The following is a 55,531-nucleotide window of genomic DNA, read 5'->3' as shown; positions in this document are numbered from 1 at the left end:
AGAGATCGACTTTTCGATACCCATGATGAGGCGTCCTCGCCGAGCGGCTGTGGGGAATGAACGACACGTACGGACACCCATCCCCCAAGCTTGAGCATCAGGAACCGAGCGGAGCGGTGAGCTTCTACCGAACTCCGAGGCTCCGTCTAGGGTTACAGCACTGGGTCATGCTTAGCATCCGCCCACCGATCCATGTACAGCCCTTCCGAGTTCCAGGCTACCTGTCCGATTATCGGTACGCGGATGAAGACATCGCCTAACACCAGCCTAACGATGAGGCTACACAAACGTATTTCGATTCCCCTGCGTTCCAGTTTCAGCCACATTGCTGCATCTCCTGGTCTGTATATTTTTGGTTTTTTTGTGGGCTTGTCTTGCCACACAGTTAGGATTCTACACATAACAGCATGAAGAATTTCAGGTAATCGAACTAGCAGATTAAAACACCGATCTTAAAATTAGAGCTTAAAGATACACCGCTGACATAAAGACAGGCTCAACATGGCCCTGCCCTTCTCATTGTCTCAGCGTCTCCTTCCTATCCACTCCTTGATTAACCAACCGATGCCCGCTTATCGGCCCGCTGAACGGTGCTGATCCCACAACCGATGATGTCCGCTGTCTTGCGAACGCTGAAGCCCTGAGCCCTCAGCTCGACAATGCGCCGATGCTTCTGCTCGTCCACTGGTCGGCCTTTATAGCGGCCCTGTTCCTTCGCCTTGGTGATGCCCTCAGCCTGACGCCTTCTCCTGTCCTCATAATCCTTCCGAGCGACAGCCGCCAGCATGTCCAGCAACATGGCGTTGACAGCATCGATCATGCGCCCTGTGAAGTCATCATTGGCATTGACGGTCAAGGCTGTATGGCTGGTGGGAAGGTCTAGGGAGACGACCCGAAGACCAGCGCTCTGGATGGCTCCCTTGAGCCTGTCCCAATCGCCTTTCGTCAGTCGGGTCAGACGGTCGACCTGCTCGACAAGGAGAATGTCTCCCGGCTGTGAGTCATCGATGAGTCGCGCTAGTTCTGTCCGGTTGACGTTGGTCCCGCTGGCGTTCTCGATGTACCACGATGCGATCCTAGCGCCTTTCTCTTCCGTGAAGGATATCAGCGACTCACAGGCACGACTGGCGTTCTGGTCATCGGTGGATGCTCGGAGAAAAGTACGTATGAAGTCGTTCTTGGCACTACATGATGAACATCCGCATATGTTCATCCGGATGTATTCACAACGGGTGTACTCGATAGGATTTTCAATCGTGACATATGAACACGGCAATCCAGGCCTTAAGGCCGTGCTCCCAGTAGTACGTCCATGTGAAGCTATAATAGGTAGGATCAAGGTGCGGGAGAAAATGAGAATTATTTACATGTTTATTGTGTATTGGTAAAATAGTTTTACAGTTATTTCAATAACTTAAACAGGGACAGAGGGAAGGAATTTATCTCAAATTAGTTCTATCCGAGGGCCTGTAAAGAAGCCAACCTTTAACCAAGGTATTAGTAATTTAGTGATGCCATGTGTCTCCAAATGATTTAATCTGCCTTAGCAATTGCTCAAAAAATAAGCGACATACATCCAGGGAACAAGGGATTAAACATGAACACCCGCAGGGTATTATTCATCGCTCTTATGTCGCTGGCTGTGACTGGCTGTGCAAGCCGCGCAAGCTCAGTGGCCCCAGCATCTGTATCCGCCGTAGAATATTCAGGAATGTCTTGTGGAGATACTCGCGCCCAACTGTTTGATGCGCGCGAGCGTAGTAACGTACTCACAAGGAAGCAGAACAACGCGGCAACAGCGGATGCCGCCTCAGTCTTTCTCTTCTTGTTGCCTCTGGGCTCAGTGTTCGGGGCTGATGTTTCCGGTGAGCTTGCCCAAACCAAGGGAGAAGTCGGGGCACTGGAGCGCGCCAGCACCATCAACTGTAGAAGAGAGGCAGTTGCAATGGGTGCAAGCTGAACTGACTGATCACGTGCATTCACTCACCTGAATTCATCCCACACACTCCTGGGGCTTGCTGCTGCTCCAGGGGTGAAGTACCTCCAAGGACTCTAGACTCATAGACAACACCTAGCTACGATGGTCAGCTACAGGGCTAGGGAATGGCTAGAATAATAGCTTCAGTTGGTTACCGCTCAATCGCAACCAGTTGATTTTATAGACAATGTGATGGAGACAGCTGATGCCCTTCACCCGCTCCATGCCAGGCCGCTCTCTTACCTGACTGAACTCTTGTCTTCGAGGCACGCCTGCCGCCCCCGTAGGCTTCAACGCCGAACCGAGCCGTGGGTGACGAAATGACCCTATACCTCCTCGTTTTTCTGGTCTGCCTGCTGCTGTTCGGCAGTGTCATGGCCGTACTCCTGCTTTCCGGGACCCCTCGCTATCGCACTGAGCCCCAGCAACTGATCGACCTGTTCGATAAGGCATTGAAAAGCCATGTCGGTGAAAGCGAGTGGAATGCCATCATCGATTATCCGATTCGGCACGACGATTACCTGGATGGCATACGGCGCCGTGCGCGACGCCTCATGGAGGAGCACGGCCGCCACTGGCGACTCGCCCAAGGCCGCCCCTTGCTGGATGAAGCCGGCCAGGAGGAACTGCGCGCCCTGCGCGAGCATCTCGTCCGTCACACCGACCTGAGAGATCATCGCCGCCAGAAAGGATGAGCCATCCACATCCACCACGCATGCGCTAGAATCGAAACTTCATACCGCAAGGGTGGAAGCTATCATGCCAAGCGTTATACGCAAGATACCTCTCGATACCGCTACCCACCATCATGCTCACGACTACCATCAGATCGTGATCGGCTTGCGAGGTCAGGCAGAGTTCGAGATCGAGGGGCTCGGAGGTGAGATTTCGGCGCTCTCGGGGTGTATCGTTCCGGCCAATCATGTGCATTATTACGCAGGGATGGGCAACAACCAGCAACTGATACTCGACCTACCCGCTCAGGCTCCGGCCTTGACCGGCTTTCAGCACGAGCTTTCCCACCTCTTCGATGCCCCGCGCTTTTTCACCCTGGACGACCCGCTGAGGCGCTATCTCGACTTCCTGCTGCACGAGCTTTCCTCCTTGGCCATGCGTACTGATAACCATCAGAGTGACCGCCTAGCGGCCACGCTGCTCGGTTGCCTGCATGCTCGGTTGACCAATGGCGCTGAACCCAGCCAGCGCCAGCGCCTGGACTTGCAGCGTCTCGATTGCTACATCGAACATCACCTGTCGGACCGGCTCAGCGTTGGCGACCTGGCCCGCCAGGCGTGTCTCAGCGAAGCCCATTTCCGCCGCCGGTTTCGCGAACAAGTGGGCATCAGCCCCTGGCAATACGTCCGTCGCAAGCGCATCGAGGCAGCACGCCATCTACTCGACGACAGTCGTCTACCGCTGACCGAAATTGCGGCCCTCACCGGTTTTTCCAATCAGAGCGCCCTCTCGCGCGCGTGCCGCGACACCTTCGGCCATTCGCCCAGCCGCCTGCGGCGCACCGTGCAGCGTGAGGGGTCGCAGGTGGCACAGGCTCTGGCCAGCCCCCCGTTGTCGTCTTGATAACCTGATGCGCCTCAGCGCAATAACAGTAACTTAGACAAACGTCTAACGCCTCGAGGTCATCGGCAGCAGTTGGCGTGAAATCGACAAGAATCGCCGCGGAATCGACAAGCAGAGCATCTGCTGGGCTCCTACAGTCAAAAGTGATGCCGTGATGACCGGCTACTTACCTTCGCCCCTCCAGCGGCGATGCCTTGCCTGACGATTCGACCTGGGACCCTTCATGCTCGATTCCAACAATATGCTGAATGCCACTATGTGGCAGAAGGATTTGGATTCGCTGTTCAACCGCATCAGCGAACATTACATCGTCGACGAAGAAACCTTCGTCGACGATATGATCGACACCCTGAATGCCGATCCACAGGATTTTCAGCGCATCGCCGCCAAGACGGCCGAACTGGTGCGTGAAGTCCGCGGCATGGATACCGCCGTCGATACCATCGACGAGCTGCTTCAGCAATACAGTCTCGATACGCATGAGGGGCTGATGCTGATGTGCCTGGCCGAAGCCATGCTGCGCATTCCCGACAAGTCCACCGCCGATGCCCTGATCGAGGACAAGCTGGGGCCGGCCGACTGGAATGCCCACCTCGGCAAGAGCGAGTCATGGATGGTCAATGCCTCGACCTGGGGCCTGCTGATGACCGGCCGAGTGGTCAGCCTGGACAAGCCTCGCGACGGCAAGCCGAGCCACTTCATCAACAAGCTGGTCAACCGCATGGGCGAGCCGGTGATCCGCCGCGCCATGTATGAAGCCATGAAGATCATGGGCAAGCAGTTCGTGCTCGGCCGCGATATCGACGAGGCGCTCAAGCGCTCCCGTTCCCTGTTCGATAAGGGCTATACCTATTCCTACGACATGCTCGGCGAGGCGGCCCGGACTCGTCGCGATGCCGAACGCTACTTCAAGGATTACGCCCGCGCCATCGAGCAGGTCGGCAAGACCAGCAAGGCACTGTCGGCGAAGACACCGTCCCCCTCGATCTCCATCAAGCTTTCGGCCCTGCACCCGCGTTACGAATTCGGCCGTCGCGACCAGGTATTAAGAGAACTCGTCGGCACCGTGCGCGAATTGGCCGCCATGGCGCGGGACCGCAATGTCGCGGTGACCATCGATGCCGAGGAAGTCGACCGCCTCGAGCTGTCGCTGGAAGTGTTTCGCGCCGTCTACGAGAGCGAGACGTGCCGCGGCTGGGGCCACTTCGGCCTGGTGGTTCAGGCCTATGCCAAGCGGGCACTGCCGGTCCTGCATTACATCAACCGCCTGGCGGACCAGCAGGGTGACGAGATTCCCCTGCGCCTGGTCAAGGGCGCCTACTGGGACACCGAGATCAAGGAAGCCCAGCAGCTCGGCATCGATGGCTATCCGGTGTTCACGCGTAAGGCGAGCACTGACGTCAATTACCTGGTCTGTGCACGTTTACTGCTTTCAGCGCAGACACGAGAGCGCATCTTTCCGCAGTTCGCCACACACAACGCCCATACCATCAGCGCCATTCTCGAACAGGCCAACGAAGCCTCGCGCCCGTTCGAGTTCCAGCGCCTGCACGGCATGGGCGAAGCCCTCTACGACGCCGCTCTCAAGCGCGCCCCCAAGGGTACCTACTGCCGCATCTATGCCCCGGTCGGCGCCCATAAGGACCTGCTGCCCTACCTGGTGCGCCGCTTGCTGGAAAACGGCGCCAACTCCTCTTTCGTGCACCAGCTGGTTGACCCCAAGGTGCCGGTGGAATCGCTGTGCGAGCATCCGGTACAAACCCTTGGGCATTACCAACAGATTGCCAATCCACGCATCCCTATGCCGGCCGACATCTACGGCCCCAAGCGGCGCAACTCTCGAGGGGTAAACCTCAATATCCGCAGTCAGTATCAGCCGCTGATGGATGCCATGGCCAAGCACATGGAGACGACCTACCAGGCAGGCCCGCTGCTCGCCTTCAAGGTCGACAGAGACCCCAGCAATACTCACGAGGTCAACTCCCCGTTCGATCGGCGCAAGACAGTGGGCACCGTGCAGTGGACTACCAAGGACCAGACCGCCAAGGCACTGGATGCTGCCTGGGCCGCCTTCCCGCGCTGGGATGACACCCCGGTCGCCGAACGCGCCGCGATCGTTCGCCGATTCGCCGACCTGATGGAAGCCAACCTGGCCGAATTGATGGCGCTGTGTTCCCGCGAGGGGGGCAAGTTGCTCACCGACGGCGTCGACGAGATCCGCGAGGCGGTGGATTTCTGTCGTTACTACGCCATGCGTGCCGAGGAGCTCTTCGCCGAGCCGACCGTGCTGCCCGGTCCGACCGGCGAATCCAACGAATTGATGCTCTCCGGCAAGGGCGTGTTCGCCGCCATCAGTCCCTGGAACTTCCCGGTGGCCATTTTCTGCGGCCAGATGGTGGCTGCCGCCGTGTCCGGCAATACCGTGCTCGCCAAACCCGCCGAGCAGACCTCGATCGTGGCGCATCGCGTCATCGAATTGCTTCACGAAGCCGGCATGCCCCGCGATGTAGTGCAGCTGCTGCCGGGTGATGGCCCCACGGTGGGCAGCGTGCTGACCTCTGACCCTCGGGTGACCGGTGTGGTGTTCACTGGCGGCACCGACACTGCGCAGATCATCAACCGTGCCCTGACGGCGCGGGAGAACGCGCCGTTACCGACGTTGATCGCCGAGACCGGCGGTATGAACGCCTTGATTGTCGATTCCACCGCGCTTCCCGAGCAGGTGGTGGCTGATGTCATCAGTTCGTCGTTCCAGAGTGCGGGGCAGCGCTGTTCAGCATTGCGCGTGCTTTACCTGCAAGAGGACGTGGCGGACCGCGTGATCGAGATTCTCGACGGCGCCATGGATGAGCTGCGCGTGGGGGACCCCCGCGACCTGGGCACCGATGTCGGCCCGGTGATCGACGAGGAGGCCCGCAAAGGACTGATGGCCCACATCGAGACGCTCAAGAAAGAAGGCCGACTGGTCGCCGAGACCCACCTCGATCCCGCCCATACCAGCGAGGGCACCTTCGTTGCGCCCATGGCGTTTCGCATCGATGGCATCGCGTCGCTGGAGCGCGAGCAGTTCGGCCCGGTACTGCATATCGTTCGCTACAAGGCCAGCGAGATCGACAAGGTGATCGAGTCGATCAATGCCCGTGGCTATGGGCTCACCTTCGGCGTGCACAGCCGCAACGAATCCTTTGCCGAACAGATCGCCAGAAAGATTCGCGTCGGCAACGTCTACATCAACCGCAACATCATCGGCGCCGTCGTCGGCGTGCAACCCTTTGGCGGCCAAGGTCTCTCAGGCACCGGCCCCAAGGCCGGCGGCCCGCACTATTTGCTGCGCTTCGCCAATGAAAAGACCATCACCATCAACACCGCCGCGCTGGGCGGAAACGCGTCACTGTTGTCACTTGGCAGTGAAGAGGTTTGAATGAAAATTTGCTTTTGAAGCAGTAAGGAACAGAAACTGAACGGCAGGAGGTGATCATTGAGATAGGAAGGCTGGCGTCACAGGCGGTAGCGCCTTGGTACGTGAACAGAAAACGAAGTTAACAAATGAAGCGGGGCGCTACCGGATTCAACCGGTAAACGCGCCAACCTGTCGGAGCTAGCTCCGTCCTGACGTACTGGAGAAGTTTTATGGCTATTGGTGTCTGGATCAGTCTGTTTGCGTATTTTGCGCTCATGATCGCCATCGGCTTTTATGCGATGCGCAAGGCAACGTCTTCGTCTGAAGATTACATGCTGGGTGGTCGAGGATTGAGTCCGCAAGTGGCGGCCCTGTCGGCCGGCGCTTCAGACATGAGCGGCTGGTTGCTGTTGGGCTTGCCAGGGGCAATGTTCGTCTCTGGTCTGGGCTCGGCCTGGATCGGCATCGGTCTGCTCGTGGGGGCGTTCTTCAACTGGGTCCTTGTGGCGCCTCGTCTTCGTGAACAGACGGTTCACTATGGTAACGCGATTACCATTCCGGCCTTCCTGGCAAACCGGTTCCCGACTCAGGCAATGTCGCTGAGAACGGTATCCGCCATCGTCATCGTGATCTTCTTCGCGGTCTACACGGCCTCTGGCCTAGTGGCAGGCGGCAAGCTGTTCGAAAGCGCGTTTTCCGGCATCTTCAACATCGGTGGCATGAGCGACTACGCCGTCGGCATCATCATCACCCTGGGCGTGGTGCTGGCCTATACCGTTGTCGGTGGCTTCCTGGCCGTGAGCATGACGGACTTCGTGCAAGGCTGCATCATGATGCTGGCACTGGTGATCATGCCGGCGGTGGTGCTCTTTGGAGAAGGCGGTGGTGGTTTCAGCCAGGCGTCACAGACCCTCAACGAAGTCGACCCTACGCTACTATCGTGGACGGAGGGACTGACCTTTATCGGCTGGCTGTCTGCGGTGACGTGGGGGCTGGGGTATTTCGGGCAGCCGCACATTATCGTGCGCTTCATGGCCATCCGGACGCTGAAGGAAGTTCCTGTTGCCCGTAACATCGGCATGAGCTGGATGCTCATCTCGCTGATCGGCGCAATTTCTCTGGGTGTGTTCGGCCGGGCCTATGCGATCCGTAATGGCATGGATGTCGAGGATCCGGAAACCATCTTCATCATCCTGGCGGAGCTGCTCTTCCATCCGCTGATCACTGGCTTCCTCTATGCGGCACTGCTCGCTGCTATCATGAGCACCATTTCCAGCCAGCTGCTGGTGTCATCTTCCTCGCTGACCGAGGACTTCTATCGTCTGTTTCTGCGTAAAGAGGCAACGGACAAGGAGTGCGTGAGCGTCGGCCGCGTCTGTGTCGTACTGGTTGGCCTGGTGGCAGCCGTCATCGCATCTGATCCGGACTCTCAGGTTCTGGCGCTGGTCAGTAATGCCTGGGCAGGCTTCGGTGCGGCGTTTGGCCCGCTGATCATCCTGTCGCTGATGTGGTCGCGCACGAACGGCGCTGGCGCCATCGCGGGCATGGTAGTGGGTGCCGCCACTGTCATGATCTGGATTTCACTGGGCTGGAACGCGGAGTTCATGGGTGGTCCCGGCGTCTACGAGATCATTCCTGGCTTCATCGCTTCGTTCATTGCCATCATGGTGGTGAGCAGCGTAACTGCCGATGCTGGTGAGTATCAACATATCACCCGGTAACCAATCACTTACCACGCTTCGAGTAATGAAAGGGGCCCCTGAAGGGGCCCTTTTTGCTGCCTGCTAATTATACGCCTCACCGAATCTGTAGGGAGGCCACCATCAACCTACTGACCTCGACGAGGCCTTCTAGTGGGGGCATCTGTTGCATGCCTCGTCCGGCAGCTAATCCTGAGCGAGCATCCCGACGAGCAGGGCCTGGAACTGGCGGCGCTGCTCAGGCCATGAAGCAGGCTTGGCTCAGATCACCAAGGCGCGAATTACCAGCGTCAGCGCAAAGACCACCAGGGCCAGTCGGCTCCACAGCGGGGAGACGGCTCGCCTGAGCCAGCGACCGCGTACCTTCACTCCCATGCCGTGGGTAAAGGCGGCCCCCAGGGCCCAGACTCCCAAGCCGATGAGCGGCAACCTCAGCGGCAAGGACAAGCCTCGCAGCAGTGTCGGTTCGAGTAGTAGCCAGATAGCCAGGCCGGCTGCGACCAGCATCACTAACAAGGCAATACCGGGCTGCTGCTGGCGTGTCTCGATGATCATGTCCGCTCTCCTCATTGCTTGCCCTCCATTCAAGTCGATTTTACGGGATGACGCGAGACGGCCTTCAGGGGAATATTTAAAAATACGACAATTCTTATACAGAAAAACTTCACTTCAGTTTTTCCAAACTCCTAATTTTCCTATAGTCATTGTATATCATGGGGCTTACACCCATAATAAATTTTTACAAGACATTTTCAAACAGTGTTTCTATAGTAATCTTGTATAAGTATTGAAGAACATGGCATGACGACCTCGTCGCGCCCCGGAACAAGAGGATCGAAGGATGAATACTGTCAAATTACTCTCGGCCGTCGCCATTACCGCGGGCTGCGTCGCCGCAAGCCAGGCTGTCATAGCCTACAGCGCTGGCGATGTGTTCGTTCGTGGTGGCGTCGCCAAGTCCGAGGTCACTTCGGACAATGGTAGTGTGGATGTTGCCGGTGATCTCGATGTCAGTGACGAGCGCGGCCTGACCTACGGAGTCGGCATGCTGTTTCACGACAAGGTCGGCATCGAACTGTCTGGTCAGGAGAAAGTGGAGCATAACCTCAGTGGAGCCAATACTGGTCCTCTGGGCAGCGTAGATCGTCTTCCCTTCAATCTGATGGTCAATTACTACCCCATGGGAGGAATGGAATCCAAGGTGCAGCCCTACGTCGGCGCAGGTCTTAACTACACGCGCTTTACCGGAGAAACACTTTCGGGACTCGACGTCGACCACAGCTATGGCGCCGTTGGCCAGTTGGGTATCGATCTTGCGGTGACGCATAACTTCATGCTCAACGGCTTCGTCAACTACGCCGATGTCGACCCCGATGTCTCCCTTTCGGGAGCGGGCGACTTGGGCAAAGCCAAGATCGACCCGATGACCCTCGGCGGAGGCGTCACCTTCCGCTTCTGATCGCTACTCACCAAAAACGCACCGACAACGAGGCCCGCCGAATGGCGGGCCTTAATGCGTTGCGCTAACTCGTTGCGCCAGGAGAAAAACGTTAGCGAGGCGTAAGTCGTGAGAGCCCAAGGGCCGTTAGTGCGACCTCCTCGAGCCCACTCACGGCCTCCACGCCGGCGAGTCGGGCATGATAGGCGCGGCTCAGGTAGGGCTCGCCGGCCAGCAGGTGGTCAAGATACTCTCTTGCCGGACGCAGCGCCGTCGCGGTGGTGCCGGGCGTGGCAATATAGACCCAGGCCTCGATATCGCCTTCGCGGGTGGAGACCGCCAGCCGATGCCGCTGATAATCGTCAGGATAGCCTTCGAAGGGATCCATCATCTGGATCTGCTCGGGACGTTCCAGTTCGAAAAGCGCGCCCTCGACACGCTCGCCGACGACAGCGGCCACGTTGGCATGGGCGATACCTGCGACTTTCGACGCCTTGTCGAAGCGCAGGCTGTAATCGTGCAGCACTCCTGCCATTACTCGGCGGGTCGCCCCGATACGCGCCGCGACCCGCGCAGGATTCATGTTACTGCCATAAGCAAAGTACCAGGGCATGGCGACCTCAGTTATCGGTGACCAGGCGGTCGATCTTCTCGACCGCCTGGCGCATCAGCAGTCGCTGGACGCTGCTGGCGCCTTCCTGCATCAAGTAGGCTTCCACCGCAGGCGCCACATCGCATTTGGCCGGCATGGCGGCCTCAGCCTGCACGAGCGCTTCCAGGCGCACGATAAAGACGAAGCGCAGCCACTGGGGCAGTGCCATGGTGTCGATACAGAATGGCTGAAGACTGGTAAAGGCGTGTTCTGGCGGACGCTCCATCCGCCAGAGGTTGTTGGCTTTCATGGTGGCTTCGAGCTCGCGCAGGGCGGCGTCGAGTTCATCGTGCACGGTCATGGAACGAGTCTCTTTCCCGAAAATGCCCCATTATCCCTGCTTGAGGCCGTGGCTGGCCAGCCGTGGCGTCATGTCGCGTCAAGCGAGACCTGATTGGCCAGCACCTTACGCAGGAAATCGCGGGTACGCGGGTCCTGAGGGTCACCGAACAGCCGCGAAGGCGGCCCCTGCTCGACGATGCGGCCGCCCTCCATGAAGATAACGCGATCCGCCACGTCGCGTGCGAACCCCATCTCGTGGGTCACCACTAGCATGGTCTGACGCTCCTGGGCCAGCTGCTTCATCAGCGCCAGCACTTCCTCGACCCACTCGGGGTCGAGCGAGGAGGTCGGCTCGTCGAAGAGGATCACTTCGGCCTGAGCGGCCATGGCGCGCCCGATCCCCACGCGCTGTTGCTGGCCGCCCGACAGCGAGGCGGGATAAGCATCGGCCTTGTCGGTCAGCCCGATGCGCTCGAGGATCTCCCGGGCCCGTGCATGAGCCTTCTCCTTCGGCCAGCGATTGACGACGATCAATCCCTCGGCGATGTTCTCGAGCGCCGTCTTGTTGGCAAATAGCGCATAGTTCTGGAACACGAAGGCCGTACGCCGCCTGGCCTCGAGAATATCGGCACGACTGGCCTTGGTGACATCCACCGCCAGGTCGCCGATGGTCAGATAGCCGGCGTCGGGTCGCTCGAGGAAATTCAGGCAGCGCAACAGCGTCGACTTGCCGGTCCCCGACGGGCCAATCACCACGATGATTTCGCCCTGCTCGATGGCAAGATCGATGCCATCGAGCACCGCGACGCCACCGAAGCGCTTGACGAGTCCCTGCACCTTGATCATCGGCGATATGCCTCGTTGAGCCGGGTTTCCAGGCGCCGCTGGAACCAGGCCAACAGCTCGACAATGACCCAGTAGAAGATCGCCACGGTAATAAAGGCCTCGAAATAGAGGAAACTACCGGCGGCCTCCTTCTGGGTGGCCCCCATCAGTTCGGTGACACCCAAGGTGAAGGCCAGCGACGTCGCCTTGATCATGTCGATGAAATAATTCATCAGAGTGGGCACTGCCACGCGCGTGGCCTGGGGCAGGACGACGCGCCGCATCAGCTGGCCGTTGGTCATGCCGATGGACAGGGCAGCCTCCGTCTGGCTGCGATCGACACCGACGATGGCGGCCCGAATCGATTCTGCCATGTAAGCTGAGAAGTGCAGCGTCAGCCCCATGATCGTCGCAGTGATGCCGTTGATCTGCGTCAGGAAGGCCAACAACTGCGGCAAGCCATAGTAGAACAGGAACAGCTGGACCAGCAGTGGCGTACCGCGAAAGAACGAGATGAACAGTAGCGTGGCCGCGTTCAGCCCGGGAATGCGTAACACGCGGATCACCGCCAGGCCGCACGCCAGCACAAGGGCCAGTGCCATGCCCATGGCCGCCATCTGCAGGGTCAGGGGCAGATAGCGCAGCAGGATAGGCACCAGCCCTAGCATGTAGTCGAAATCGAGAACGCGCATCGGGGCGTCTCAGCTCCTAGGGCTGGGTGATATCGGTGCCGAACCAACGCTCGGAAATGGCCTGGAGCTCGCCTGACTCGCGCAGGGCATCAAGTGCCGCGTCGACACGGTCGCGCAAGTCCCGCCCGGACTCGGTATCCCGGAACGGCAGAGCATTGCGGATCTCGGAGAACGGCTGACCGGCCAGGGCCAGCGGCAACGGCTTCTCCTGAATCACCTGGCTGGCACTCACGCGATCCATGACGAAGGCATCGACCCGTCCCAGCGCGGTGTCCTGCTCGATATTGCTTTCGTAGGTACGGATGTCAATCTCGTCAGCGTAGGGCAACTCGCGCAGCAGTTGCTCATAGTTGGAACCCAGGTTAACGGCCACGGTCTTGCCCCTGAGGTCCTCGACACCCTGGATCTCTTCGTTGCCTTCTCTGACCACCACTTGCGCGCCGTCGTAGACGTAGGGGTCGGTGAAGGCATACTTGGCCGAGCGCTCCTTGGTAATGGTGATCTGGTTGGCGATGGTATCGATTCGGCCGGACTCGAGCATGCCAAACAGGCCCGAGAAGTTGGCGGTGACGAACTCGACATCGCCTCCCATTTCCTCGGCAATAGCTTCCATGACGTCGACCTCAAAGCCTTTCAAGCTATCCTGCTCGACGAAGGTAAAGGGAAAATAGCCGCCGGACATGCCGACCCTGATCGGCTCCTCCTGTGCCTGGGCAAGCCCCCCGAAGGTGAGAGCGCCGACAGAGGCGATGGTCATGACCATGTAACGCAGCATGGGTTTACTCCTGATTTACGGGGTGCTCTAGAAGAAACCAACAGTTTCTTCGGGGTTCATGGATAAATACTCTAGGTAGTAACCAGTTGAGTTGCCAATAGCCGTTGGTTATGAGTCGAGATGTTGCGTATGGCTCTATACTCGTGCACAGAAACCCTGCACGTCCCTGTGGATAATCGTTGGAAAATCGTCGCTTCGCCAGATAACACGGGTGTTTGCGCCTATCGATCACTTTCTGATCAGCGTCGAGGCGACACTCACTGTCGGTACCTGCTGACAGTCCGTGATCGTCGCGGTAGAGTGCACGGTTCGAGTCCGGGAGACAGTATGCAACCCATCCACAGCCTTCATGATTTTTTTGTCCGCAGCGGCGCCGAGGTGTGGCTTTACCATCTGGGTCGGCGAGTCGAGCCCTGCGCACTGGAAACCTTGGCGGCCTTCGAGGCCGGGGAAATGCCCTGGCCCGAGCCGTGGCAGAACGAGGCGCGCCTGGGCCTGGTGTTTCGCCTGGGCGACGTGCGCGACCCGCTGATCTGGTTTCTCGCGCTACCGCTCGACGAGCAGGGCCAGCTTGTCGCGGCCCCGCGGGACGGTTTCGTCCAACGCCTGCTCGAGACGCTTGGTCGCAGCGTGTCGGCCGTCGGCCGCGAGGACCGTAATGAAGTGGGTAACCTGATGCAGGATAACCCCCTGGCCTTCACGCCCTCGCTGCCGTTTCGCGCGGTGATGCATGCACGGGCCAATCGGGATATGGGCCAAGCGGCCAGCGAGCATCTGGAGCCTGTAGAAGCCTACCTCAGCGGACAGCAGGCGGTAGACTGGCGCGCGCTGGGCTTGCAGGGGCTGGCCGATTTCGCAGTGCGTCACGACGCGACGCAGGCGCGCGACCTCGCCGCACGACTGGCGAACCTTCCCGAGGACGTGCTGACCCCGCTGTGCTATTGCCTGGAACATGTGGTCATCGACGATGCACTGGCGCTGGCCTTGCGCGAACGCGGCGAACAGGCCGCCGCAAGCGGGGACATCGAGACCTTCTGTGCTTGCGTGCGCGCCATCGGTGGCGCCGATCGCAAGATCGCCGGCGCCTGGTTCGACGACCTGCTCGACGACCCGAACGCCTGCGGGCCCGATCTGCTCGCCGCCATTGCCGGGCGCGGCTGGCCGCATCTGGAACATGCCGAGCGCCTGCCGCGCTTTCTGGCACGCCTGGCCGAGCGTCACGACACGGATTTCATGAGCGTGGCCCGCGATCTCGCGGTGATTCCACGGCTGCGTCTGCCACTGCTCATGACCCTGCGCGAGGCGGCCCCAGACACAGCCATCGGCCGCCGGCTGGCCGGTCTTGGCACGGCTCGCAACCAGGCGCTCGACAAACACTGATTGCCTGCGCGCCAGCTGCACCTCGAATCGGTTTACATCGCCAGACTTCCCCAGCACACATTCCCGTGACACCTTTTCGGAGAATACGATGAAGGAACTGCCATACCAGGCCAGGGCGGTCATCGGCCGTCGCGAAATGGTGACCTTGCCTGAGCTTGGCATCACGCTCTGTGCAAAGTCCGATACTGGCGCGCGAACCTCGGCGCTGCATGCCGAGGACATCGAATCCTTCGAAGAAGACGATCGCCTATGGGTCAGCTTCACCACGCGTAGTGGCGGGCCACACACGCCCCCGCACGTGTTTAAGCTGCATCTGCACGACCGGCGCCAGGTTCGCAGCTCCAACGGCCAGGCAGAGTGGCGTTACGTGATTCGAACGCCCATGCGCCTGGGCGCCCTGGAATTTCCGCTGGAACTCAGCCTTACCGACCGGCGCGACATGCGCCACCCCATGCTGCTCGGCCGCCGTGCCCTGCGCCGCCTGCTGGTGGCTCCCGGTGCTGCCTTCCTGCATGGCGAACCCTGACGCTTCTTGGCCATCGACCCGGAGTTCCGCATGCATATCGCACTGCTGTCGCGCAACCGCAATCTCTATTCGACTCGCCGACTGGCCGAGGCGGCTGAACAACGTGGTCACACCGCCCGGGTGGTCGACACCCTGCGCTGTTATATGAGCATCGCCTCGCACCACCCCTCGATCCACTACAAGGGCAAGGAGATCGAGCATTTCGATGCGGTGATACCGCGCATCGGCTCGTCGGTCACCTTCTATGGCTGCGCCGTACTGCGCCAGTTCGAGATGATGAATACCTACGTGATCAACGACTCGGTAGCCATCACTCGCTCGCGCGACAAGCTGCGTTCACTACAACTGCTGTCGCGCAAGGGGTTGGGCCTGCCGGTCACCGGATTCGCTCACTCACCGGACGACATCCCCGATCTCATCACCATGGTTCGCGGCGCGCCGCTGGTGATCAAGTTGCTGGAAGGCACCCAAGGCATCGGCGTGGTACTGGCCGAGACTAACCAGGCCGCCGAGAGCGTTATCCAGGCGTTCATGGGCCTGAAGGCCAACATTATGGTCCAGGAGTACATCAAGGAGGCACGCGGGGCCGACATTCGCTGCCTGGTGGTCGGTGACAAGGTGGTGGCATCGATGAAACGCCAGGCCGCCGATGGCGAGTTTCGCTCCAACCTTCATCGTGGCGGAACCGCCAGTGTGATCCGCATCACCCCTGAAGAGCGTTCCACGGCGATTCGCGCCGCCAAGGCCATGGGGTTGCGTGTTGCCGGGGTCGACCTGTTGCGCTCCAATCACGGTCCGGTGATCATGGAAGTGAACTCTTCGCCGGGATTACAAGGGATCGAGACCGCGACTGGCCGGGATATCGCCGGCTTGATCATCGAGCATATCGAGAAGAACGCCATTGCTCCGCGCAAGACACCCACCAAGCCGAACGGTTGATATAGGTTTTAGGTAACGAGCAGAGGAAAATGGCACAAATTTATCCGGCTCAGGGGTAGCAAAACACCGTTCACCCACGCACAATCTGCGTCACCGGAGGAGGTGACCATCCATGTTTCTCGACAATCGCCAAGTGGCGATGGACAGCGCTCTCGAAGCCTTGGCCGACAGCATCGATTATTTTCAGGACAATCTGGAACGCCTGAAGCCGACGCTGCGCGACACCCTGAAGCCGCACTACGAGCAACGGGCGAATTCATTGCAGGCGTTGCAGGAACTCTCGCGCACGCATCTCGATCTCTTGCCGCGCGATGCCGATGTTGAGCGTGACGATTACCTGTGGCTGTGGAGCCGTCTGAAAAGCTTCGTCGGCAACGAAAGCCAGGTAGTCATCGGTGAACTCCTCGAGCAGGAACGCGTGCTGATGCAGGCGCTATCGACGCTGTTCACTCACCCTCTCCCCGACCCTCTCGAGCCGGTGATAGAAGAGTGCTGGAAAGGCTGTCGTTCGCTGATCCGTGAGCTTTACGCATTGCAAAAGCAGAAGCACTGACCCCCAGTTCTCTCCGATTTTCGCTGGCTTGCCATGAGGCCTGCCAACGGCGCGGAAAGATCTTGAGCGGCTCCTGGGGCCCCAGAAAATAAGGCTCCCTCCCCCACAGATAAAGATCCCCCAGCGTCGCCACCCGTGCCAGCCATTCACGCGCCTTGATGCGCCAGAGCCCGCTAACCGGATCTCCGGGCACGGCAGCACAACCGCTGACCTCGAGCCCCAGCGCCTTACCGATGAACAGCGCGCGTGGCAGATGCCAGGTCTGAGTAATCAGCAAGGCGCGCTCAACGCCGAACACATCCCGCGCACGCGCCAGCGTATCGAACGTGCTGAATCCCGCGTAATCGAGCGTCATGTCCACATCACGCACCTGCCGATCGCGAAGGTCGCGCCACATGGTGATCGGTTCGTTGTAGTAGCGGGTACTGTTGTCACCGGAAAGCAGCAGATGATGGACCCGACCGCTGTGCACCAAGTGCGCGGCGGCCACCATGCGACTCTCGAAATAGGGGTTGCGCATACCGCTGCGGGTCCAGTGAGAGGTACCGAACACGATGCCGACCCGTTCCCGGCTACACATCGGCAGTTCCTGCTCGATCAGTCCCCGGGTGCTGCCCAGTACCCACAGGTTCGCCCCCACCAGCACCAACCCCAGCAGCAGCATCAGGGCGCCCAGCGACATCAGCAAACTCTTGAAGACTTTCCACCACAGCGCATGCATCGGGAGTTCCGGGGCCAGGCGACAACAAGAAGCGCTAGAACATACCCAGTGCCAATTTTGCCTCGTCGCTCATCATCTCACGGCTCCAGGGCGGGTCGAAGACAATCTCGGTGTGGACCTTACTGATCTGTGGAGCGCCGAGAATCTTGTTGCGGGCATCAGCGGCAATCACATCGCCCATCCCGCAGCCGGGAGCGGTCAGGGTCATGCGGATGGTGACCATCCGTTCGCCACTGATCAGCCGTTCGATTCGGCAGCCATAAACCAGCCCCAGATCCACGATATTGACCGGAATCTCGGGGTCGAAACAGGTGCGCAGCTGGTCCCAGACGAACTGCTCGATTTCATCTTCGGTAGCGTCTTCGGGCAGGGTGGGCCTGGGTAGCGCCTCGAGGCCTAGTGCGTCGAGCTGGGAACCCTCGATCAGGTAGAGTCGGCCCTCGAATCCCACGCTCACCGAGCTGCCCTTGGCCTGCATCACGCTGACGCTGCTGTCCTCCGGCAGGGTCACGGTCTTGCCGAAGGGAATGGAGATGGCCTCGACATCGCGCTGGAGCGGCAGGGTCTGCCCCCGCACGAGGCCAGTTAACTGCTCGATATCACTCATGGGCCTCCTTAGCGCACCATGCCGATGACCCGTTCCAGAGATTCGACGAAGACGTCGACCTCCTCCAGGGTGTTGTAGGCGGCAAACGACGCACGACAGGTCGCATCCACGCCGAAATGCGCAAGCAACGGTTGGGCACAATGATGGCCGGTGCGAATCGCCACGCCGAGCTGATCGATCAGCAGGCCGATATCCTGGGCATGAGCTCCTTCGACGACAAACGACAGCACCCCCGCCTTGTCCGGCGCCGTCCCCAGCAGGCGCAGGCCATCGATGCGCGATACCTGCGTCGTGGCATGCGCCAGCAGCCTGGCTTCCCAGGCCGCGATGGCGTCCAGACCGACCCCTTGCACCCATTCGAGTGCCCTGCCCAGGGCAATCACCTCGGCAATCGCCGGCGTGCCCGCCTCGAACTTGTGCGGTATGCCGGCAAAGGTGGTGGGCGACTCGAAGGATACCGTCTTGATCATCTCGCCACCGCCCTGCCAGGGCGGCATGGCCTCGAGCAGAGATGCCTTGCCATACAGCACGCCGGCACCGGTCGGCCCATAGACCTTGTGGCCAGAGAACGCATAGAAATCGGCATCGATCGCGACCACGTCCACCGGCTGGTGCGGCGTGGCCTGGGCGCCGTCGATCAGGATTCGTGCGCCGTGCTCGTGAGCCACCGCTGCCATCTCACGCACCGGGTTGATGGTGCCGAAGGCGTTGGACACATGATTTACCGCTACCAGACGGGTGCGCTCGGTGAAAAGCGCGTGGTAGGCCTCGAGGTCCAGCACACCGCGCGAGTCGACCGGGATCACCTTGAGGGTGAACCCGAGCTCGGCTGCCAGCAATTGCCAGGGCACGATATTGGAATGATGCTCGAGGCGTGACACCAGCACTTCGTCGCCGGGCTTGAGGTTGGCGCGCCCCCAACTGTTGGCGACCAGGTTGATCGCCTCGGTGGTACCGCGCGTAAAGATGATCTCGCGGGTCTCACGAGCACCGAGAAAGGCGCGCACCGTTTCACGGCTGCCTTCGAAGGCCGCCGTGGCCTCATCGGATAAAGTGTGCAGGCCGCGGTGAATATTGGCGTTGTAGCGACCGAAATAGTCACTGAACACCTCGGTCACCTGTCTCGGTGTCTGACTAGTCGCCGCATTGTCGAGATACACCAGCGGCTTGCCGTGCACCTCGCGCGCGAGGATCGGAAAATCCGCACGCACGGCAGCCACATCCAGTGCCGGAATCTCGAGAGGACGTCGGGTGGCCAGATCGGTCATGGCTGCTTCCTCATGTCGTGGCTCACGCGCTCATCCTTCGCCAAGCGCGACGGCGGTTTCTACCAGGCCGGCCAGATTGAAGCGCTCGGGCAGCTTGCCGGCCACGGCCAGCTCGACACGCTCGGATACGGCGTCCAGCGTCACCTGCTCCAGCACCTCGCCGGCAAAGGCCAGGGTCAGCAGACCCCGCGCGGTCTGCTCATCGATGCCGCGGGTGCGCAGGGCGAAGATCGCCTCCTCGTCGAGCTGTCCCGTGGTCGTGCCGTGAGAGCACTTCACATCATCGGCGTAGATCTCGAGCTCGGGCTTGGCATCGATGTGCGCGCGGTCAGAGAGCAGCAGGTTGGCATTGCTCTGGAAACCTTCGATCTGCTGGCTGTCGCGCTTGACCACGACCTTGCCGTTGAACACGCCATGGGCACGGTCATCGAGAATGCCCTTGTAGTTCTCGTTGGAGAAGGTACGCGGCGCGTTGTGGTTGGCCAGGGTGTGGTTATCCACGTGCTGGCGGCCTTGACCGTAGAAGAGGCCGTTGAAAGTGGCCTCGGCCCCTTGGCCATTGAGTTCGGTCACCAGGTCGTTGCGCACCAGGCCGCCACCCAGGTTCAGGTTGAAGGAGGTGAAGCGGCTGTCGCGGCCCTGCTCGACGTGGATGCTGGCCACATGCAGGTCGGAAAGCGGCGCTTCCTGCAGCTTGTAGTGCGTCAAGATGGCGCCGCGGTCGAGCAGGATCTCCTCCACCAGGTTGGTGAAGTTGGCCGCGGCGGCCTCCCCGATATGATGCTCAATCAGCGTGGCTTCGCTGCGACTGCCGGCCTCGACAAGAATGCGCGGATGGCTCATCACCGGGGCGTCGTTGGCACGAGACAGGAATTGCACGATGATCGGCTTTTCCACCACGGTGCCGGCGGCCAGACGCAACACGGCGCCCTCTTCCATGAAAGCGGTATTGAGGGCCGAAAAGGGCGAGAACTCAACGCCGGTCAGCCGACCCAGGGGACCGCCTACAGCTTCGTGGTTCTCTTCCAGCGCCTGGGAGAGCGGCAGCAGCTGCACGCCCTGGGGCAGGTCATCCAGCTGTGACAGCGAGGCCGAAAACACGCCATCGACGAAGGTCAGGCGGTGCGCCGCCACCGGCAGGGTCAACGCCGCTGCCGTGGCGGGCGAAAACTCGGCATCGCTCGTCAACTGGAAATCACCGCTGGCGATGGCGCGCACATCGGTGTATTTCCATGCCTCGACACGGCGATTGGGGAAACCCAGCGCCTCGAAGCGTGCAGCCCCGGCCTGGCGCCGTGCGGCGATCCAGGTGGGCTCGGGCCCTTGCGAGGCAGTGCGCTGGGCGTTGCGCTCGGTAAGGCGATCGAGAAAGCGTTGCACATCACTCATGCGGCAGATTCCTCCAGCAGCCAGTCGTAACCACGGGCTTCAAGTTCATGCGCCAGTTGGGCGTCGCCACTCTTGACGATACGGCCATCAACCAGTACGTGGACCTTGTCCGGCACCACGAAGTCGAGCAGACGCTGGTAGTGCGTCACCAGCAGGATGCCGCGATCCTCGGCGCGCAGGGAGTTGATCCCCTCGGCCACGATTCGCATGGCATCGATGTCGAGACCGGAGTCGATCTCATCGAGCATGGCAAGCTTGGGCTGCAGGACCAGCATCTGCAGGATCTCGTTGCGCTTCTTTTCGCCGCCGGAAAACCCTTGGTTGACGGCGCGCTGCAGGAAGCTTCCATCCATCCTCATGAAGGCCAGTTGGTCCTTGATCAGCTTCATGAACTCGGGCGCGGCGATCTCTGCCTCACCGCGAGCCTCGCGTTGCGCATTGAGCGCGGCCTTCAGCAGGTAGATATTCTTCACCCCCGGGATCTCCACCGGGTACTGGAAGCCCAGCAGCAGGCCCGCCCGGGCGCGCTCCTCGATTTCCATCTCGAGCACATCCTGACCCTCGAAGGTGATGGACCCCTGTGTCACCTCATAACCGTCCTTGCCGGCGATGACCGCGGAGAGGGTCGACTTGCCGGCCCCGTTGGGGCCCATCAGGGCATGGACTTCTCCCGCCTTGATGGTAAGGCTGAGCCCCTTGAGGATCTCGGAACCCTCGACCGTGACGTGCAGATCCTTGACTTCGAGCATGTTGATCACCTTGATTCGATTCACGCCGCACCGGCGGCGTCGGGATATTCGTGGGTTCGCCTGTCGGGTCTTAACCGACGGCGCCTTCCAGCGTCACGTTGAGCAGGGCTTCGGCTTCCACCGCGAACTCCATCGGCAATTCCTGGAAGACATCCTTACAAAAGCCGTTGACGATCATGTTCACCGCATCCTCTTCGGAGATGCCGCGGCTCTGGCAATAGAACAGCTGATCCTCGCCGATCTTCGAGGTGGTCGCCTCGTGCTCGATGGTCGCCGTGCTGTTACCGATTTCCTGATAGGGAAAGGTATGCGCCCCGCAGGTATCGCCGATCAGCAGTGAATCGCACTGAGTGAAGTTGCGCGCGTTCTTGGCGCGCGGGCCAATCTTCACCAGCCCCCGGTAGGACTGGTTGGAGCGGCCGGCGGAAATGCCCTTGGCGACGATCGTCGAGCGCGTGCCCTCGCCGATATGGATCATCTTGGTGCCGGTATCGGCCTGCTGACGACCGTTGGTGACCGCCACAGAATAGAATTCACCGATGCTGTCCTTGCCGCGCAGCAGGCAGGAAGGATACTTCCAGGTGATCGCGGAGCCGGTCTCGACCTGGGTCCAGCTGATGTGCGAGCGATCGCCACGGCAGTCGCCGCGCTTGGTGACGAAGTTGTAGATGCCGCCCTTGCCGTTCTCGTCGCCCGGGTACCAGTTCTGCACCGTGGAGTACTTGATCGAGGCGTCTTCCAGCGCGACCAGTTCGACGACGGCCGCGTGCAGCTGGTTCTCGTCACGCATCGGCGCGGTACAGCCTTCCAGATAGGACACCTGGGCCTGCTTCTCGCAGATGATCAGCGTGCGCTCGAACTGACCGGTGTTGGCTTCGTTGATGCGAAAATACGTGGACAGCTCCATCGGGCAAGTCACACCCTCGGGTATGAAGACGAAGGAGCCATCGGTGAATACCGCGGAGTTCAATGCTGCGAAATAGTTATCACCCTGAGGCACGACCGTTCCCAGGTACTGCTTGACCAGCTCGGGATAGTCGCGAATCGCATCGGACATGGAGCAGAAGATCACCCCGGCCTCATGCAGCTTTTCCTTGAAGGTCGTGGTCACCGAGACGGAGTCGAATACCGCGTCTACCGCCACCCCGGCCAGTGCCGCACGCTCGTGCAGCGGGATGCCGAGCTTCTCATAGGTCTCGAGAAGCTTGGGGTCCACCTCGTCGAGGCTCTGCGGCATGTCCTCGGGACGCTTGGGCGCGCTGTAATAGGAGATCGACTGGTAGTCGATCGGCGGATAATCCAGGTGCGCCCAGGAAGGAGGCGTCATCTTAAGCCACTGATGATAGGCCTTCAGGCGCCACTCGAGCATCCACTCCGGCTCGCCCTTCTTGTGGGAGATGAAGGCGATGGTGCTCTCGTCAAGGCCTGGCGGGACCGTGTCGCTTTCAATGTCGGTGATGAAACCTTCCTTGTACTCGCGACGGACGAGCTGTTCCATTTCCTGCGTTGCCATGATGTTTCCCCTCCCGGGCAGTTGGCCTGGCGAGCATCGCTCGCCTCGGGTCGTGAATCCGGTTCTGTGGGCTCAAGCCATGTCGCTGGCCAGGCTCACGCTTTGAATAGGTAGCTGCACCGGCAGCTTGATAGGTGACGTATCCGCCAGATGAGCCAGGGTCACACTATCGAGCAGGGTGCGGACACCCAGCGACACGCGCTGCCAGTTGTCGGCGACCCCACAGGTCGCGGCCAAGTCACAGTCGCCATCGGCCTGGCTGCACTCGGTCATCGCCACTGGCCCTTCGATAGCGGTAATGATATCGATGGCCGTGATGTGAGAGGCAGGCCGTGCCAGCGAATAGCCGCCCTGCACCCCGCGGCGCGATACCAGCAGCCCCGCCTTTACCAGCATCTTGAGCGTTTTACTGACGGTGGGATGCGGAAGCTGAACAGCCACGGCCAGCTCGGCTGCGGCGTGAGACTGCTCTGGATGGCGAGCGATCTGCGCCAATACCACGGCGGCATAATCTGTCAGCCGCGAGAGCTTGAGCATGCCTGGCCTCCTGGGTCGCGCGACACCCGGTAATAGGCGGCGCATTCAATTGAGGACCATTTTAGTCCTGTATCACTCCGATGTGAAGCCCCGCCGTAGGTTCCTGCCGCCACAATCTACGATAGAAGCAAGATCGCTGCAGTTAGCAGCAATAAGTCTAACGATTCTCATCTGCAACTATGCACAACCCGTGATCCCTCTCGAAGGATCGACCGGTTGATATACTCCCTCTTTCTCTTCTTCAGGAGCCCTGACATGCCTCCAGCACGCATCACCCTCGACGTATTCAGCGACTACGTTTGCCCCTTCTGTTACCTGGAACTGCCAGAACTCGATGCCGTACTCGAGCGTTTCGGCGACGTGGTAAATCTGCGTTGGCGGGCCTTCGAGCTGCGTCCCGACCCTGCCCCGACACTTGACCCCGACGGCGACTACCTGCATGACATCTGGGCCCGCGCCGTCTACCCCATGGCCACCGAGCGAGGCATGACCTTGCGCTTACCCAAGCGCCAGCCACGCTCACGCCTCGCTCACGAGGCCAGCGCCTGGGCAGACGCTGAACAACCCGACAAGGCCGAGGTCCTGCGGCGGGCGCTGTTTCGCGGTTTCTTCGAAAACAGCCTGAACCTGGCCGACACTCAGGCGTTGGTCAACCTGGCCTACGAGCTGGGCCTTAACGGGGGAGCATTGAACGAGGCGCTGGTTGCCGGACACTATCGTGGGCAAGTCCTTGCCGATCAGCGTCAGGCTCATGACTTGGGCATCAGCGGTGTGCCTGGCCTGCGCTTCTCGATTGATGGTGAGCATGCCGGCATTCTGGAAGGCGCACAGCCGCGTCGTCAGTTACTGCTGGCCGTCGAACGACTGCTCGATGCCACGCGATCGTCGCGTACGAAATAACTCAGTAGAGTTTTGTCGCAATAATGCCATGGGCTAAATGGCTGACTGGCCTACGTTCCCATTAAACAGGCAAGCGGGCACAATACCCACGAGTCTTCCCGGTTTTCGGAATACCTTTTATGCCCGCACAGCTGATCACAGTTTTCGGTGGCACCGGCTTTCTCGGTCGCGCCATCGTGCGTGAACTGGTGGATGCCGGCCAAAGGGTGCGTATTGCCGCGAGGCATCCTGCCATGCCGCTGCACATCGAAGGCAGCGAATCCATCGAGCTGGTCCGCGCCGATATTCGCGACAGCCACAGCGTAAAGGCGGCCATTGCCGGCGCGGACAGCGTAGTCAATGCGGTGAGCCTATATGTCGAGCAGCCGGGTGCGAGCTTCGAAACGATACATGTCGAGGGTGCCACTCGCCTGGCCTCTCTGGCGCGCCAGGCGGGCATCGAACGCCTCGTGCATATTTCCGGCATCGGTGCCCGTACCGACTCGCGCTCGTCATACATTCGCGCTCGTGCGAAGGGAGAAAGCGCCGTGCTGGAGGCGCTACCCGGCGCCATATTGGTGCGGCTCAGTGTACTTTTCGGCCCCGACGACGCCTTTCTCACCACCCTTGCCGGTCTCACCCGGCTGCCAGCGATTCCTCTCTTCGGTCGCGGAGAGACCCGGCTTCAACCGGTTCACGTCGTCGACGTCGCCCGCGCCCTGATTCGACTGCTGGGCGAGCCACTCACTCGACGTCGACTCTTCGAGTTCGGTGGGCCCGATGTCATGCGTTATCGCGACATCCTGACGCTATTGTTGGCTCATCTACATCGCGAGAGACCGCTGATACCAGTGCCGTTTATCATCTGGCGAGCGCTGGCCGGGGCCGCCGCGTTGCTGAAGAACCCGCCGCTGACGTCCGACCAGGTCATTCTGATGCAGCGGGACAACGTTGTCGGCGCTGGCGTGGGCACCTTCGCCGATCTAGGCATCTCGCCGCGCTCGCTTCGCGATAGTTTGCCCACCTGTCTGCCTCAACCGTGAGCCCATAGTTGTCGCAGACATTAGCCACCCTGCAGGCCGGCCGCCACTATGTGACGAGCCGGAAATATGCTAATCAGTCATAGTGAAGTCGTTAAAATCGTGGAGGGAGCTAATGTCATGGCGACGAGGGAATAGCGCTCATGACCTTTGTCTTCTCTCCACATTGCTTTGTTAGCCCCGGGAGCCCTGCCAGTGGCCGATGAGAACAGAGTGATCGCTTTCTACGATGAACGGGTCCTGGCCCACGAGCCGAATCTCGAGGTCCCTTTTCTGCCCGATCGCATGGACCGTCGGATTCGGCACCTTCTTTCCGGCCTGAGCGCGCCGTGGAAGTATCCTGAACATCCCGGTCGCTTGACGACCATTCGCGAATTGCTGGAACGCGAACCGGTCGCCGGGGTGCGTTTCGAAGCGGGCATCGAGGCCACGCGCGAACAGCTCGCCCGCGTTCACACAACCGCCCACCTGGACCACCTTTTCGCGCTGCGTGGCAAGAACGCCTGGCTCGACGTGGATACCACCGCCGTCTCGCCCGGCAGCATCGAGGCCGCCGAAGTCGCCGCCGGCACGGCGATTGCCGCTGTCGAAGCAGTACTGCAGGGACGCGCCGACAGCAGCTTCGCCCTGGTGCGCCCGCCCGGCCATCATGCCGAGCCGGTGCGCGCCCGCGGCTTCTGCCTGTTCAACAATGTGGCCGTGGCCGCCGCGCACGCCCAGGCGGTGCTGGGCTGCCAGCGCGTGATGATCGTCGACTGGGATGCGCATCACGGCAACGGCACCCAGGAGATCTTCTGGGCGGACCCGGACGTGCTGTTCGTCGACATTCATCGCACCGCGCCCTTCTATCCGGGCTCGGGCCATCTCGAGGAAATCGGTGCCGGGCTCGGCGAAGGCACCACGGTCAATATTCCCATGCCCGGCGGGGCCGGGGACGAGGCTTATCTGAAAGCGTTTCGGGAGATTCTGGTCCCCGCCGCCGACTGGTTCCAGCCCGACCTGATCCTGGTGTCGGCCGGCTTCGATCCGCACTGGCACGACCTGGCGCTGAACGTCTCCTACGAAGGTTTCGCCGTCATGACGGGCATCCTGCAACAGATGGCTCATCGCCACTGCAACGGCAATCTGGTCTTCGTTCTCGAAGGCGGCTACAACCTGGAATCCCTGTCGAAGGGCGTCAGGTCGGTACTCAGCGTGCTGGCCGGTCAGCCGCCGCCGGTACCCGGAAGCATCGGCTTGGCGGAAGTAGAGGCCGCGGCAGCCTTTCACCGCGGTGCCTTCGTCAGGCTCAACGACGATAATGAGGTGCCGAGCGACCTGAAAACATGAATGACCAACGCACTCCCTCGCGGCAAGGTTCGTCGCCGCGAGGGAGTGTGGCGCTGGCGGTCGAGTAGATTCGCTCAGCGCGGCATCAGCGACTCGCCTGGTCGCCCAGCGCCGACAGGCGATCCGCTTGCACCACTTCGATCCAGTAGCCGTCGACGTCCTTCACGAAGATCACGTTCTTCATCTTGCCCTGGTCCGAGCGCTTGACGAATTCGACGTCGTTGGCGTCGAACCAGGCTTCAGTGGCGTCGAGGTCCGGCACCGAGAAACAGATGTGCCCGAAACCCTGCGGTTCGGCATTACCATCATGATAGAGGCGCCCCGCTTTTTCCTCGCTGCCCCAGTTGTGGGTCAATTCCAGCAAGCCACGCTGACTGAAGGTCCAGACGGTGCGTTCACCTGCATCCTCGGGCAATGTTTCGCCGGTCTCGGGGCGACCCAGAAAGTACAGCGAGAACTGCATCTCCTCGAAGTCCAGCCGACGCAACACCCGCATGCCGAATACCCGCGTATAGAAGGCCAGCGAGGTCCGCGGGTCCTTGATGCGCAGCATGGTGTGATTGAGGCGAAAGCCTTCGGTTTCGGCGGGTGGCGTCTCGACGCCCGGGTGCTGCTCGCCCTGAAAGCTCATAGCGTTTTCCTTGGTTGATGACGTGAAATCTGGTGAAAAGAGCAGCGTGGGCCGGGCACGGGCTCAGACGTCGCCCTGCTGCATCAGCTGACCGATGTGCTCGGCTTGGCGAATGGCCAGGGACACGATGGTCAGGGTCGGGTTCTCCGCTGCCGATGTTGTGAACTGGCTGCCATCCGAGATGAACAGATTGGGAATCTCGTGGGCGCGGCCATAGCCGTTGCACACCCCATCCTCGGGTCGCTCGCTCATTCGACAGGTACCCAGGTTATGGGTCGAGGGGTATGGCGGCACCTCGTAGATATCCTTCGCTCCCACCGAACGATACAGCTCGGCGCCCTGGCGGTACCCATGGTCACGCATGGCGATATCGTTCAGGTGGTCATCGTAGTGCACGTTGGCGACCGGCAGCCCGAAACGGTCGGTGACCTCGGGGTTGAGGGTGACTCGATTGGTTTCCTGCGGCAAGTCTTCGCCGACCAGCCACATCCCGGCCATGTGATCGTACTGGTCCATGGCGCCGGCGAAGCGGGGGCCCCAGGCGCCGGGATCGAGGAAGGCCGCCATGAACGGCAGGCCCAGCGACAAGGTTTCCATTTCATAGCCGCCGACGAAGCCACGCGAGGGGTCATGATTCGACTCGTCCGAGATGATGCCGGCCATGGTGGTGCCCCGGTACATATGCACGGGGTCGTCGAAGGTGGCATAGACCGACCCCGTCATGTGGCGCATGTAGTTGCGCCCCACCTGACCGGAGCCGTTGGCGAGCCCGGCGGGGAAGGCAGCGCTCGCCGAATTGAGCAGCAGTCGCGGCGTTTCCAGGGAGTTACCGGCCACGGCCACCAAGCGAGCTTTCTGGCGCCGCTCCTGGCCGTCGGCATCAAAGTAAACCACTGCGCTCACCTTGCCGCTATCGTCGTGCTCGATTCTCGCCACATGCGATTCGGGTCGCAGCTCCAGATGGCCGGTGGCGATGCCTTCCGGCAGCTCGGTATAGAGCGTTGACCACTTGGCGCCCGTCTTGCAGCCCTGGAAACAGAAGCCTCGCTGCTGGCAGGCCGCACGGCCATCGCGGGTCTCGCTGTTGATCGCCATGTGCCCGGTATTGCACGAGTAACCCATCTTGCTGGCGCCGGCATGCATCACCTTGAAATTATTGTTGCCCGGCAGGCCCTTGTTATCGTTGGTGCGCGTCACGCCCATGCGCTTTTCGGCGCGATCGTAGTAAGGAGCGAGATTGTCGTAGCTGAGCGGCCAGTCGAGGAGGTTGGCCCCGGCCACCTCGCCATAGTGCGACAGGGCGGCGAACTCGTGGGGCCGGATGCGTAGGCTGGCCCCGGCCCAATGCACGGTCGTGCCGCCCACGGCCTTGACGATCCACGCCGGCAAGGTAGGGAAATCACGAGCCAGGCGGAAACTTCCCGACGTGGTCCGTGTATCCAGCCAGGCGAGCTGCGAGAAGGAAGCCCACTCGTCGGCGAGGAAGTCGGCGGTGGTGTGCAGGGCGCCCGCTTCGAGCACCACGACGTCGATCCCCTGTTGGGCCAGCTCGTTGGCGAGGGTGCCACCCCCGGCGCCGGAGCCGATCACTACCGCCACGCTGTCGTCATCATGGGTGAACGTGGCCTGCTTGTCGGTCATTGCCATTTGGCGTCTCCGAATATGTTGTTGTTCTGTCGTTGGGGTCGCCGATTCAGCCAACGCTCTCGTTGGGCAGGTACCCGCCCTCGGGCTGGGCAGGGTCGGGCAGCCAGGTGAGATCATCGAACCCCTTGGTCAGATAACCGCCATCGCCTTCGGCTCCCTGGTAGCCGAAGTGGGCATAGGCCAGCGGGTTGTCGTAGAGCGAGACCACGGCATCGGCTCGAATCGTCTGAAAGAAGGCACTAGGCGCCATCGGCGCGAGGAAATCGAGCTTTTCGTCCTCCTCAACGGCCAGCCAGTCGCCACCGGCGGCCTTGTCCAGCTCGGCGATACCGTCGTGCAACAGCTCGTGCATGGCGGCATCGTCCGCCTTGCGGTCCAGGCTCTTGACCACATGCGCGTAGACGGCGTCTTCCAGGCCGGGATGGGGGAACATCTGCCGAGTGATCGCCAATAGCGTCTCGCCCTGGCGCGAACTCAGCGAATCCAGAGGCATGGCCCAGCTGCGCGTAGGCGCCAACAGGGCGATCGGCCCACTGGCGAACGCCAGGGTACCAGCCAGAACGCCGCCGCTTCCCTTGAGGAAGACGCGACGGGAAATCGGGGTTGTACTCATTGCTGACTTCTCCGGATGGAGCACGGTACCGATCTCGGTGACTCGTGCCATGGCAGTTGTTGTTATGGGGCCTGGTGTGTGCTGCGATTTTTGTGGGGAGGGTTGATCTGACATTGGCTGTGGTAAAAGCACAGAACGATGCCCGGCACCTGAATCGAGACTAGGCGCAAAACGCACCTGCCGGGTAACATCCGATTACTACATCGACGATGGTCTAATGCTCAATCATTGCTCGAGGAGGCACTGTCGAGAGATGCCATTGCCGGCAAGTCCGACCCTCGCCACCACTCAGCCGTTGCTTCACCATCGTTGGTCGTGGCGCGCTGCCTCAGGAGATCACGCCATGTGTCATGTTTACGCCTCCACCGATCCCGCACGCTATGAATGCACCACCCGCTCGCTACGCCTGCAGAGCAGCGTGACCAGCGTGCGGCTGGAAAACGAGTTCTGGGAAATCCTCGACGGCCTGGCTCGCCGTCAGCAGCTTTCGACCGGGCAATTCATCACTGAGTTGTATGGGGAAGTCATGCAGACCAAGGGCACCGTGCCCAACCTGGCCTCCATGCTGCGGGTTGCCTGTGCCGTGCATCTGCATATCAACGCCGAGCCCGCCGTACGCAGCGCCTAAGGTACGGCGAGCCCGTTTCGTGCGATGTGCAGCCTACCTGGCAACTAGTGGGTTGGCGTTTCTCTTCAGCCAAGGCTCATGCACAGCAACTCATTTCACCTCGACCTTGCGGCGATGGTCTTCCTGAAGCTTCGGCAGGGTAAGCTCCAGAATGCCGTTGTGAAAACGTGCTTCGGCCTTATCGGCGTCGACCTCGCTGGGCAGCGCTACCGTTCGTGAGAACGTCCCATGAGAGATCTCGCTGCGATAGTAGTCGCCCTTCTCTTCCCGGCTTTCCCTATGCGTCTCACCCTTGATGGTCACCGTACTCTGGGTAACCGAAACGTCGAGATCCTCGCGCTCGAGACCGGGCAGTTCAGCGCGAAGCAATACCTCCGTATCACGATCGATGACATCGACGCGAGGCGTACGCCGTTCCCCGCCCGCCTGTCGGCGGTCCCAGCGCATCGGAAAGAGGCCATCTCGATCGAAGAGATTGTCGATCAGACGATCGAGCTCGCGCAGCGGGCTTCCTCCCTTTGGCGGCGCCTCCGAATGGGCTTGACTGCCGTTGGTGGCGTCTTCCTTGCCCTTCTTCTTGGTCATGACTTTTCTCCTGTATTGCGAACACAACGTGATGAGCTGACGTGATGGGCTAACGACACTCTGGGACTAGCCCATCAGCGCTGGCCCATGCTTTTCTGGTGACTCACGTTTTCGCGGATGGTTCCTATGGCCAATCTCGGACTTATCCTCTCTCTTGGCAACCAAATCCTCGGTCCCTGCGAACCCACACATCGGTTGCCGTCTGTGTCTCATATTCCTACCCCGAACCAGGCATGTGCCAGATAGCCCGTCGCGAAGGCCAATCCTGAGGCAGCACCGCCCATCAGCAGGGTACGCAACCCCGATTGCACTACCGGTTGGTGGTAAACCACGCTCTTCAGCATGCCGATCAGAAAGAACATCAATGCCGCGACCGTGAGGCTTGCCAAAAATTGTTGCGTCGCACTGAGCGCTGCCAGGGTATAGGGAAGCAATGGCATCATGCCGACGATCAGGAACGCCGCGAAGGTCGTGGCAGCGGAGCGCAGCGGGCTCAATGCCTGGGTCTGCAGGCCATGCTCTTCGGTAAGCATGGTGTCTACCCACACAGTGGGATCCTGGCTGATGATATCGACCACCCGTTCCAGCATGTCACCATCAAAGCCCTTCTGGCGAAATATCTGGCGGACCTCCTCACGCTCCCCTTCCGGCACCTGCTCGATATGGCGTCTTTCGCTCTCGCGGACACCGTCGATGTGCTCCTGCTGGGCCTGAATTGACTCATAGTTGCTGACCGCCATGCTGAATCCGTCGGCCAGCAGGTTGGCGAACCCCAGCACCAGCGCCACCGAGGCCGAGAAGCCGGCCCCGAAGGCCCCTGACACCACAGCAAAGGTGGTCACGCAGCCATCGATCCCCCCCAGGATGGCATCCGGGACCGTCTGGACCTTGTTGGGAGCATGCAAACGCCGCCGTATCGCCTCGGGATGATGTTCTTCCTCGATCGAGGTGTAGCGAGACTTTTTCATGGCAGCACAGCCTCGGTCATTCGCCGATATCTTCGTGCCATAGCGCTGGCGACGCCGCGATGAAGGCTTGCAGCATGTCGATGCACTCTGACGACTGCAAGACTTCTACCTCGACGCCGCGGGAACGCAACAGCGCCTCTTCGCCCATGTAGGTCTGGTTCTCGCCCACTACCACCTTGGGAATACCGAACAGCAGGATGGCCCCGCTGCACATCGCACAGGGCGATAACGTGGTGTAAAGAACGCTTTCGCGGTAAATCGACGCCTCGTGGCGACCGGAATTGTCCAATGCGTCGATTCCCCCATGCAGCACGGCACTGCCCAGTTGCACGCGGCGATTTCGACCGCGCCCGAGGATCACACCTCGATGCACCAGTACTGAGCCAATGGGAATGCCGCCTTCCGCCAACCCTTGACGCGCCTGGTCGAGAGCCGCTCGCATGAAGTGCTCCATGGTCACCTATCCTGTCTTGACGTCATCGGCAAAGTCCCATCACGCTCCCGTGGCCCGCCGCCGCTTCACTTCCTGCAAGGAGAAAACGGCCAGCGTCAGCACCGTGAGCGGCATCACGAATGACACCATCACGCTGTTGTACCCCGCCAGGGCATCATGATGTGACTCGCCCAGTACGAGATATACAGTGTAGGCCACGTAATACCCCAGCAAGACGCCCCCTTCCCAACGGCTGATGGCACCGGCAGTAAAGCATATCGGCAGACAGGCCAGGGCGACCACGATCATCACCGGAATATCGAACCCCACCATGGCCGAGGAGACGGCAATTCCCGAAGGGGCCAACAGGCCGGCCAGTCCCAGCACGCCGAGGATATTGAAGATATTGCTGCCCACCACATTACCCACGGCGATGTCACGTTCGCCGCGCAGGGCCGCAATCAGCGAGGTGACTACCTCGGGCAGGGAGGTTCCGGCAGCGATGATCGTCAAGCCGATAATCTGATCGCTCACGCCCAGGTAGGCGGCAAGCGCCACGGCGCCGTCAACGAACCACCGCGACCCCAACACCAGCAGCGCCAGCCCACCCACGATCATGCCCAGATTGAGCGCCCAGGGCGCCTCGCTGGCGCTGACCTGCGTGCCCTCCTCAGCTGCAACCGCGTTGGCGCGCTGGTTCTGCTGCGTGTTCTGCCACAACAGAAAGCCCAGATAGGCGGCAAGCCCGGCGACCAGCAGGAAACCATCGACGCGCCCAACGAGCCCATCCAGAGTCAGCAGCAGCAACACCACCGACAGCAGGATCATCAACGGGATGTCGAAGCGGATCAGCTGTTGCGCCACCACCAGCGGCACGATCAACGCCGACACCCCCAGAATGAACAGCACGTTGAAGATATTGCTGCCCACCACATTGCCCATGGCGATACCCGCCTGGTCGGCCAGTGCCGCCTTGAGGCTTACCGCCAGCTCCGGCGAACTCGTGCCGAAGGCCACCACCGTAAGCCCGATGATCAGCGGCGAGATACCCAGCCGTGCCGCCAGGCGCGAGGCCCCACGCACCAAGGCTTCGGCGCCGACAATCAGCAGCACCAGCCCCACCACAAACAAGATAATGGTCATTGCCCTCTCCTTGGAGGGTTAAGACGCCAAGCGTTCTTGAACGATGACGGCGTCATGGTGCATTGGCTGACCGCGAGACATCTGCTTCGAGATGTTGTGCTGAGGACAGCGAACCGTGATGATTCTTGCATTCCCAACCTTTCATGAGGAATAGCCTGCATGGTAGACCTTTCGCACACGCCCCGGATTCTCGTCTTCGCTGGCAGTCGCCGCAAAGATTCCTTCAACAAGCAGTTGGCACAGCTTTGTGCCGAGCGCATCGATGCGTTGGGCGGCACTGCCAGCTTCATCGACTTGGGGGATTTTCCGCTGCCACTCTACGATGGCGATCTAGAGGCTGGAAGCGGGCTGCCCGACAATGCCCTCGCATTGCGCGAGCGGCTCTCACAACATCACGGACTGCTGATCGCCTCACCGGAATATAACGGTTTTATCACCCCCTTGCTCAAGAACACCATCGACTGGCTCACGCGCCCCCATGAAGGGGAGAGCGGTCTGGCGCTGTTCGAGGGCAAGTTCGCCGCGGTCGTCTCCGCGTCACCCGGTGGGCTCGGTGGACTGCGCAGCCTGGCGTTGATTCGTCAGCTGCTGAACAATATCGGGGTAACGGTACTGCCAGACCAGCTCGCCGTGAGTAACGCCGGTGATGCCTTCAGCGAAGGCCGCCTGACCGACACCAGACAACAGGCGAAACTCGATGGTGTCTGTCAGCGGCTGGTAGGCACCCTGGAAAAGCTGAGAAACTGAGTCTGGATACAGTTCCCGGCCCCGCACGCCATCATCTTCGTCCAAGATCGTCGAAAGAGAGACCCTATGAGCGAGACCCAAAAGCCCTGGACCACTCCCATGCCCGAGTCGCAATTCGAATTGATGCGGCGCATTCTCGATGCCCCCAGCCCGGTCGGGCTCGAGGCGGCGATGACCTATGGCATTCTCAAGCCCCACTTCGATACCTTCGCCCCAGACGGCTGGCACATGCACCAATTCAAGGGCCATGCCGGCGTGGTGCTGGACACCCATCCGGGCCGTGACGACATGTTCAAGGTCATGATCATCGGCCATGCGGACAAGATCCGCATGCAGGTACGCAGCATCGGGGACGACGGCAAGATCTGGATCAATACCGACTCCTTCCTGCCCACCGTGCTGATCGGCCACGAGGTCAAGCTGTTCAGCGAAGACCCACAACACCCGGGCCAGTATCGTGTACTCGAGGGCGGCACGGTAGAAGCGCTGGGCGCCATCCATTTTGCCGATCCCGCAGTGCGCGACGGCAGCAAGGGATTGAAGAAGGAGCAGATCTATCTGGACCTGCAGATCCATGGCGAGAACAAGAAGCAGCAGGTCGAGAACCTGGGGGTGCGCCCCGGCGATGCCATCCTTCTGGACCGCCCCATTCGCCACGGCTTCAGCCCGGACACCTTCTACGGTGCCTACCTGGACAATGGGCTGGGCTGTTTCGTCACCACCGAGGTGGCACGCCTGATCGCCGAGGCAGGCGGCACGACGCAGGTGCGCGTGCTGTTCACCATTGCCAGTTACGAGGAAATCGGGCGATTCGGTAGTCGGGTGATGGCCGGGGTCTTCAAGCCCGATGCGCTGATCGGGGTGGATGTTAACCACGACTATGTGGCTGCCCCCGGCATCGGCGACCGTCGCATGCAGCCATTAGAGATGGGCAAAGGCTTCACCATGGCGGTCGGCGCCATCGCCAGCGAGCAACTCAACCGCATTATCGAGAGCGCCGCCAAGGAACATGGCATACCCATGCAGCGCGATATCGTCGGGGTAGATACGGGGACCGACGGCATGGCCGGGGTGCTGGCAGCGGTGGATTGTGCCGCCACCTCCATCGGCTTCCCGATCCGCAACATGCATACCATCTCGGAAACCGGCAATACCCAGGATCTGCTGGCAGCGATTCATGCACTCACGCATACGCTCCAGGCACTCGACGCCCTGCCGGACCCGCATCGGGAGTTCCTCGATAACCATCCCCGGCTCGACCAGGCGGGTCCGCTGAGCCATCAGGGTTCCGCCAAGCCGGACGATTCGAACAGGCCGGACGATGCGAAAGAGCCCAAGTAACCGGCGGCGATAACGCCCCAGGGGTAAAGGTTGTCCCGTCACCAGCCGAGGTATTCAGCCTTACTGATGACGGGCTACTTTCCACCCGTCAGCTCGATGGATGAATGACCCGGTCGTATAGGAGGCTTCCTCCGACAAAACCACAGAATCGCATTGGCCACTTCGTGCGGAAGACCACCGCGCTGCATCGGCAGAGACGCCTTGAGTCGATCGACGCGATCCGGCTCCCCACCGCTGGCATGCATGTCCGTGTAGATGAAAAAAGCCGTTCGACGTCCGCCTCGCGCGAGACATCTGCGGCCACGGCGATCCCCGTGCCGCCATCTCGTTGTATGCCTTCGACGACGGCATCGGCTGCAGCCTTGTTGTGGTGATAATTGATGCAGACACGATAACCACGGGCGGCGGCCAGTGTGGCCGCTGCCGCACCGATGCCACGGCTGCCTCCCGTGATCAGTATGACGTTGTTCATGAGACATACTCCAAGCCTGAATGGCGACAGGACGGTATGTCAGTTGTGCCAGGTACTTGTGTTAGGTACTGGGGGTGCTATTGAGCCGCTTGATCAACTGGCGCAACTTGCGACGCTGCCACATCGAGGCCAGCCGGCGCGTATCCCAGTTGTTGGGCACTAGGCTGTAAGGTTGCTTGTCATCCTTGAGGTAAAAACAACGCTCGGCACCAATCGGCTGGTCTTCCGAGCCGTAAATGCAGATCAGACGAATCGTCAGCGAGATGAACGCTAGATCTCCGACAGGACGGCCATCCTGCAGGACAATATCGTTTTCCTCGGCAACCGAGTGAATCAAGTTGTTGAAGCTGGCGATATGCAGGAAGTCGCCGGCCTGCAGCGGGCCCTGCCGTGTACCGTCTGACGAGGACTCTTCTCTGGGCGCTTGCCGGGTGGATTCACCCTCTTTCCCGGAGGGCCTTTCCTCCCAGTCCGTCACGTCCATGGTCAGTTTGCCGTCCGTGGTCTTCAGTTCGGCAAGGATGTGTTGAATATAGATGGGCTCGGCGCTCATGTTACTGATGATGCAGCGAGCGTGGATGTCCTTGTTCTTGCCTCGATTGATGATCAGCCGCGGTCGACGCTGGCGACGAAAGCCGAAATAGAGTAATTGTGCATACACTAACCAAATAAGCAGTGTGCCGATATTGGTCAGTATGGTGACCAGTTCCTGGTGAGCCACGAGCCAGTCGAACATCGTAATCACTCCTTGATTACCACAAGGCTAGAGAGAGGTTGGGCCGCCCAAGCGTTGATCCAGCCAGCAATACATAACAAGCGATTGTTCTAGGATGCTGATGCCCACCTCGACTCCTTCGAGGTGGGCGACAAGCGATCGAGTCAGTCTCTCTGGTAGGTCCCCACTAGGCGGTTCATGCCAAGCAGGTGCGGCTCTACCTGCTTGAGTAGTTCAGGCAGGGCTAGCCCCTCCGGCAGGTCTGTGGCCTTGCCAAGTGCCAGAACCCAGAAATAGTACTGATGGACGCCATGTCCCTCGGGAGGCATGGGGCCACCGTAGCCCTGCTTGCCGAAGTCGTTGAGCCCAGAGTCGCCTTCCCCACTGTTTTCCTCGAGCGAGGTTGTGGAAGCAGGCAGGTTATAAAGCACCCAATGGACGAAGCCGTAGCTGCCATTCTGCACCAGCGGGGCATCCGGATCATGGCAGATCACCGCGAATCCCTTGGTGCCTTCTGGAGCACCCTGCCAAGAGAGGGCAGGTGAGACATCCTCACCCTCGCCGGTATGCTTGGTGGGAATGGCACCCTGAGCCTTGAAGGCCGAACTTTCCAGTTGCATGGTCGAGAGGGCAAAGGCCATGGTGTGAATCTCCTTGCGAATCAGTCAGGGAACACTGTTGCAACAGCGTCGGAGAAAGCCGGGAGACTGTCAATGGAGACCGACAATCATGAAGCAGCTGCTGATCGTGGCACATACCCCTTCACCCAATACCCTCAAGCTTCGGCAGGCCGCCGAGCGTGGCGCACGCCATGTCGAGATCGAAGGTGTCGAGGTGTGTGTCAAGCCGCCCCTTGAAGCGGGCCCCGACGATGTGCTCGCCTGCGACGCCATCCTGCTCGGGACCACCGAGAACCTGGGCTATATGAGCGGCGCGCTGAAGGATTTCTTCGACCGCAGCTATTACCCGTTGCTGGAAAAAGCGCAGGGACTACCTTGCGCCCTCTATGTCCGCGCCGGCCACGACGGCACCGGCACCCGCCGAGCGGTGGAAGGGATCGTCACTGGCCTGCGCTGGAAGTGGGCGCAGGAACCGCTGATCCTGCGCGGCGAGTGGCAGGAGGCCTTTGTCGATCAGGCAGAAGAGCTAGGTCTTTATCTATCAGCCGGCCTCGAGAGTGGTATTTTCTGATTCGAGAAAGGTGTTTTCTGATTTGCGCCAAGTGGCAATAAGCATTCGCTAATATCGGCGCAATGCCGTCTTGTGCCACTCCGGCGTTGTGCTATACCTAATTGAGGTTCAAAAGAATTTTGAGGACGCCAAGAACCTGACACAGGCAGCTTTCTCGCAGAAGCTCTCATTCCCGTTCAAGGTATTCGAATGACTCACGACATGAACCTGACAGCGCCGATCATAAGAATGATCATCCCTTATCACGTCGACCAGATCTCGTGATGACCCTCCCTCTACAGGACCGTCCTCGCCACCCCTGACCACCGGAAATGTTTGGCCGACTCCACGGAGAAACCGAGTAATGAGCCAGATTTCCAGAAAGTTGCGCGCACTGCTTTGTGCGTTGCTGTTGCCCCTTGCGGCTGAGGCCAACGACCCCCAGAGCGTATCGATCGCCACGGCCAGCCCGGACGGTGTCTACCACATCGTGGGACGCGCCATCTGCCGAGCGGTGGATTTTCCTTGTCGCGCAGAACCGAGCGACGGCTCGATCGCCAATCTCGACAACGTTCGCCACGGCGCCACAACGCTGGCGCTGGCTCAGTCGGATAGCCAGCACTTTGCTGTTAGCGGCACGGAAGCCTTCCGCGATGCCGGCCCCGACAGCGAGCTTAGGTCGGTGTTTTCGTTGCACAGCGAGCCGTTCACGCTGGTCGTGCGACGCGATGCAGGCATCCAGAGTCTGGACGACATGCCCCGTCATTCGGTGAATATCGGCAACCCGGGGTCCGGCCAGCATGGCACCATGCTACGCCTCATGCAGACACATGGCTGGCGCCATAGTGACTTCCGCCTGGTTAACGAACTACCGGCCGACCAACAATCGATGGAGCTGTGCCACGGCAATATTGACGCCATGGTCTATACAGTCGGTCATCCCAACGCCTCGGTGGCCCAGGCCATACGCCTCTGCAATGCCGCCCTGATCGATGTGTCCGGTGAGGCGGTCGATCGTCTGGTCGAGGAAACTCCCTACTTTACACGTGCCTGGATCGCCGGTGGCCTCTATGGTCCCGACCAGCCAGCCGTGCGGACTTTCGGCGTCAGAGCCACCCTCGTTACTTCGGCACAGGCAGATCCGGAGATGATCTATCAATTGGTTAGCGGAGTATTCCATGACCTGCTGCGCTTCAAGGCCGCACATCCGGCCCTTGGTATGCTTACCCCACAGGAAATGATTCACGACGGCCTCAGCGCGCCCCTGCATGAAGGCGCGCTACGCTACTATCGGGAGCAAGGCTGGCTCCCAAAGTCCGGCACAGCAAAGGGGCCTATTGAGGGAGAAACACGCCTCGCCAGCCTTAGTCACGCTGCTGGAGGCTGACAAGGCGTCGGGCGGCCGTATCGGCTTTCTTGTCGTATCGGGGTCCTTTTAAACATGACGGCAAACTGACGACGGCACTGCTGTGGGTGCCGTCGTCCGAAAGCCAGACCGGGCTGGCTTGCCTGTGGCGTTACTTCAGCCGTTCGAACACCGTGGCAACGCCCTGCCCCATGCCGATACACATGGTCGCCAGGCCCAGCGTGGTATCGCGAGTCTGCATCACGTTGAGCAGGGTGGTGCAGATACGCGCACCCGAGCAACCCAGCGGATGCCCCAGGGCGATGGCACCGCCGTGAAGGTTGACCTTGTCATCCAGCGCATCCAGAAAGCCGAGATCCTTGAGTACCGGTATCCCTTGGGCGGAGAAGGCCTCGTTGAGCTCCACGGTCTGGATATCGTCGCTGGTAAGCCCCGCCGTCTTGAGCGCCTTCTTCGAGGCCGGCACCGGCCCGTAGCCCATGATCGAGGGGTCGCAGCCGGCTACCCCGGTGGAGAGCACCCGAGCGATGGGTTCGAGGCCCAGGGCCTGGGCTCGCTCGTAGCTCATCACTGCCATTCCGGCGGCACCGACCGAGAGCGCCGACGAAGTGCCGGCGGTAACGGTGCCGTGGCGTGGATCGAAGACCGGCTTGAGCTCGGCCATCTTCTCCAGGCTGGCATCGGCGCGGATCACCTCGTCGCGGTCGACCCTGATCTTGAAGCCGCGCTGATCGTGGCCTTCCACCCCGATGATCTCATTGTCGAAATAGCCTTTCTCCATGGCGGCCTGGGCACGCTGATGCGAGCGCACGCCGAACTTGTCCTGCGCTTCGCGGGAAACACCATGCATCTTGCCCAAAAGCTCGGCGGTCAGGCCCATCATCATCGATGCCTTGGCGACATGCTTGCTGACCGCCGGATTGACGTCGGCGCCATGCATCATGGAGACGTGCTCCATATGCTCGACGCCACCAATGAGGTAGACGTCACCCATGCCGGCCTTGATGTTGGCGGCAGCGATATGCAGAGCACTCATGGAAGAACCGCACAGGCGGTTGACGGTCTGGGCCGGCACGCTGTGCGGGATACCGGTCAGGATCGCCGCGTTACGCGCAATATTGTAACCCTGCTCGAGGGTCTGGTTGACGCAGCCCCAGATAACGTCGTCGACCTCGGCCGGGTCGAGGCCCGGGTTGCGCTCGACGAGTGCCTGCATCACGGCCGCTGACAGCGTCTCGGCACGAACGTGGCGGAAGGCGCCGTTCTTCGCCTTGGCCATGGCGGTACGCACGGCGTCGACCACCACGATGTCTCTCGGCTTCAAGCTCATTTCCTATCTCCTGTCCGTGGTGGTTTCAGCGGTAGAACGTCTCGCCAGAGCGGGCCATGTCGCGCAGCTTGGCGGTCGGGGCATAGAGCGCGCCGAGTTCCTCGGCCAGGCCGTCGGCCAGCGTGACGAACTCGCCCAGGCCCATGGCGTCGATATAGCGCAGCGCACCGCCGCGAAACGGCGGGAAGCCGATACCATAGATCAGTGCCATGTCGGCTTCGGCCGGACTGTCGACGATCCCATCCTCTAGACAGCGCACCGCTTCCAGGCAGAGTGGCACCATCATGCGGGCAATGATGTCGTCGTCGCTGAAGGTCTTGTGTGAAGTCACCACACGTTCGACCAACGCGATGGCGGTTTCATCGGTGACCTTCTGCGGCTTGCCCTTCTTGTCCTGCTGGTAGGCGTAGAAGCCCTTGTCGTTCTTCTGGCCCAGGCGATCGTTGTCATACATCACCTGGATCGCCGTCTCGTCTGCGTGCTTCATGCGCTCCGGAAAGCCCTCGGCCATTACCTCACCGGCATGCACCGCAATGTCCATGCCCACCACGTCAAGCAGGTAGGCGGGGCCCATGGGCCAGCCGAAGGCTTCCATGACCTTGTCGACACGCTGGAAGTCGGCGCCCTGCGCCAACAACAGGTTGAAACCGCCGAAATAAGGGAAGAGGACCCGGTTGACCAGAAAACCCGGGCAATCGTTGACGACAATCGGCGTCTTGCCCATGGCTCGCGCGTAAGCCACGGTAGCGGCGACCGCAGCATCCGACGTCTTCTCGCCGCGGATCACCTCCACCAAAGGCATGCGATGCACTGGATTGAAGAAGTGCATGCCGCAGAAGTTTTCTGGGCGCTTGAGGTTCTCGGCCAGGCGGGTGATCGAGATGGTCGAGGTGTTGGAGGTAAGAATCGCCTCTTCGTCGACCCAGCCTTCCACCTCGGTGAGCACCGCATCCTTGACCTTGGGGTTCTCGACCACCGCCTCGACGACCAGGTCGACGTGGGCGAAGTCACCATAGGAGAGCGTAGGCCGGATATGGGTCAGCTTTTCGGCCATCTCGCCGGTCGTGAATTTGCCCCGCTCGACTTGCTTGGTGAACAGCTTGCGCACTTCCTTGAGACCCAGCTCGATGGCCTCTTCCTTGATGTCCTTCATCAGGATCGGGGTGCCCTTGGAGGCACTCTGGTAGGCGATGCCGCCCCCCATGATGCCGGCCCCCAACACCGCCGTCTGATTGATGGCAGCGGCCTGTTTTTCGTACTTGCCGGCCTTCTTCTTGACCACCTGATCGTTGAGGAACAGCCCCACCAGATTGAAGGCCACATCAGAGAGCGCCAACTTCGCAAAGGTCTTGGCCTCGATGGCCTGGGCGCGGGCACGCCCTTCGCCGGCGCCCTTCTGGATCACCTTGATGGCCTCCACCGGCGCCGGGTAATGCTTGCCCGCCTTGCCGGCGACATAGCCCTTGGCAGTCTCGAACGCCATCATCTGCTCGATGGCGTTGAGGCCCAAAGGCCCGGTCTTCTCGTCCCGCCGGGCCTGATAGTTCAGCTCCCCGCGGTTGGCACGGGTCAGGAGAGCGAGCGCCGCTGCCTCGAGCTGGTCGGCAGGCACCACGGCATCCACTGCGCCCATCGTGAGCGCCGACTCGGCCTTGTTCTCGGTGCCACCGGCAATCCACTCGATGGCGTTATCGGCACCGATCAGGCGTGGCAGGCGTACACAACCGCCCCAGCCGGGCACGATACCAAGCTTGGTCTCGGGCAGGCCGAGCCTCGCCCCCTCCGCCATCACGCGAAAGTCGGTCGCAAGGGCCACTTCGCAGCCGCCCCCCAGCGCCAGCCCGTTGATCGCGGTCACCGTAGGAAAGGGCAGATCCTCGATGGCATTGAAGATGTCGTGCACCCTCAGGTTCATGTCGACCAGATACTGCTCGCCCTTGTCGAACAGGCCATGAAACTCGGTGATGTCGGCGCCGACGATAAACGCCTGCTTGGCACTGCCGATCATCAGGCCCGTCAGACCCTGCTCGGCGCGGATCGCCTTGACCGCCGCTTCCAGCTCGGCCACCACGGCGCTGGAGAGCTTGTTGATAGACTCGCCCTGCAAGTCGAAGATGAGCGTGGCGACGTTGTCATCGGCACGTCCCTCAGAACCCCCGGCGCCACGCGACACCGAGATGGCATTGCCTTGATAGATCATCAGCGAATCTCCACGATTTCATACGATCGTTTTAATGCCCGCAATCTTGGTCCACTCTCGCGAAGGGGTCAAGTCGATTAGGTGCCTCACCATCGTTACCGAGCGGCACTACCGCATGCTGGCTTCAACCTGCTAGCATCCAGCCTTCCTCATGATCAGGCTAGCCGACATTGCGATGAGTTCCCCCGCACCGGCCTCTTCGACATCTCATAGCGGGCTTTTGTCCCGGCTCACTCGTCTGCAAACACGCATCGAGCAGTGGGTCGCCTTCCTGCGCCCCTGGCGCTGGTTGTGGCCCCCGATCGCCTTCGCCGCGGGCCTGGGCAGTTTTTTCCTGGTGGAGCGTCAACAGTGGCTGGGCGCGATGCTGGCAATCGGCATGCTGATCGCCTGGCTGCTGCTACTCTCGGAAAGCCTGATTGGACGGATGCTGGCGCGACGTGGTCATCCAAAATTGCCCAAGGGCGTCACGACCTTCATCGCGCAGATGATCCACCAGGAAACCCTGTTCTTCTGCTTGCCGTTTCTCCTCGTTACCACGGTATGGAGCAGCGGCCAGGCGCTGTTCACCCTGTTATTGCTGGGCATGGCGGTGTTTTCGATCATCGACCCGCTCTACTACAAGCTGGCCGAGCGCGCTCGTTGGCTATACTTCGCCTTCCACGCGCAATGCGTCTTCCTGGTGGTGTTGGTCACCCTGCCGATCATGTTCCATCTGACCACCGGCGCAAGCTTGAAGCTCGCGCTGGCGGCCATGGTCGTCTTCAGTCTACCCAGCCTGCTGGAACTGCTGAGCGGCTCGACGCTCAGGCGCTGGGTAATGCTGCTGGCGCTGCTTCCGCTACTCGCCGGGGCCGGCTGGCTGGGGAGGATCTGGGTACCTCCGGCGACGCTGTGGATCACCGCCACGGCGCTCTCGCCCGGCTTCGACGTGCAGGCCAGAAAACCTCGCGACAGCGTGCGCCTCACGCCGTCGGCGTTGCCGGAAACGGGCCTCTACGCCTACACCTCGATTCGCGCTCCGCGCGGCCTTAAAGAACAAATCTTCCATGTCTGGCGCCACGAGGGGGAGGTCATCGACCGTATACCACTGCAGATCAAGGGTGGCCGCGACGAGGGGTATCGCGCCTGGAGCCATAAGCAGAATTTCCCCGAGGCGCCCGCAGGGCCCTGGCGTATCGACGTCATGACCGACAGCGGTCAGCGAATCGGGGTACTGCGTTTTCGCGTCGATGCCAACGAGGCGCGGGCCACACTGGCCGATGGAGACATCGATTCGCCGCTCGGCCTGGCAGGCATTGCTCTGCACAAGCTGCTGCCCGGTCGGGAGAAAAAAGAAGAAACGCCCACTGTCCAACAAACCCAAAAGCACACCGTCGCCAAGCCTTATAGCGAGGTAGAAAGCGAGTAGGCTCGCGACGGCGGATTACCCACTTGCATTACACGATAACGCTTCGGACAATTCAGTGATGTCATACGGAGCCAGGAGCGACATGCAGCAGAACATCGGCTTCCAGCTATCCCGCGTTCCGCGCCTGTGGCGCGCCGTCATCGACCACCGCCTGGCCCCGCTGGAGTTGACCCAGACCCGCTGGATCACGCTCTACCATCTATGGCGACTGGGCGATGGTCAGCCTCAGTGCGAGCTTGCCCGCGCGATCGGCGTCGAGGCGCCCTCCTTGGTGCGAACGCTCGACCAGCTTGCCGAACAAGGGCTTATCGAACGCCGCCCCTGCGAACAGGACCGACGCACCAAGCGCGTGTACCTGACCCAGGAGGCCACCCCCCTGATCGAGCGCATCGACGACGTGGTGACTCAGGCGCGTCACGAGATGCTGGCCGGCCTCAGCGACAATGAGGTCGAGCAGCTCAGCACCCTGCTCGCACGCATCGAAAATAACGGGCTCGCCATTCAGGAAGATCAGTCCGACGCGTGAGGCCTCTCAAGGCTCGGGGCTTTCCCTGGGCGCGTGCTCTTCAGGATGGTCAGGACGGCCGGCGAGGTCGTCGCGCAAGGCGTTGAAATCCTCCACATAGGTCGCAAACCTCGCTGCATCCTGTGACTCCCACCACCAAAGCGTCAGCGCCGTCGGGCGCGATTCCAGTACCTGAGCATCCATCGGCAAGCGTGTCAGCAGCGAATCGATCCTCGCCAGGGCTTCCGCAGAGAGAGGGCGCAGCGGCTCGATGCGCCAGCGCCAGCCATGGGCGAAGGGTTTGAGCGCCTCGGCTGCATGGGCATCACGCACCAGTACGAAATCCGGGCCCGGTTGCTGCTGCGGGTAACCCCAGCGATAGGCGGGCATGACGCCGCGCGCCTCGTGAAAGGGGGGTGTCTGAAGCTTGACCTCAACACCGGACTCTCGGGCTACATTACGTAGCCGCACCACCCGCTGTTGCCGAGGACTCGGCTTGAGCCAGAGCACTGGTGAAATTACCAGCATTAAAGCGAATAGAATGATCAGCCAGGCCATGCCCTCTCCTCGATCGGTACAGAATGCCATCGACATCAAGATGCGTAATCCTTGATGCACGTCGTTGTCTTGCTTCGCCAGGCGTCCTAGAGTGGAGGCAACATCACTCGCATAACGTCTTCACGGAGATTCACACCATGAGCAATGAATATCGTCACGTCCTGGTCGCTGTCGACCTGACAAAGGACTCACATCGGGTGCTGGAACGAGCGATGCAGATCGCCGACCGCAACCATGCCAAGCTGTCCATCATGCATACCCTTGAGCCGCTGGGCTTCGCCTACGGAGGTGATATTCCCATGGACCTCACCAGCATCCAGGACCAACTCGACGAACACGCCAAGCAGCGCCTGGCCGAAATCGCTGACACGCATGTGCCCCGCGAGAATCAGCACGTAGTCGTGGGTATGCCCGATACCGAAATACACCGCTTCGCCGAGGAGCATGACGTCGACCTGATCGTCGTGGGTTCCCACGGCCGCCACGGCTTTGCCCTATTGCTCGGTTCCACCTCTACCGGCGTGCTGCACGGTGCCCAGTGCGACGTGCTGGCCGTGCGCGTAGGCAAGAAGGGCGAGGAAAGCGCGGAATAAGTCACTCCACACTGCCAGCCGGGGCTCGTCGAGGACGCCTCGGCTGGTTTCAGTCTCTCGGCACTTGCTTTTCAGTCCCTTCTCAGGCGTCGCCTGATGCCATCGCCTCCAACGCTATCCACCGCTCCATGGCCGACTCCAGCTCGGCCTGGGTGTCGTTCAACGCCTGCAGCGTCGCGGTGACACTATCGGCGTCCTGCTGATAGAAGGCCGGGTCGCCGACCTGGGCTTCGAACTCGGCCACCGCGGCCTCGAGACGTTCAATCTCGGCAGGCAGGCCGTCGAGCTCCCGCTGCAACTTGTAGGACAGTTTGATCGTCTTTTTGGCCGGTGAAGCCGGTGCCGGGGCCTGCGTCGGCTCTTGCGGGGCCTCCTCTACGGGCTCGACACGCTGGCGGGCGGCGCCATCCCAGGGCGCCGGTGGGAGCCGACCGCCTTGGCGCACCCAGTCGCTGTAGCCGCCTACGTATTCGCGAACTCGCCCTTTGCCCTCGAAGGCCAGCACGCTGGTCACCACGTTGTCCATGAAGGCACGATCGTGGGAAACCAGCAGCAGAGTGCCGTCGAAGTCGAGCAGCAGCTCCTCGAGCAGCTCCAGCGTCTCGACGTCGAGATCGTTAGTGGGTTCGTCGAGCACCAGCACATTGGCCGGCTGGGTGAATAGCTTGGCCAGCAACAATCGGTTCGACTCGCCCCCGGAGAGCGCCTTGACCGGCTGGCGGACACGCTCGGGGGTGAACAAGAAATCCTGCAGGTAGCTCATCACATGCCGGTCGCGGCCGCCTACGCTGATGCGGTCGCTGCCCTGGGCCACATTGTCGTACACGGTCTTGTCGAGCTCGAGCCCGGCACGCAGCTGATCGAAATAGGCCACCTGCAGCTTGGTGCCCATGCTTACCTTGCCCTCGGTGGGCGCTAGCTCGCCGAGCAGGATCTTGAGCAGCGTGGTCTTGCCGGCACCATTGCGGCCGATGAAGCCGATGCGATCTCCCCGCTGAATTTCCAAGCTGATATCGTCGATCACCACCTCGTCGCCGAAGCGCTGGGTGACGTGCTCCAGTGCCACGACCCGCTTGCCGCTGCGCTCGCCGCGATCGACGGACAGCGATGCCTTGCCCTGGCGGTCGCGGCGTTCACTGCGCTCGCGGCGCAGCTGCTCCAGCGCCCGCACCCGGCCTTCGTTGCGGGTCCGCCGCGCCTTGATGCCCTGGCGGATCCAGGTTTCTTCCTGGGCGAGCTTCTTGTCGAACTCGGCATTCTCGCGAGCCTCGACCTCCAGCTCATGGGTCTTTTGTTCCTGATATTTGGCGTAATCGCCCGGGTAGCGCCCCAACCGCCCACGGTCGAGCTCGAGGATCGCGGTGGCCAGCTTGGAGAGAAAGGCGCGGTCGTGGGTGATGAACAGCACCGCGCCGCTGAAGGCCAGGAGTTGTTCCTCGAGCCAGGCGATGGTGTCCAGGTCCAGGTGGTTGGTTGGCTCGTCGAGCAGCAACAGATCGGGGTCGGCGACCAGCGCCCGCGCCAGTGCCACACGGCGCCGCCAACCACCGGAGAGCTCGGTCATGGCGGCATCGTCAGGTAGCCCCAGGCGTGTCAGCACCACATCAATGCGCTGATGGAAGGACCAGCCATCGATGGCTTCCAGCCGGCTATGCAACTGCTCCATCCGACGCATGTCGGGATCGGCATCATGGATCAGATGATGATATTCGGAGAGCAGCTCGCCGGCCTCAGGCAACCCCTCGGCCACCATGTCGAAGATCGTCTTGCCGGATGCCTCGGGAAGGTCCTGGGCGAGCACGCCGATCTTGAGCCCCGGCGCGCGCCAGATATTGCCACTGTCGGCCTGTATCTCGCCGTCGACGAGCTTCAACAGCGTCGACTTGCCGGTGCCGTTGCGCCCCACCAGCGCCAGGCGCTCGCCCTTCTCCAGCACCAGGTCGGCACCGTCGAGCAACTTGTGGTTGCCATAGGCCAGTTGTAACTGTTCCAGACGTAGCAGGGTCACGCGTTCACCTCTTCCATTCATCGAGGACGCTAGTGTAACGCATGGCTGGGCCTGCGTGGCGGCGAGGCTGGACGCTGGGGTACCTGTCTCGCGTATCCTGTCTCACGTACAATGCGCGCCTGGCCCACACAGGAGTTCCGCCTTGGTCGAACCCGCCAACAGTTTCGATGATTTCCTGCCCGACGCGCTGCAACGACGCTCCCCGCGCCCGCTGGTCGACATTGGCGCTAACCTGACCCATGCAAGCTTCAGCCGGGATCTCGAATCGGTGCTGTCACGCGCCCGCGCGGCGAACGTGACTAGCCTGATCCTCACCGGCACCGACCGGGAACACGCCGAACAGGCAGTAGCTCTCGCCGAACGCTATCCCGGCCTCTACGCGACTGCTGGCGTGCACCCTCACGATGCGAGCCAATGGGATGTCTCCCTGGCGCGGGCGATGCGCGACCTGCACCGTAAGCCCAGCGTCGTCGCGGTAGGTGAGTGTGGGCTGGATTTCAATCGCAATTTTTCCACACCCGACGAGCAGGAACGCGCTTTCGAAGCCCAACTGGGCCTGGCGGTAGAGAGCGGCAAGCCGCTCTTTCTCCACGAGCGCGACGCCGGCAAGCGCTTGCGCGAGATCCTTCGCGCCTGGCGTGACGACATCAGCGACGCCGTCGTGCACTGCTTCACGGCGGACCGCGATACTCTCCACGGATATCTCGACCTCGACCTGCATATCGGCCTGACCGGCTGGTTGTGCGACGAGCGGCGCGGGCATCACCTGCGTGAGCTGGTCGGCGATATTCCCCTGACGCGGCTGATGGTGGAAACCGACTGCCCGTACCTGCTGCCGCGCAATCTACCGGCCAAGCTCAAGGGCCGGCGACACGAACCCGCACTGCTGCCGTGGATCGTGCGCGAGATCGCCCATTGGCGGGGCATGCCCGAGGCTGAGCTAGCCGATGCCACCACCGCCACCGCCAGCGCGTTCTTCCGTCTGGCCTCCCCAAACCACTTCCCGTCCCCAGAATGCGAGGAGCACTGACATGGCAGGCGCCGACACGAACGAGCTACCCGGCTTCATTGCCGTGGAAACCGGTGACGAGGGCGGGCTGCCCCTGGCGATCGCCTGGTCGCTGCCCGACGGTCGAGTGAAACACACCTTGATCCAACCCGATGACGACTGGCTGAACGAGGAACTGGTCGCGCTGGGTGGCTACAGCCTGGAGGAGCTGACCAGTATGGGCGTAAGTCCGCTGGACGTGATCCGCGAGCTGGAGACCGACCATTTCAACGAAACCCTCTACACGGCCGGCGTCGGTGATGACGAGGCCGCCCTGTCACGGCTTTTTGATACCTATGGGCTCGACCCCTTCGTGGAACTTGCCCCGGCCGAAAGCCTTTACGCGAGCGTCGCGCCGGGTGATTGGTCACGCGCCCGAGGTGAGCTCTTCGGCGAGCGGGGCCTGGAGCCCATGCGCCCCGACCACGAGGTCGAGGTGATGCTGCACTTGCATCAGCGCCTCGAGGGCAACGAAGACTGAGTGCTGGGTTCTGAACATCAGCTCGGCATCGAGGCAGGCGCAAGAATGGCCCGCCCGGCGGCCACAGCGTGCTCGAGGTCGGCGCCCTGGTGATAGAAGGTCTGCAGGGCTCGCTCCAGGGCGGCCGCACGCACCGGTAGCCCGTCGCGTAGGTAGCGATCGGCACGGGCCTCGACCCTCGCCCGGAAGGCGTCGCGGTCGACCTCGGCCTCGCCGCCCAGATTGTCGACGCTGACATTGAAAGGCAGGCCGCAGGCACGCGAGAAGAGCAATTCGAGAGCCTGTGGCGCAACTTCCACTCCTTCAAAGTCCCGCTGCTCGGCGGCATCGCGCCCGTCGGGCAGGTACCAGTAGCCGTAGTCTTCCCACTGGCGACGCCGTGCACCGGCGATGCACCAGTGGCTGATCTCGTGCAGAGCGCTGGCGTAGAAACCGTGGGCGAAGATGACGCGGTGGAACGGCGTGCTGTCGTCCGCCGGCAGATACAGCGGCTCTTCGCCTCCCCGGTTCAGACAGGTGTTGTAGTCGGGCTGAAAGAGACCATCGAACAGCGCGATGACGTCTTCGAGACGATGCGTCACATAAGCTCCCCGTGCGGATGGTGTGCCATGAAAGACGGCCATTATAGGCGCCAAGGGCGCCGGGCGAAAACGCGGCGCGGCTGATAGACTGTCGGGCCGCTGTCACGCCCGCCGTGGCTGAAACATCTTCTCGCCCTCAGCCTGGAGCAGCCCGCTTGGCTCAGTTTGCCGCTGATCTCCTGACCGCCAGTCGTCGGGAAACGCGCCCCCTCATTCGCCTAGCCCTGCCGATCTGCGGCGCCCAGCTCGCCCAGGCGGGAATGAGCGTCGTCGACGTGATGATGACCGGCCGGTTGAGCGCCACGGACCTGGCAGCCGTCTCGATGGGTTCCAGTCTGTGGCTACCGCTGATGCTGTTCATGACCGGCACCCTGATGGGGTTAACACCCATCGTCGCCCAACTGCTCGGCGGCGGGCGCACCGACGGCATTCGCCCCAATGTTCATCAGGCCTTGTGGGTGACCCTGGTGCTCGGCGTTCTGGCCGCAGGGCTGCTCTGGTACACGTCGATGCCGATATTCCGTCTGATGGCGGTGCCCGACGAGGTCGCCCGGGGCGCCTCGTCCTACCTGGCTGCCGTGGCTTTCGGCATGCCCGGCATCGCCCTATTTCAGGCATTGCGCGCCTTCTCCGATGGCGTCAATCATACTCGCCCATCGCTATGGATCAGTTTGCTGGGGCTCGGAGTCAACATTCCCAGTAACTTCGTGCTGATCTATGGCGGCGCTGGCCTCACCGGGCTCTTCGGCGACTGGCTCCCCGGCTGGATACAGGCACTTCCCGCACTCGGCGCCTTCGGCTGTGGAATCGCCACGGCGCTTTCGATGTGGGTGATGGGCCTGGCCATGATCGCCTACACGCATCGCAGCCCCGCGTATGGCGATATCACACTGTGGCATTCACCCGCCCCACCGCGCTGGCGGATGATCGCTAACCTGCTCTATGTGGGAGTGCCAATCGGAGTGGCGATCTTCGTCGAGGTGACGCTCTTCACCCTGATTGCCCTGTTCATTGCCAGTCTCGGCGAGGTAACCGTGGCCGCGCATCAGGTGGCGCTGAATTACACCTCGATCTTGTTCATGCTGCCGCTGTCGCTGAGCATGGCGCTTACCGTGAGGGTGGGCAATACCCTGGGCCAGGCGCGTTATGGGCTCGCCCGCCTGGTCGCCTGGAATGGCATCGCGATCGGGGTTTTGGTAGCACTCTTCAACAGCCTGTTGCTGTGGTTGACGGCCCGGCCGGTCATCGCGCTCTATACCAATGACATTCAGGTCCAGCAACTGGCGCTGTCACTGGTGGTGCTGGCGGTGATGTACCAGATTTCGGACTCGCTGCAGGTCAACCTGGCCGGCGCCCTGCGTGGCTACAAGGATACCCGCGTGACCATGTTCATTACCCTCGTGGCCTACTGGGTGGTGGGACTGGGTGGCGGGCACTGGCTGGGGAGTTACGGTCTGCTTGGTGTGATCGCGCCGTTGGGGGTTCATGGTTACTGGATCGGCCTGATTGCCGGCCTTACCGTCGCGGCATTGCTGTTGGGCGAGCGCCTGCGACGGATGGCCAGGGAGGTGGCGGATGGGAATGCTGAGCTCATATGCCATTGACGTTCGCCGCTGGGGCGTCTTGCTGCTGCTGATACTGAGCGGATGCAGCGGAAGCGGCGAGAGCAACGTACTGTTCGTCGATTACCAGAACCAGCTCGCCGAGGCCCTGGAACTCGAGCCGCCCGCTCGACAGCCTCCTGGCAATATCGGCGCTTTTCCTGACCGGGACCAGCGCCTCTTCGAGATCCCCGAGACACGAGATAGCCTGCTCAATGTCTACGCCCTGCGCGAATGTCATATCACTAATCTGGTAGCGCAACGCAATAATCAGCTGGGGCGAGTGGCGCAGGCCAGCCAACGTTGGCTCTATGAGCTGACGCTATGGCGACGTCTCGATGCCTGCTGGAACAGCGAGGTTCCCCAGACCCTTGCCGAGGCCGACCGTGAGCGCCTGATCCGATTGATCGACAACAAGACAGAGCAATTGCCACGTGCGAGTTGGAATGCTCTTTTCGATTCCGAAGAATGGGTAAAGAACTTCTCACGAGCCAGCTCTACGCTATCACCGGAAGAGCTCGAGCCTCCCCCGGCGCAGCTCAAAGCGCTGGCGTATCTGCGCGAGGCCACCCTGCATCAGTTCGACCCCGACTGGCATCCCGACTCCTCGACTCTGGAGGGACATCTCAAGGCCCTGCAGTCGCGCCCCTTCACCGCCGAGCTGCTGCGCACCTTGTTGCTGGCCGAGCAGCGACTCAATGAAGCGTCATCGTTGATCGAGGACGCAATGTCCCAACAAGCGGTCTGCTCACGCATCGAGGTCTTCCCCCCGGCGCTGACGCAGCGTGAGGAAACACGGCAGCTTGCTGCTTGGCTCGACAGGCTCGAGACCACCGGTATGTCCTGGCTCACTGCGGTCGACGCACTCCTTGAGGCCCACATCGAGGCGCCCAATGCCGTACGAGCTTATCGGCATCACTGGCTGTCGTTTGACACCGTCACCGCTCCCCTTCCCGCCTTCCAGGCAGCAAGGGAACGTCATCAGGCATTGCGCCTGTCGCTTGCGGAACGCTGCCGTAGACACATGGGACTTAACCTTCAGGGGGAGTCTGTGCTATTGGTTGTGCAACACTGACGCATAGCGCTATCGAGCGGCCGCGAGGCCGATGCCGTGATCACGCAGCACGTGGAGGCACATCATGGGGATCCCTCAGACTAGTCGTTCGGCCCGGGTCATCGATCTGGAATCCATGCGCCAGCGCCAGCGCGCCAGACGCCGACTGATTCGCTTGGCGCCCGAGCTGGATGGGCTGGAAATGGTTTATCGGCTTTCGTCGAACGAAGACACCTTGTACGGCATGCCCTTGCTAGCCTGGGGACTGCGCGAGGATGGCGAAGTGGTGGGCATGGTGCCCTGGATGGAGGCGCTGACGGCCTGCCATCATCTTGGCGATCCCGACCACGGCAGCTTCGTGGGTTACCGCGACCCCGAGACGGAGGAGCTTTTCGAGACAGCCCCCGAACACAAGGTATTCGAACTGGAGCATGCCGCGGCCTACTTCGACTACGAGGACACCGACGAAACCACGCTCATCCAGCAGCTTCCCGAAACACAGGGCACCCATGCTCTGTGCATGGACGAGGGTGACGCCCCGTGGCAGCTGAAGCAGGTGTTCGGCTGGCGCTTATACAACAACGGCCGAGTGGAAGCGCTGCTGGCCGACGAAACGCTCGTGGAAACCACACCCATCCTGCCCAGCGACCCCTGCCTGTACCCGGGGCATAGCCGGCACCGCGTCGTGTATTTTTTCCAGCGCCAGATCGCCAATCGGATTCGTTGCGAGGATCCCGATACCCTCGAGGCGCTGGCCTTGATGGTGATGCATGACGACGCGGTATCGCCTGCCGGTGGTTAAACAGACGCCTTAGTCTTGTGCTTGGGCCTGCAACTGGGCGGATCTATCCCAGCCGGATAAAATACTCATAACATCCGTCCAGTTCGCGCTGGTGAATCAGCTCGTGACCCAGAAAACGGCAGAACTTGGGTACGTCCCTCGTCGTCGCTGGGTCACTGGCAATGACCTTGAGCACCTCCTCACGCTGCATGTCTCGCACCTTGTTATGCATCAACATGATAGGTTCTGGACAGTACAGACCCGTAGTGTCGAGTTCGGCGTCATGAACGGGAGGGGCATCAGCAGTATCATCCATCGATAACCTCGTGGCAGGAATTAAGCAGTAGGGAGTTGCCTGATGATCAAGATCATTATCGAACGTCGTATCATGCCCGGGCTCGAAGAGGAATACGAGGCGGCCGCCAGGGAAGCCATGCGCCAATCGCTCGGCGTGCGTGGCTTCATCGGCGGCGAAAGCCTCGTCGAGAACGGGCGCCATGACCGACGCCTGATGATCACCAAATGGCGTGACCTGCGCGCCTGGAAGGAATGGTACACCAGCGAGGAACGCAGCCGGGTCATGCAGCGCCTGCTGCCCTTATTGACCGAGGACGAGCGCATCCGTATCTACGAACCCGCTTATTGAAGAGGACCAGCGCTATGCATCGAGAAGGCGGACATGCACCGTGACTTCTTCCCGGTCGTGGTAGAGATGGCGGCAGCTCAACGCAGCCGGGATACCCGCTTCATGGAGGGAAGCTTCGAGACCCGCCAGACAGTCGTTCACCTGCCACCACCGCTGACGCATCGGTAGTTTCAGATTGAAGATCGCCTCTCGACACCAGCGTTGCACCAACCAGCGCTCCACCATCTCAACCACTCGCGTCGGGCGGTCCACGATGTCGCAGACCAGCCAGTCGAGGCGACAGGGCGGTTTCCAGACGAAACCATCTTCACGCCGATGCTCGACCAGACCACTCGCCATCAGCGACTTGTCCATTGGCCCGTTGTCGATGGCATAGACGTTCATGCCGCGGTTCACCAGCTGCCAGGTCCAGCCACCCGGCGCCGCGCCCAGATCGGCCGCCTGCATGCCCTCCCCGAGCCGATCCTCCCACTCGTCCCGAGGCACGAATTCATGCCAGGCCTCTTCCAGCTTGAGTGTCGATCGACTCGGTGCGCCGTGCGGAAAGCGCAACCGCCTGATGCCTCCGGGGGCTTCGCTGCGATTTCCCGGAAAACTCATGCCCAGCTGTACTCGATCACCCGCGCTCCACAGCACGTGAAGCCGCCTCGCACCTGCCTTGCGACGCAGTGCCTTGCGCTTTTTCAACAGCGACGCCAGCGGCCGTTCGAGTGCCTTGATCAGACCCGACAAGGCTTTGCCGTCGTTGGTATCGGGCGTTTCCTGCCAGATCGATTCGAAGTTCCAGCCACTCTCCACCACCTGCTCGACGATCGGCGACAGGCGATCCTCCCGGGTCAGCGTCAACGGCGAAAGCGCCACCAGGCTCTGGCGAGCAAACACCAGCGAGGTCAGTGGCAAGGCGCGCTGCAGGGCATTGATCGGTTCGTCGGGCGGCCCCAGGAACCGCAAGAACCCCGTGCCAGGCGCGAATTGGCTTTCGCCATGCCAACCGATCCGGGAGGTCTTGTCGGCGAGCTCTGCGGCCAGATCCGGCTCGAAACCCGGGCGACAGTACAGCAACAGCTCATGCGGTGTCGTCACGATCGATCTCCGGGTCAGAATAGGGGCGGCATGATAGCAGCTGAGAGCTTTGCTCGCTGCCTGGCACCTTCCTTCCACTCCTGCACTTTCCTTCCATGCACACGCAGACCCCCGCGCCTTGTGGGCGCGGGGGTCGGGATAGGGTGCCTGACGATGACCTACTCTCGCATGGGGAGACCCCACACTACCATCGGCGCTGAGCGGTTTCACTGCTGAGTTCGGCAAGGGATCAGGTGGTTCCCGCACGCTGTGGTCGTCAGGCGAAAAGCGGTGAATCATGCTGGCGTGATACGCCGGGCGCTCCGGCGCGCGGGTCGCAGACCCCTTGGGTGTTATATGGTCAAGCCTCACGGGCCATTAGTACACGTTAGCTCAACGCCTTGCGGCGCGTCCACACCGTGCCTATCGACCAGCTGGTCTCGCTGGGCCCTTCAGGAGGCTC

57 protein-coding genes and 2 rRNA genes are annotated in these 55,531 nt (G+C 61.3%); 26 read left to right on the top strand and 33 right to left on the bottom strand.

The window, feature by feature from the left end; translation table 11 throughout:
* Window positions 1–553: 553 nt before the first annotated feature.
* Window positions 554–1,213, bottom strand: coding sequence for a recombinase family protein (locus BM341_RS14365; protein WP_089796759.1), 660 nt, complete (start codon window positions 1,211–1,213; stop codon window positions 554–556).
* A gap of 1,085 nt (window positions 1,214–2,298) precedes the next feature.
* On the opposite strand from BM341_RS14365, the gene BM341_RS14360 reads away from it, so the two are divergent.
* From BM341_RS14360 to putP, 4 genes are all read left to right on the top strand, one after another.
* A complete protein-coding gene (locus BM341_RS14360; RefSeq protein ID WP_089796758.1) occupies window positions 2,299–2,673 on the top strand; it encodes a hypothetical protein in 375 nt (124 codons plus the stop codon).
* A 64-nt stretch (window positions 2,674–2,737) separates the two neighbouring features.
* The gene (locus BM341_RS14355; protein WP_089796757.1) at window positions 2,738–3,556 is read left to right on the top strand and encodes an AraC family transcriptional regulator; all 819 of its coding nucleotides are present in this window, start codon (window positions 2,738–2,740) and stop codon (window positions 3,554–3,556) included.
* Window positions 3,557–3,779: 223 nt separating this feature from the next.
* A complete protein-coding gene (putA, locus tag BM341_RS14350) occupies window positions 3,780–6,977 on the top strand; it encodes a bifunctional proline dehydrogenase/L-glutamate gamma-semialdehyde dehydrogenase PutA (protein WP_089796756.1) in 3,198 nt (1,065 codons plus the stop codon).
* A gap of 209 nt (window positions 6,978–7,186) precedes the next feature.
* Window positions 7,187–8,677 (top strand): sodium/proline symporter PutP, encoded by a 1,491-nt coding sequence (gene putP / locus BM341_RS14345; protein WP_089796755.1) that lies wholly within the window; start codon window positions 7,187–7,189, stop codon window positions 8,675–8,677.
* Window positions 8,678–8,917: 240 nt separating this feature from the next.
* Here putP and BM341_RS14340 read toward each other — a convergent pair whose 3' ends face one another.
* The gene (locus BM341_RS14340) at window positions 8,918–9,211 is read right to left on the bottom strand and encodes a hypothetical protein (RefSeq protein WP_089796754.1); all 294 of its coding nucleotides are present in this window, start codon (window positions 9,209–9,211) and stop codon (window positions 8,918–8,920) included.
* A 286-nt stretch (window positions 9,212–9,497) separates the two neighbouring features.
* On the opposite strand from BM341_RS14340, the gene BM341_RS14335 reads away from it, so the two are divergent.
* Window positions 9,498–10,115 (top strand): OmpW/AlkL family protein, encoded by a 618-nt coding sequence (locus BM341_RS14335; protein ID WP_089796753.1) that lies wholly within the window; start codon window positions 9,498–9,500, stop codon window positions 10,113–10,115.
* A 91-nt stretch (window positions 10,116–10,206) separates the two neighbouring features.
* On the opposite strand, the gene BM341_RS14330 is transcribed toward BM341_RS14335, so the two are convergent.
* From BM341_RS14330 to BM341_RS14310, 5 genes are all read right to left on the bottom strand, one after another.
* A complete protein-coding gene (locus BM341_RS14330; RefSeq protein ID WP_089796752.1) occupies window positions 10,207–10,707 on the bottom strand; it encodes a gamma-glutamylcyclotransferase family protein in 501 nt (166 codons plus the stop codon).
* 7 nt (window positions 10,708–10,714) lie between these two features.
* Complete coding sequence (locus BM341_RS14325) at window positions 10,715–11,047, bottom strand: YqcC family protein (RefSeq protein WP_089796751.1); 333 nt, start codon at window positions 11,045–11,047, stop codon at window positions 10,715–10,717.
* Window positions 11,048–11,115: 68 nt separating this feature from the next.
* Entirely contained in the window at window positions 11,116–11,874 is a 759-nt protein-coding gene (locus tag BM341_RS14320) for an amino acid ABC transporter ATP-binding protein (RefSeq protein WP_089796750.1), read from the bottom strand.
* Complete coding sequence (locus BM341_RS14315) at window positions 11,871–12,545, bottom strand: amino acid ABC transporter permease (protein ID WP_089796749.1); 675 nt, start codon at window positions 12,543–12,545, stop codon at window positions 11,871–11,873. The genes BM341_RS14320 and BM341_RS14315 overlap by 4 nt, the downstream gene beginning before the upstream one ends.
* A gap of 16 nt (window positions 12,546–12,561) precedes the next feature.
* A complete protein-coding gene (locus BM341_RS14310; RefSeq protein ID WP_089796748.1) occupies window positions 12,562–13,320 on the bottom strand; it encodes an amino acid ABC transporter substrate-binding protein in 759 nt (252 codons plus the stop codon).
* Between the two features lie 327 nt (window positions 13,321–13,647).
* Between BM341_RS14310 and BM341_RS14305 the strand changes: the two genes are divergently transcribed.
* From BM341_RS14305 to BM341_RS14290, 4 genes are all read left to right on the top strand, one after another.
* Window positions 13,648–14,700 (top strand): DUF3549 family protein, encoded by a 1,053-nt coding sequence (locus BM341_RS14305; protein WP_089796747.1) that lies wholly within the window; start codon window positions 13,648–13,650, stop codon window positions 14,698–14,700.
* An 88-nt stretch (window positions 14,701–14,788) separates the two neighbouring features.
* Window positions 14,789–15,226 (top strand): ATP-dependent zinc protease family protein, encoded by a 438-nt coding sequence (locus BM341_RS14300; protein ID WP_089796746.1) that lies wholly within the window; start codon window positions 14,789–14,791, stop codon window positions 15,224–15,226.
* Window positions 15,227–15,256: 30 nt separating this feature from the next.
* The gene (gene rimK, locus BM341_RS14295) at window positions 15,257–16,165 is read left to right on the top strand and encodes a 30S ribosomal protein S6--L-glutamate ligase (protein ID WP_089796745.1); all 909 of its coding nucleotides are present in this window, start codon (window positions 15,257–15,259) and stop codon (window positions 16,163–16,165) included.
* 112 nt (window positions 16,166–16,277) lie between these two features.
* Complete coding sequence (locus tag BM341_RS14290) at window positions 16,278–16,718, top strand: hypothetical protein (RefSeq protein WP_089796744.1); 441 nt, start codon at window positions 16,278–16,280, stop codon at window positions 16,716–16,718.
* Here BM341_RS14290 and BM341_RS14285 read toward each other — a convergent pair.
* The 7 genes from BM341_RS14285 to BM341_RS14255 all read right to left on the bottom strand — a co-directional run bounded on the left by BM341_RS14285 (window position 16,612) and on the right by BM341_RS14255 (window position 23,502).
* Window positions 16,612–17,439, bottom strand: coding sequence for a SanA/YdcF family protein (locus tag BM341_RS14285; protein WP_089796743.1), 828 nt, complete (start codon window positions 17,437–17,439; stop codon window positions 16,612–16,614). The genes BM341_RS14290 and BM341_RS14285 overlap by 107 nt on opposite strands.
* 34 nt (window positions 17,440–17,473) lie before the next feature.
* Window positions 17,474–18,046: a putative Fe-S cluster assembly protein SufT gene (gene sufT, locus BM341_RS14280; RefSeq protein WP_089796742.1), complete on the bottom strand. Its 573-nt coding sequence runs from the start codon at window positions 18,044–18,046 to the stop codon at window positions 17,474–17,476.
* Between the two features lie 8 nt (window positions 18,047–18,054).
* A complete protein-coding gene (locus tag BM341_RS14275; RefSeq protein WP_089796741.1) occupies window positions 18,055–19,314 on the bottom strand; it encodes a cysteine desulfurase in 1,260 nt (419 codons plus the stop codon).
* 30 nt (window positions 19,315–19,344) lie between these two features.
* Window positions 19,345–20,703, bottom strand: a complete 1,359-nt coding sequence (gene sufD, locus BM341_RS14270; RefSeq protein ID WP_089796740.1) for a Fe-S cluster assembly protein SufD — start codon at window positions 20,701–20,703, stop codon at window positions 19,345–19,347.
* Entirely contained in the window at window positions 20,700–21,452 is a 753-nt protein-coding gene (gene sufC / locus BM341_RS14265) for a Fe-S cluster assembly ATPase SufC (protein WP_089796850.1), read from the bottom strand. Before sufC ends, sufD begins: the two co-directional genes overlap by 4 nt.
* A 70-nt stretch (window positions 21,453–21,522) precedes the next feature.
* Window positions 21,523–22,965 (bottom strand): Fe-S cluster assembly protein SufB, encoded by a 1,443-nt coding sequence (gene sufB / locus BM341_RS14260; protein ID WP_089796739.1) that lies wholly within the window; start codon window positions 22,963–22,965, stop codon window positions 21,523–21,525.
* Window positions 22,966–23,037: 72 nt separating this feature from the next.
* Entirely contained in the window at window positions 23,038–23,502 is a 465-nt protein-coding gene (locus BM341_RS14255; protein WP_089796738.1) for an SUF system Fe-S cluster assembly regulator, read from the bottom strand.
* 255 nt (window positions 23,503–23,757) lie between these two features.
* Here BM341_RS14255 and BM341_RS14250 point away from each other — a divergent pair, with 255 nt between their 5' ends.
* From BM341_RS14250 to BM341_RS14240, 3 genes are all read left to right on the top strand, one after another.
* A complete protein-coding gene (locus tag BM341_RS14250) occupies window positions 23,758–24,402 on the top strand; it encodes a DsbA family oxidoreductase (protein ID WP_089796737.1) in 645 nt (214 codons plus the stop codon).
* Between the two features lie 119 nt (window positions 24,403–24,521).
* Window positions 24,522–25,424 carry a complex I NDUFA9 subunit family protein gene (locus tag BM341_RS14245; RefSeq protein ID WP_089796736.1) on the top strand — a complete coding sequence of 301 codons (903 nt, stop codon included), beginning with the start codon at window positions 24,522–24,524 and terminating at the stop codon, window positions 25,422–25,424.
* A 210-nt stretch (window positions 25,425–25,634) separates the two neighbouring features.
* The gene (locus tag BM341_RS14240; RefSeq protein WP_245784285.1) at window positions 25,635–26,750 is read left to right on the top strand and encodes a histone deacetylase family protein; all 1,116 of its coding nucleotides are present in this window, start codon (window positions 25,635–25,637) and stop codon (window positions 26,748–26,750) included.
* A gap of 85 nt (window positions 26,751–26,835) precedes the next feature.
* On the opposite strand, the gene gloA is transcribed toward BM341_RS14240, so the two are convergent.
* The 3 genes from gloA to BM341_RS14225 form a co-directional block, all read right to left on the bottom strand.
* The gene (gene gloA, locus BM341_RS14235) at window positions 26,836–27,381 is read right to left on the bottom strand and encodes a lactoylglutathione lyase (RefSeq protein ID WP_089796735.1); all 546 of its coding nucleotides are present in this window, start codon (window positions 27,379–27,381) and stop codon (window positions 26,836–26,838) included.
* Between the two features lie 63 nt (window positions 27,382–27,444).
* Window positions 27,445–29,028: a GMC family oxidoreductase gene (locus tag BM341_RS14230; protein ID WP_089796734.1), complete on the bottom strand. Its 1,584-nt coding sequence runs from the start codon at window positions 29,026–29,028 to the stop codon at window positions 27,445–27,447.
* A 46-nt stretch (window positions 29,029–29,074) separates the two neighbouring features.
* Window positions 29,075–29,641, bottom strand: coding sequence for a twin-arginine translocation signal domain-containing protein (locus BM341_RS14225; RefSeq protein WP_089796733.1), 567 nt, complete (start codon window positions 29,639–29,641; stop codon window positions 29,075–29,077).
* 343 nt (window positions 29,642–29,984) lie between these two features.
* Here BM341_RS14225 and BM341_RS14220 point away from each other — a divergent pair, with 343 nt between their 5' ends.
* On the top strand, window positions 29,985–30,269 hold the full coding sequence (locus BM341_RS14220) for a ribbon-helix-helix domain-containing protein (protein ID WP_089796732.1): 285 nt from the start codon (window positions 29,985–29,987) through the stop codon (window positions 30,267–30,269).
* A gap of 90 nt (window positions 30,270–30,359) precedes the next feature.
* Here the strand turns inward: BM341_RS14220 and BM341_RS14215 are convergent, their stop codons facing one another.
* The 4 genes from BM341_RS14215 to BM341_RS14200 all read right to left on the bottom strand — a co-directional run bounded on the left by BM341_RS14215 (window position 30,360) and on the right by BM341_RS14200 (window position 33,398).
* A complete protein-coding gene (locus BM341_RS14215; protein ID WP_089796731.1) occupies window positions 30,360–30,854 on the bottom strand; it encodes an Hsp20/alpha crystallin family protein in 495 nt (164 codons plus the stop codon).
* A gap of 209 nt (window positions 30,855–31,063) precedes the next feature.
* Window positions 31,064–31,822 carry a VIT1/CCC1 transporter family protein gene (locus BM341_RS14210; protein WP_089796730.1) on the bottom strand — a complete coding sequence of 253 codons (759 nt, stop codon included), beginning with the start codon at window positions 31,820–31,822 and terminating at the stop codon, window positions 31,064–31,066.
* Window positions 31,823–31,838: 16 nt separating this feature from the next.
* The gene (locus BM341_RS14205) at window positions 31,839–32,276 is read right to left on the bottom strand and encodes a nucleoside deaminase (protein WP_089796729.1); all 438 of its coding nucleotides are present in this window, start codon (window positions 32,274–32,276) and stop codon (window positions 31,839–31,841) included.
* A gap of 39 nt (window positions 32,277–32,315) precedes the next feature.
* The gene (locus BM341_RS14200; RefSeq protein ID WP_089796728.1) at window positions 32,316–33,398 is read right to left on the bottom strand and encodes a calcium/sodium antiporter; all 1,083 of its coding nucleotides are present in this window, start codon (window positions 33,396–33,398) and stop codon (window positions 32,316–32,318) included.
* 159 nt (window positions 33,399–33,557) lie between these two features.
* Between BM341_RS14200 and BM341_RS14195 the strand changes: the two genes are divergently transcribed.
* Both BM341_RS14195 and BM341_RS14190 read left to right on the top strand, forming a co-directional pair.
* Window positions 33,558–34,145 (top strand): NADPH-dependent FMN reductase, encoded by a 588-nt coding sequence (locus BM341_RS14195; RefSeq protein WP_089796727.1) that lies wholly within the window; start codon window positions 33,558–33,560, stop codon window positions 34,143–34,145.
* A gap of 66 nt (window positions 34,146–34,211) precedes the next feature.
* Window positions 34,212–35,486: a M20/M25/M40 family metallo-hydrolase gene (locus BM341_RS14190; protein ID WP_089796726.1), complete on the top strand. Its 1,275-nt coding sequence runs from the start codon at window positions 34,212–34,214 to the stop codon at window positions 35,484–35,486.
* A gap of 88 nt (window positions 35,487–35,574) precedes the next feature.
* Here BM341_RS14190 and BM341_RS14185 read toward each other — a convergent pair whose 3' ends face one another.
* From BM341_RS14185 to BM341_RS14175, 3 genes are all read right to left on the bottom strand, one after another.
* A complete protein-coding gene (locus tag BM341_RS14185; protein ID WP_245784284.1) occupies window positions 35,575–35,958 on the bottom strand; it encodes an SDR family NAD(P)-dependent oxidoreductase in 384 nt (127 codons plus the stop codon).
* 61 nt (window positions 35,959–36,019) lie between these two features.
* Window positions 36,020–36,694 (bottom strand): hypothetical protein, encoded by a 675-nt coding sequence (locus BM341_RS14180; protein WP_089796725.1) that lies wholly within the window; start codon window positions 36,692–36,694, stop codon window positions 36,020–36,022.
* 143 nt (window positions 36,695–36,837) lie between these two features.
* Window positions 36,838–37,314, bottom strand: coding sequence for a YbhB/YbcL family Raf kinase inhibitor-like protein (locus BM341_RS14175; protein ID WP_089796724.1), 477 nt, complete (start codon window positions 37,312–37,314; stop codon window positions 36,838–36,840).
* Window positions 37,315–37,402: 88 nt separating this feature from the next.
* Here BM341_RS14175 and BM341_RS14170 point away from each other — a divergent pair, with 88 nt between their 5' ends.
* Window positions 37,403–37,864: a flavodoxin family protein gene (locus BM341_RS14170; RefSeq protein ID WP_089796723.1), complete on the top strand. Its 462-nt coding sequence runs from the start codon at window positions 37,403–37,405 to the stop codon at window positions 37,862–37,864.
* Window positions 37,865–38,207: 343 nt separating this feature from the next.
* Window positions 38,208–39,230, top strand: coding sequence for a TAXI family TRAP transporter solute-binding subunit (locus tag BM341_RS14165; protein WP_089796722.1), 1,023 nt, complete (start codon window positions 38,208–38,210; stop codon window positions 39,228–39,230).
* A gap of 130 nt (window positions 39,231–39,360) precedes the next feature.
* Here BM341_RS14165 and fadA read toward each other — a convergent pair whose 3' ends face one another.
* Both fadA and fadB read right to left on the bottom strand, forming a co-directional pair.
* Window positions 39,361–40,539: an acetyl-CoA C-acyltransferase FadA gene (gene fadA / locus BM341_RS14160; protein ID WP_089796721.1), complete on the bottom strand. Its 1,179-nt coding sequence runs from the start codon at window positions 40,537–40,539 to the stop codon at window positions 39,361–39,363.
* A 25-nt stretch (window positions 40,540–40,564) separates the two neighbouring features.
* A complete protein-coding gene (gene fadB, locus BM341_RS14155; RefSeq protein WP_089796720.1) occupies window positions 40,565–42,739 on the bottom strand; it encodes a fatty acid oxidation complex subunit alpha FadB in 2,175 nt (724 codons plus the stop codon).
* A 175-nt stretch (window positions 42,740–42,914) separates the two neighbouring features.
* Here fadB and BM341_RS14150 point away from each other — a divergent pair, with 175 nt between their 5' ends.
* Entirely contained in the window at window positions 42,915–44,150 is a 1,236-nt protein-coding gene (locus tag BM341_RS14150) for a DUF5924 family protein (protein ID WP_089796719.1), read from the top strand.
* Between the two features lie 82 nt (window positions 44,151–44,232).
* The gene (gene slyA, locus BM341_RS14145) at window positions 44,233–44,676 is read left to right on the top strand and encodes a transcriptional regulator SlyA (RefSeq protein ID WP_089796718.1); all 444 of its coding nucleotides are present in this window, start codon (window positions 44,233–44,235) and stop codon (window positions 44,674–44,676) included.
* Between the two features lie 6 nt (window positions 44,677–44,682).
* Here slyA and BM341_RS14140 read toward each other — a convergent pair whose 3' ends face one another.
* Window positions 44,683–45,213: a preprotein translocase subunit YajC gene (locus tag BM341_RS14140; protein WP_089796717.1), complete on the bottom strand. Its 531-nt coding sequence runs from the start codon at window positions 45,211–45,213 to the stop codon at window positions 44,683–44,685.
* A 137-nt stretch (window positions 45,214–45,350) separates the two neighbouring features.
* Here BM341_RS14140 and BM341_RS14135 point away from each other — a divergent pair, with 137 nt between their 5' ends.
* A complete protein-coding gene (locus BM341_RS14135; protein WP_089796716.1) occupies window positions 45,351–45,806 on the top strand; it encodes a universal stress protein in 456 nt (151 codons plus the stop codon).
* An 82-nt stretch (window positions 45,807–45,888) separates the two neighbouring features.
* Here the strand turns inward: BM341_RS14135 and BM341_RS14130 are convergent, their stop codons facing one another.
* Window positions 45,889–47,814, bottom strand: a complete 1,926-nt coding sequence (locus BM341_RS14130; RefSeq protein WP_089796715.1) for an ATP-binding cassette domain-containing protein — start codon at window positions 47,812–47,814, stop codon at window positions 45,889–45,891.
* A gap of 142 nt (window positions 47,815–47,956) precedes the next feature.
* On the opposite strand from BM341_RS14130, the gene BM341_RS14125 reads away from it, so the two are divergent.
* Window positions 47,957–48,844: a TatD family hydrolase gene (locus BM341_RS14125; protein WP_089796714.1), complete on the top strand. Its 888-nt coding sequence runs from the start codon at window positions 47,957–47,959 to the stop codon at window positions 48,842–48,844.
* Between the two features lies 1 nt (window position 48,845).
* Window positions 48,846–49,343: a hypothetical protein gene (locus tag BM341_RS14120; protein ID WP_089796713.1), complete on the top strand. Its 498-nt coding sequence runs from the start codon at window positions 48,846–48,848 to the stop codon at window positions 49,341–49,343.
* A gap of 17 nt (window positions 49,344–49,360) precedes the next feature.
* Here the strand turns inward: BM341_RS14120 and BM341_RS14115 are convergent, their stop codons facing one another.
* The gene (locus BM341_RS14115) at window positions 49,361–49,924 is read right to left on the bottom strand and encodes an elongation factor P hydroxylase (RefSeq protein WP_089796712.1); all 564 of its coding nucleotides are present in this window, start codon (window positions 49,922–49,924) and stop codon (window positions 49,361–49,363) included.
* Window positions 49,925–50,079: 155 nt separating this feature from the next.
* On the opposite strand from BM341_RS14115, the gene BM341_RS14110 reads away from it, so the two are divergent.
* The 3 genes from BM341_RS14110 (at window position 50,080) to BM341_RS14100 (ending at window position 53,381) form a co-directional block, all read left to right on the top strand.
* Window positions 50,080–51,528, top strand: coding sequence for an MATE family efflux transporter (locus BM341_RS14110; RefSeq protein WP_089796711.1), 1,449 nt, complete (start codon window positions 50,080–50,082; stop codon window positions 51,526–51,528).
* Complete coding sequence (locus BM341_RS14105) at window positions 51,506–52,600, top strand: DUF3080 family protein (protein ID WP_245784283.1); 1,095 nt, start codon at window positions 51,506–51,508, stop codon at window positions 52,598–52,600. The genes BM341_RS14110 and BM341_RS14105 overlap by 23 nt, the downstream gene beginning before the upstream one ends.
* 64 nt (window positions 52,601–52,664) lie before the next feature.
* A complete protein-coding gene (locus tag BM341_RS14100) occupies window positions 52,665–53,381 on the top strand; it encodes a hypothetical protein (RefSeq protein ID WP_089796709.1) in 717 nt (238 codons plus the stop codon).
* A 43-nt stretch (window positions 53,382–53,424) separates the two neighbouring features.
* Here the strand turns inward: BM341_RS14100 and tusA are convergent, their stop codons facing one another.
* Window positions 53,425–53,676 carry a sulfurtransferase TusA gene (gene tusA / locus BM341_RS14095; protein ID WP_089796708.1) on the bottom strand — a complete coding sequence of 84 codons (252 nt, stop codon included), beginning with the start codon at window positions 53,674–53,676 and terminating at the stop codon, window positions 53,425–53,427.
* Window positions 53,677–53,718: 42 nt separating this feature from the next.
* Between tusA and BM341_RS14090 the strand changes: the two genes are divergently transcribed.
* The gene (locus BM341_RS14090; RefSeq protein ID WP_089796707.1) at window positions 53,719–54,006 is read left to right on the top strand and encodes an antibiotic biosynthesis monooxygenase family protein; all 288 of its coding nucleotides are present in this window, start codon (window positions 53,719–53,721) and stop codon (window positions 54,004–54,006) included.
* A 12-nt stretch (window positions 54,007–54,018) separates the two neighbouring features.
* On the opposite strand, the gene rlmM is transcribed toward BM341_RS14090, so the two are convergent.
* From rlmM to BM341_RS14075, 3 genes are all read right to left on the bottom strand, one after another.
* A complete protein-coding gene (rlmM, locus tag BM341_RS14085) occupies window positions 54,019–55,092 on the bottom strand; it encodes a 23S rRNA (cytidine(2498)-2'-O)-methyltransferase RlmM (RefSeq protein ID WP_089796848.1) in 1,074 nt (357 codons plus the stop codon).
* Between the two features lie 142 nt (window positions 55,093–55,234).
* Window positions 55,235–55,350: ribosomal RNA gene (gene rrf / locus BM341_RS14080) — 5S ribosomal RNA — on the bottom strand.
* 75 nt (window positions 55,351–55,425) lie between these two features.
* Window positions 55,426–55,531, bottom strand: a 23S ribosomal RNA gene (locus BM341_RS14075); the annotation flags it as partial.

Origin of the sequence: Halomonas korlensis (assembly GCF_900116705.1) — a bacterium.
GTDB classification, from domain to species: domain Bacteria; phylum Pseudomonadota; class Gammaproteobacteria; order Pseudomonadales; family Halomonadaceae; genus Halomonas; species Halomonas korlensis.
This window is presented reverse-complemented; position numbering and strand designations above follow the sequence as displayed.

Coding starts and splice junctions, on each gene's coding strand:
- BM341_RS14310 (WP_089796748.1), bottom strand. CDS start 13,320: ATGCTGCGTTACATGGTCATGACCATCGCCTCTGTCGGCGCTCTCACC.
- BM341_RS14335 (WP_089796753.1), top strand. CDS start 9,498: ATGAATACTGTCAAATTACTCTCGGCCGTCGCCATTACCGCGGGCTGC.
- BM341_RS14090 (WP_089796707.1), top strand. CDS start 53,719: ATGATCAAGATCATTATCGAACGTCGTATCATGCCCGGGCTCGAAGAG.
- putA (WP_089796756.1), top strand. CDS start 3,780: ATGCTCGATTCCAACAATATGCTGAATGCCACTATGTGGCAGAAGGAT.
- BM341_RS14150 (WP_089796719.1), top strand. CDS start 42,915: ATGAGTTCCCCCGCACCGGCCTCTTCGACATCTCATAGCGGGCTTTTG.
- BM341_RS14275 (WP_089796741.1), bottom strand. CDS start 19,314: ATGACCGATCTGGCCACCCGACGTCCTCTCGAGATTCCGGCACTGGAT.
- rimK (WP_089796745.1), top strand. CDS start 15,257: ATGCATATCGCACTGCTGTCGCGCAACCGCAATCTCTATTCGACTCGC.
- BM341_RS14225 (WP_089796733.1), bottom strand. CDS start 29,641: ATGAGTACAACCCCGATTTCCCGTCGCGTCTTCCTCAAGGGAAGCGGC.
- sufT (WP_089796742.1), bottom strand. CDS start 18,046: ATGAGTGATATCGAGCAGTTAACTGGCCTCGTGCGGGGGCAGACCCTG.
- BM341_RS14170 (WP_089796723.1), top strand. CDS start 37,403: ATGAAGCAGCTGCTGATCGTGGCACATACCCCTTCACCCAATACCCTC.
- BM341_RS14255 (WP_089796738.1), bottom strand. CDS start 23,502: ATGCTCAAGCTCTCGCGGCTGACAGATTATGCCGCCGTGGTATTGGCG.
- BM341_RS14325 (WP_089796751.1), bottom strand. CDS start 11,047: ATGACCGTGCACGATGAACTCGACGCCGCCCTGCGCGAGCTCGAAGCC.
- slyA (WP_089796718.1), top strand. CDS start 44,233: ATGCAGCAGAACATCGGCTTCCAGCTATCCCGCGTTCCGCGCCTGTGG.
- sufC (WP_089796850.1), bottom strand. CDS start 21,452: ATGCTCGAAGTCAAGGATCTGCACGTCACGGTCGAGGGTTCCGAGATC.
- BM341_RS14300 (WP_089796746.1), top strand. CDS start 14,789: ATGAAGGAACTGCCATACCAGGCCAGGGCGGTCATCGGCCGTCGCGAA.
- BM341_RS14320 (WP_089796750.1), bottom strand. CDS start 11,874: ATGATCAAGGTGCAGGGACTCGTCAAGCGCTTCGGTGGCGTCGCGGTG.
- BM341_RS14215 (WP_089796731.1), bottom strand. CDS start 30,854: ATGACCAAGAAGAAGGGCAAGGAAGACGCCACCAACGGCAGTCAAGCC.
- BM341_RS14100 (WP_089796709.1), top strand. CDS start 52,665: ATGGGGATCCCTCAGACTAGTCGTTCGGCCCGGGTCATCGATCTGGAA.
- BM341_RS14140 (WP_089796717.1), bottom strand. CDS start 45,213: ATGGCCTGGCTGATCATTCTATTCGCTTTAATGCTGGTAATTTCACCA.
- sufB (WP_089796739.1), bottom strand. CDS start 22,965: ATGGCAACGCAGGAAATGGAACAGCTCGTCCGTCGCGAGTACAAGGAA.
- BM341_RS14205 (WP_089796729.1), bottom strand. CDS start 32,276: ATGGAGCACTTCATGCGAGCGGCTCTCGACCAGGCGCGTCAAGGGTTG.
- BM341_RS14330 (WP_089796752.1), bottom strand. CDS start 10,707: ATGCCCTGGTACTTTGCTTATGGCAGTAACATGAATCCTGCGCGGGTC.
- BM341_RS14285 (WP_089796743.1), bottom strand. CDS start 17,439: ATGCATGCGCTGTGGTGGAAAGTCTTCAAGAGTTTGCTGATGTCGCTG.
- BM341_RS14190 (WP_089796726.1), top strand. CDS start 34,212: ATGAGCGAGACCCAAAAGCCCTGGACCACTCCCATGCCCGAGTCGCAA.
- gloA (WP_089796735.1), bottom strand. CDS start 27,381: ATGAGCTTTCAGGGCGAGCAGCACCCGGGCGTCGAGACGCCACCCGCC.
- BM341_RS14180 (WP_089796725.1), bottom strand. CDS start 36,694: ATGTTCGACTGGCTCGTGGCTCACCAGGAACTGGTCACCATACTGACC.
- fadA (WP_089796721.1), bottom strand. CDS start 40,539: ATGAGCTTGAAGCCGAGAGACATCGTGGTGGTCGACGCCGTGCGTACC.
- putP (WP_089796755.1), top strand. CDS start 7,187: ATGGCTATTGGTGTCTGGATCAGTCTGTTTGCGTATTTTGCGCTCATG.
- BM341_RS14250 (WP_089796737.1), top strand. CDS start 23,758: ATGCCTCCAGCACGCATCACCCTCGACGTATTCAGCGACTACGTTTGC.
- BM341_RS14305 (WP_089796747.1), top strand. CDS start 13,648: ATGCAACCCATCCACAGCCTTCATGATTTTTTTGTCCGCAGCGGCGCC.
- BM341_RS14105 (WP_245784283.1), top strand. CDS start 51,506: ATGCTGAGCTCATATGCCATTGACGTTCGCCGCTGGGGCGTCTTGCTG.
- sufD (WP_089796740.1), bottom strand. CDS start 20,703: ATGAGTGATGTGCAACGCTTTCTCGATCGCCTTACCGAGCGCAACGCC.
- BM341_RS14230 (WP_089796734.1), bottom strand. CDS start 29,028: ATGGCAATGACCGACAAGCAGGCCACGTTCACCCATGATGACGACAGC.
- BM341_RS14195 (WP_089796727.1), top strand. CDS start 33,558: ATGGTAGACCTTTCGCACACGCCCCGGATTCTCGTCTTCGCTGGCAGT.
- BM341_RS14175 (WP_089796724.1), bottom strand. CDS start 37,314: ATGGCCTTTGCCCTCTCGACCATGCAACTGGAAAGTTCGGCCTTCAAG.
- BM341_RS14220 (WP_089796732.1), top strand. CDS start 29,985: ATGTGTCATGTTTACGCCTCCACCGATCCCGCACGCTATGAATGCACC.
- BM341_RS14315 (WP_089796749.1), bottom strand. CDS start 12,545: ATGCGCGTTCTCGATTTCGACTACATGCTAGGGCTGGTGCCTATCCTG.
- BM341_RS14200 (WP_089796728.1), bottom strand. CDS start 33,398: ATGACCATTATCTTGTTTGTGGTGGGGCTGGTGCTGCTGATTGTCGGC.
- BM341_RS14135 (WP_089796716.1), top strand. CDS start 45,351: ATGAGCAATGAATATCGTCACGTCCTGGTCGCTGTCGACCTGACAAAG.
- BM341_RS14360 (WP_089796758.1), top strand. CDS start 2,299: ATGACCCTATACCTCCTCGTTTTTCTGGTCTGCCTGCTGCTGTTCGGC.
- fadB (WP_089796720.1), bottom strand. CDS start 42,739: ATGATCTATCAAGGCAATGCCATCTCGGTGTCGCGTGGCGCCGGGGGT.
- BM341_RS14290 (WP_089796744.1), top strand. CDS start 16,278: ATGTTTCTCGACAATCGCCAAGTGGCGATGGACAGCGCTCTCGAAGCC.
- BM341_RS14245 (WP_089796736.1), top strand. CDS start 24,522: ATGCCCGCACAGCTGATCACAGTTTTCGGTGGCACCGGCTTTCTCGGT.
- BM341_RS14120 (WP_089796713.1), top strand. CDS start 48,846: ATGGCAGGCGCCGACACGAACGAGCTACCCGGCTTCATTGCCGTGGAA.
- BM341_RS14165 (WP_089796722.1), top strand. CDS start 38,208: ATGAGCCAGATTTCCAGAAAGTTGCGCGCACTGCTTTGTGCGTTGCTG.
- BM341_RS14355 (WP_089796757.1), top strand. CDS start 2,738: ATGCCAAGCGTTATACGCAAGATACCTCTCGATACCGCTACCCACCAT.
- tusA (WP_089796708.1), bottom strand. CDS start 53,676: ATGGATGATACTGCTGATGCCCCTCCCGTTCATGACGCCGAACTCGAC.
- BM341_RS14185 (WP_245784284.1), bottom strand. CDS start 35,958: ATGAACAACGTCATACTGATCACGGGAGGCAGCCGTGGCATCGGTGCG.
- BM341_RS14340 (WP_089796754.1), bottom strand. CDS start 9,211: ATGATCATCGAGACACGCCAGCAGCAGCCCGGTATTGCCTTGTTAGTG.
- BM341_RS14210 (WP_089796730.1), bottom strand. CDS start 31,822: ATGAAAAAGTCTCGCTACACCTCGATCGAGGAAGAACATCATCCCGAG.
- BM341_RS14365 (WP_089796759.1), bottom strand. CDS start 1,213: ATGAACATATGCGGATGTTCATCATGTAGTGCCAAGAACGACTTCATA.